Genomic DNA, 55,457 nt, shown 5'->3' on the forward strand with positions numbered 1-55,457 from the left:
CGCGCGGCCCCCCACTACTTGGTGCCAGCCGCGCACCGCCCCCCCGCGACCCCCCACCGCCGCGCCCGGTGTGGGGCCGCCGAGCCGCGGCACGCGCCCACCACTCACGGGAAGTATGAGAACACGTTACAGTTTCGGGGAGTGCCAGCCGCCCCGAGAGGATCGTCATGTCCGAATCCAGCCCTGTTCACCCTCGCTCGGCCAACACCATCGCCACCTGGGACCGTGAGGCGGACGTCGTCGTCGCGGGTTACGGAATCGCGGGCGTCACGGCCGCCATCGAGTCGGCGCGGGCGGGCGCCGAGGTGCTGGTCCTCGAGCGGACGAGCGGATGGGGTGGCGCGGCGGCCCTCGCCGGCGGATTCGTCTACCTGGGCGGTGGGACGCCACTACAGACGGCCTGCGGCTTCGAGGATTCGCCGGAGAACATGAGGAAGTTCATGATGGCCGCGCTCGGCCCCGGCGCGGACGAGGAGAAGATCACGGACTACTGCAACGGGAGCGTCGAGCATTACAACTGGCTCGTCGACTGCGGAGTCCCGTTCAAGGCGACGTTCTGGAGTGAACCCGGATGGGAGCCGCCCTTCGACGACGGCCTCATGTACTCCGGCGGCGAGAACGCTGCACCGTTCGACGAAATCGCCACACCGGCCCCGCGCGGGCACGTTCCGCAGATGGAGAACAAGCGGACCGGCGAGAAGGGCGGCGGTTACATGCTGATGCAGCCGCTGGTCGACACCGCCGAAAAGCTCGGAGTGAAGGCCGAGTACGACGTGCGTGTGCAGACCCTCGTCACGGACGAGCACGGCCGGGTCGTCGGCATCGTCGCCAAGCGGTACGGCAAGGAGATCGCCGTGAAGGCACGTCGCGGTGTCGTCCTCGCCACGGGAAGCTTCGCCTACAACGACAGGATGATCGAGTCCTATGCACCTCGGATGATCGGGCGCCCCGGTGCGGCGATCGAGGAGCACGACGGCCGGTCGATCCGCATGGCTCAAGCCCTGGGTGCGGACCTCGCGCACATGGATGCCACGGAAGTCGCGTTTCTGTGCGACCCACAGTTGATGGTCAGGGGAATCCTCGTGAACGGGCGAGGGCAGCGGTACATCGCCGAGGACACCTACTCGGGACGCATCGGCCAGGCAACGCTGTTCCGCCAGGACAACCAGGCCTACCTCGTGATCGACGAGGCGGCATACGAGGAAGGTGCGGCAGGAACGTCGTCGACGCCTTTCCTGCGACAGCGACCGAAGTGGGTGGCCGAGACGGTCGAGGAACTCGAGGCCGACATGGGGCTGCCTGCAGGGTCGCTGCAGGCGACCGTCGAGGTCTACAACAAACACGCCGCCGAGTCCGCCGACCCGTTGCTGAGGAAGAAGCCGGAGTGGGTGAAGCCCATCGGCACACCCGTTGCCGCCGTCGACCTGCGTGGAATGACACTGGGGTTCACGCTGGGCGGCCTCCGCACGACCATCGATTCGGAGGTTCTGCACGTCTCGGGAGAACCGATCGCCGGTCTGTACGCGGCAGGACGATGCACGTCCGGTGTGTGCGCGGGTGGGTACGCGAGCGGGACGTCGCTCGGCGACGGCAGCTTCTACGGTCGACGGGCAGGCATCAGCGCGGCGAAGAACACGCCGCAGTGACGACCTCCTCGAGGTGGGTGCGGTCGACGCCCTGGTCCGCCTCGTCGCTCAGCAGACGAACCAGGTCGGCAGCAGGCATCGCACGGGCGTCTCGATAGGTGTCGCACGTGAGATCCACTTCCCACTGCTTCACCCCGTAAAAGGTCGTACGGTCCCTATTCGGGTGTTTCGTCCACTGCGACAACAGCATCTGTGACCGGGCGAGGCTGCTGAACGGATGGATACACGGCGCGTACAGGCACGGCGCCTCCGCCGGCGACACCTGAACTCGGGGGACCGTCCACTCCCCCTCCGGACGTTCGGCAGTACGTGTGACGGCACCCAACGCGCCATCGCAGTACGACAACACGACGCGTCCTTCGATGAACTGGGTGGACAACTCGCCGATGCAGCCCCGCGGCAACGTGGGCGTCAGAATCGGGGTCGTGTGCCCGCCCGGCCGGAACGCCCACTCCCCCGATGCGTCGCACCCCCAGAATTCGTAGGTGCTGCGATTCCACATGGTTTTCCAGTGCACGCGCATCAGGTGGATGCCACCGTCCGGTCTGCGCCCCTCGTCGGTTCCGTGGATGTACACCCACCGTTCACCGGGAATCATCAGCAGCGTGTTGTTCTGAAAGTGCCGCCATTCACCGGAGTTGGGGAAGTCCATGTTCGGGTGGTCCCCCTCGATGTCCCAGGTCCGCTCCCATTTCTCGGCGTGCGTATCGATCGAGGTCCACATTCGCGAGTGGAAAGTCGACCAACTTCCATCCGTGACAACGGGATCCCAGGATCGGACGGCGGCAGTCGTCATGATGAAACGACCGTCCGGCAAATGGATCAGATCGTTCGGAATGTTCGTGAATCCGTCAGGAAGCCTTCCGGCACGCGGTGTTCCGGCGTGACGATACGGAATCATCTGCCGCGCAACGTCACCACCGATCGCGTTGTCCCAGCAGATACCGTTCTCGATATCGGGATTGGACTGACGCAGCCCCACCGGGCACCGCCAGTTCTGTGGCGTCGCCACCAGATCCGGGGTCTCGTCGAACGTGTCGCCGAAGATCGCGATCGTATATCCGTGCTGCGTCGTGGACACGTAGCCGAGATCGGTGGCCCGGAAACCGAAGCGTGCGGTCTCGTCGCCGGTCAGGGTCTTTCTCGACAGTGCCATGGCCACTCCTTTCGAAGTCGCGCGAGCTTTCCGTTCACACCGCTTCTCCCGTCACACGGTATTGATACTTCGGCCTGCGCGCATAGCATCGAGGGTGTGGACCGACGACGCATGGCAGATCCCCGTTCCCTCATCGGAACGTGGTCGTTCTCGCGCGTGATCGACGACCGAATGGCGGGCGCGCGCAGCACCGTCACGGGTCGAGCGGAACTCGTGGCAGAGAGCGACGACCGCGTTCGTTGGCACGAAACGGGAGTTCTCGTCACGGGTGGACACGAACTCCCCGTGTATCGCACCCTGCTGATCGTGGTGCGGGACGGGGCGTGGGTGGTCACGTTCGAGGACGGTCGCTACTTCCACCCGTGGGCACCGGGTGAGCAGGTCGAGCACCCCTGTGGCCGCGATACCTACCTCGGCCACGTCGACGTCGGGCATCTCGCGGCAGACACGGTCGACGGGTGGACCATCAGGTGGGACGTCAGCGGACCTGCCAAGGACTACACGATGACGACGGTCCTCACGCCCGAGCGACTCGGGGAAACTGTCGCCGCCGACGACTCCGAGACGGTTGGATGAACCCGGTCGAAAAATTCTCGGCCCGAAGTGTCGATTCGAAACCACTGGTTCGTAGTCGTAGTGAAGGACCGAAAAGCGCCGGCAACAGCCGGACACGACGAAGGGACACCGTCATGGCGCAATACCTGCTTTCCGTACACATGGTCGAGGGCGAAGAGACCCCCAGCGACGAAGAAATGCAGCGGATGTATGCCGCGACCGACGCACTGAATCGAGAGATGCAGGACAAGGGCGTGTGGGTATACGCCAACGGTCTGCAGCCGGCCGACATCGCGACTGTGGTGAAAGTGCAGAACGACAAGCTGGTGACCACCGACGGCCCGTTCTCCGAGGCCAAAGAACACATCGGCGGGTTCTGGATTCTGGAGGTCACAGACCTCGACGCGGCGCTCGAATGGGCAGGCAAAGCGACGAGGGCCTGCGGTGGCCCGGTCGAGGTCCGCCCTTTCCAGACAACCCCGGACGCCTGACAAGGACCAGGACGCACCGCCCGTGCCTGTCGACGCCGCCGAAATCGCCCGCCACTTCCGCGAGGAGTACGGACGTGCAGTGGCCACCCTGGTCCGCTCCTTCGGCGACATCGACGCCGCCGAGGAAGCGGTCCAGGATGCGTTCACGACCGCTGTCGACAAGTGGCCGGAATCCGGGCTTCCGCCCAATCCAGGAGCGTGGATCGTGACCACTGCTCGAAACAAGGCGATCGACCGCTTGCGGAGGGAATCGTCGCGCCATGATCGTCACGTCGATGCGGCGCGACTGCAGAGCTGCGACGCCGACGCCGCGCCCGGGCAGGTCGGACCCATGAGCGACGACCGGCTTCGTCTCATCTTCACCTGTTGCCACCCATCGTTGGCGAGCAGCTCCCAGGTCGCCCTGACTCTGCGGCTGCTGGGCGGGCTGGAGACTCCCGAGATCGCCCGTGCGTTCCTCGTTCCCGAATCGACGATGGCGCAGCGGATCGTTCGAGCGAAACGCAAGATCAAGGCCGCGATGATCCCTTTCCGAATCCCCACCGACGCCGATCTCCCCGATCGACTGAGCGCGGTTCATCGAGTCCTGTACCTCATCTTCAATGAGGGTTACACCGCCTCCGCCGGTGAGCAACTGATTCGCGAGGACGTATGCGCCGAAGCGATCCGACTGACTCGTCTGCTGGTCGAGTTGATGCCGGACGAGCCCGAGGCTTCCGGGTTGCTCGCCCTCATGTTGCTGACCGAGGCCAGACGAATGGCACGAACCGACAGCGACGGAAACCTCGTACCCCTCCCCGAGCAGGACAGGTCGTCGTGGGACCGAACGATGATCGACGAGGGGCACAACCTCGTACGGGAGAGTCTGCGTCGCAATCAACCGGGCCAGTATCAGATCCTCGCCGCGATTAACGCCGTCCACACCGACGCCGCCTCCGCCCAGGAGACGTCGTGGGTTCAGATCCTCGCGCTGTACGACCACCTGTTCGCGATGACCCCCACACCCGTCGTCGCAGTGAACCGGGCGGTGGCGGTAGCAGAGGTGGAGGGTCCGGCCGCCGGTCTCGCCGCATTGGAACTCGTGGATCTTTCCCACTACCACCTCTTCCATTCGACCCGGGCGGAGCTACTACACAGACTCGGGCACCGTTCGGACGCAGCCGCCGCCTACCGCGCCGCGCTGGCATTGACCACCAACAACGCGGAGCAGCGGTTCTTGATCAGCCGCCTGACCGCACTCGGCTGGGCCGATTAGCCGTCTGGCCTGGATTTCCGGTACAGTCGATCGCGTTGTCTCGGCGAGGGTGAACCGCGAAGTTCCACATAGCTGGCTCACCGTGATCGACGCGGCCACGGCTCTGCTCGAGCGTTGACGCTCCTGGCCGTGCGCGCCTGTCCTCGTCGGAGGCAAGAAGACGCCAGCCAGTAAACATTCGTGAGTTGTAGGAGCCGTTTCACCATGTCCGACGAAAATCGTCTCGTAGCCTCCACCCGCACCGAGTTCGGCAAGGGTGCCGCACGCCGTGCACGTCGTGACGGGCAGGTCCCCGCGGTTCTCTACGGCCACGGAACCGACCCCCGCCACCTGAACCTTCCGTCGCTCGAGTTCGCCGCGATCCTCCGTAACCACGGCACCAACGCGATCCTCCACCTCGACATCGACGGCAAGGAGCAGATCGCACTGACCAAGTCGGTCGTCGTGCACCCGATCCGCCCGTACATCGAGCACGCCGACCTCCTCGTCGTGAAGAAGGGCGAGAAGGTCGTCATCGACGTTCCCGTCGTCGTCTCCGGTGACGCCGCCGCCGGCACCCTCGTCTCGCAGGACTCCACTGTCGTGTCCGTCGAGGTCGACGCGCTGAAGATCCCCGAGCAGATCGACGTCTCGGTCGAGGGCGCAGAGATCGGTACCCAGATCCTCGCCCAGAACCTCGAGCTGCCCAAGGGCGCGACCCTGCAGTCGGATGCCGAGCTGCTCATCGTCAACGTCGTCGAGGCACCCACCGCCGAGGAGCTCGAAGAGGAGCTGGACGAGGATCTCGTCGCCGACGAAGCTGCTCCGGCCGAAGAGGCTGCAGAAGAAGAAGAGGCTGCCGAGGACGAGAAGTCCGAGGACTGAATCTCTCGTACCTGACTCGACGGCGCGTCGTCCCGGATTCCGGGACGGCGCGCCGTTCGCGTACGAGAATCCGTGTTGCCGAACGTCGACGAAAGGACCCTGGACACGATGAGCGACGACACCGCCCTGGTCGTTGGACTCGGCAACCCCGGCCCGCAGTACGAGAAGACGCGGCACAACGTGGGTTTCATGGTGGCGGACGTGCTCGCCGGACGGATGGGCGGCAAATTCAGCGCGCACAAGAAGAGCGGGGCCGAGATCGTGCAGGGCCGAATCGCGGGGCGCCCGGTGATTCTCGCGAAACCGCGTTCGTACATGAACCTCTCGGGAAGGTCGGTGGCGGGACTGACCCGTTTCTTCTCGATCGAGCCGTCGAACGTCGTGGTCGTACACGACGAACTGGATCTCGACTTCCCCACCCTCCGTCTCAAGCAGGGCGGCGGCGAAGGCGGACACAACGGTCTGCGATCCATCTCGAGTTCTCTGGGTACCAAGGACTATCTGCGAACCCGGGTGGGTATCGGCCGACCGCCGGGCCGGATGGATCCGGCGTCCTACGTCCTCAAGCCGTTCTCGTCGGTGGAGCGCAAGGAACTGCCGCTCGTCTGCGCGGAAGCGGCGGACGCGGTGGAACTGCTCCTGCAGGTCGGGCTCGAAGCGGCGCAGAATCGCCTCCACTGACCCCTGTGCGTGGTCGACGAGTACCTGGACTCGCTAACCACTCACGGGGGTGATGAGGGTGGCAGAGGAGTTGCGGCGCAACTTTCCCGAGGACGTCTTCGGAATACTGCCCGGCCCCAGCACCGCAACGGTGCGCGGACGAGCGCCGACCTCGGCGAACACCGCATGCACCACCTCACGCTCGATGCGCTTGACCACCTCCGGATCGTCGACGCTGTTCGTCTCCACGGCGACGCCGAAGCTCTCACGCTTCTGACCCGCACCCAATCGGATCGCAACGGCGTTGCCCGGTCGCACACCCGCAACCGATCCCGCAGCCCGCTCGATATCGGTGGGATAGATGTTGCGGCCGCCCATGATGATGACGTCCTTCACGCGACCACACACGACGACGAGACCTTCCTCGGTGAAGTATCCGAGGTCGCCTGTGTCGAGCCAGCCTTCGGCATTCTGCGCGGCCTTCTTTCCCTGCAGGGTGATGTAGCCGGGTGTCACCGCCTCACCCCGAACCTGGATGACTCCCACACCGCGATCGGGCAGCACCTGCCCATCCTGATCCACGACGCGTCCTTCCAAGTTCGGAACCAGAGTCCCCAGTGTCGCGAGTCGACGCGCGTTGGGTTTCGTCGACGGAACCGCTCGGTGCATGGCCTCGAGGAAGTCCGGGTCCACGAGGTCGAGCACTTGTCCCTTGTCTGGGTCCGGGATGGACACGGCGAGGGTCGCTTCCGCCATTCCGTACGTCGGCGCCAGTGCGGACGGTTCGAGTCCGAACCGGGACCCGGCATCCGCGAGCGCATCCATGGTGTCGGGGTCGACGGGTTCGGCCCCGTTCCACATGTAGCGAATGCTGGACAGGTCTACGGCCCCGTCCTGTGCTTGACGCAGACGGCGGGCAAGCAGCGAGTACGCAAAATTCGGTGCGGCGGTGACGGTGCCGCGATACTTCCCGATCAGTTCGGCCCACAGGAGCGGACTCCGGAGAAAGTCCATCGGCGTGATGCTGACGACCTCGGCACCCACCTGCATCGGAACACTGAGGAAGCCGACCATCCCCATGTCGTGAAACAGGGGCAGCCAGCTGATCATGACGTCGTCTTCGAGAGAGAACTTGATCCGGTCGATCATCGCGTAGGCGTTGACGTAGAAATTCCCGTGCGTGATCTGCACCGCCTTGGGTGTGCCGGTCGATCCCGAAGTGAGTTGCTGCAGCACGATGTCGGTCTCCGCAGTTTCGACCGGCGAGACCGCAGGCCCGCGCCTCAGGTCCTCCACCGTGACGACGGTGATGCCGCGTTCTTCGAGCAGTGGCTTGGCGACGTCGAACGGTGACCCCAGCACCACCGCTTTCGCCTCGATCATCCCGATGACGGCCTCGGTATCCTTCGCCCACAGCTCGAGGTCCGTGCGCGGTGTCGGCTGGTGCAGCATGGTGACCGATCCGCCGCGCATCCACGTCGCCTGGCAGGCGGGCGCGATGTCGACAGGCTGGCCCGCCAGGATTCCGAGCGCGTCCCCGGGCCCGATACCGGCTCCGGCGAGTCGGCCGGCCATCCGCCGTGCGGCCTCGTGAATCAGACCCCAGGTCTGTCGGTGCGGAGCGTCCGGCTCACCGGTCACGAGACCTTTGTCGGAGCGCTTCGCGGTGGCGAACATTTCGTCGGTGAACCTGCTCACGAGAATCTCCTCCTACGTGGCCCCGCCTACCTGTTGACATCACGCCCGGGGAAGAGTTCGTTACCGGCACCGCTGCGAAAAGATCCGCACGCGGCCCCGCGTATCCTGGTGTGCGGTCTTCGGCCGAACCGTCGTAATCGGCCCTGCACGCACACTTTCTTCGAGAGGCTTTCCGTTGACTACCCCGTCCGACTCGGCCGAACACATTCCAGCCGCGCCGAAAGGTCTGGCTGCAGAGGCTCGACGTCGCCGCACCTTCGCGGTCATCTCGCATCCGGACGCCGGAAAGTCGACCCTGACCGAGGCGTTGGCGCTGCACGCCAAGGTCATCGCCGAGGCGGGGGCAGTGCACGGCAAGGCGGGACGTAAGTCGACGGTGTCCGACTGGATGGAGATGGAAAAGGCGCGCGGCATCTCCGTCAGTTCCACGGCTCTGCAGTTCAACTACCGCTCGACCGAGAACGACGAAGAAATCGACAACGTCGTCAACCTCGTCGACACTCCGGGCCACTCCGACTTCTCCGAGGACACATATCGCGTTCTCACGGCCGTCGACGCCGCGGTGATGCTCATCGACGCGGCCAAGGGCCTCGAACCACAGACCCTGAAACTGTTCCAGGTGTGCCGTCATCGCGGTATCCCGGTCATCACGGTCGTCAACAAGTGGGACCGGCCCGGCCGCGCACCGCTCGAACTGCTCGACGAGATTCAGGAGCGCATCGGTCTGACGCCCACGCCGCTCTTCTGGCCGGTCGGTATCGCCGGCGACTTCCGCGGGCTCCTGCGTCGCGGACAAGACGGCATTCCGCTCGAGTACATTCGCTTCACCCGAACTGCCGGCGGCGCCAAGATCGCGCCCGAGGAGATCCTCGACGCCGCCGGCGCCCAGGCGAAGGAAGGCGACGAGTGGGAGACCGCCGCGGAGGAGAGCGAACTCCTCTCGGCGACCGGGCAGGATCACGACCAGGAGCTCTTCCTCGCCGGCCAGACGTCGCCGGTGATCTTCGCGTCCGCAATGCTCAACTTCGGTGTTCGCCAGATCCTCGACACTCTGGTCGCGATCGCTCCCGCACCGAGAGCCCGTGACGACGTCGCCGGCAATCCGCGAGAGGTGACCGACCCGTTCAGCGCCGTCGTGTTCAAGGTGCAGGCGGGCATGGATACCGCACACCGCGACCGACTCGCGTTCATGCGCATCGTGTCCGGTGAATTCGAGCGCGGCATGGTCGTCACGCACGCCCAGACCGGCAAGCCCTTCACGACGAAGTACGCATTGACGGTCTTCGGTCGCGAGCGTGCCACCGTCGAAACCGCCTATCCCGGCGACGTGGTCGGCCTCGTCAACGCGACCGCGCTCGCTCCGGGCCACACCCTCTTCTTCGACAAGAAGGTCGAGTTCCCGCCCATCCCGTCCTTCGCACCCGAACACTTCTCGATCCTTCGGGCCGAGAGCGCCGGCAAGTACAAGCAGTTCCGGCGCGCCGTGGACCAGCTCGATTCCGAGGGCGTCGTACAGATTCTTCGAAACGACATTCGTGGCGACGCTTCGCCCGTCATGGCGGCGGTCGGACCGATGCAGTTCGAGGTCGTGTCCGCGCGCATGAAGGCCGAGTTCGGTGTGGAAGCCCGGATGGAGCATCTCGGCTACGCGCTGGCCCGGCGCACGGACACCGCGTCCGAGAACGAACTCAACCGACAGCGCGGGGTCGAGGTGTTCACACGGTCGGACGGAGTTCTTCTCGCGCTCGTCAGCGACAAGTGGCGTCTGCAATACATCCAGAAGGAACTCCCGGACCTGACACTGGAACCGCTGGTCGCAGCGGCAGACTGATTTTCGGTCTCGACACGCCTCCTCACCGCAGTGCGACGCCGGAACCTCTACTGGTAGCTTTCAGGTCCACCGAGCAAACTGGCTGGCTGTTTGCGGTACCAGGAGCGACGACACACGATGGACAACGGCATCTCCACCAACGGAACCACGAGCGGGTTGACCGGCACGACCCCGAGCAGCGACAACGCAACCGGCAGTTCCGCGAACGGCACCTCGAACGGTTCCGACGGATCGGCCTCGGAGTCGTTCACCTTTCCACTTCCGCGCCGGAAGCCGGGCGCCTCCATCGACGCGGCGACGCACGGGACCTCCGACACGGAACCGTCATTCGACTCGAGTTCTGCTTCGGCTAGCGGATTCGACACCTCGTACGGCAACTGGAGTGCTGCCCCGGCGGAACCGATGAGCCGTCCCGAGCTCGAGTACCGCCCGGAGCCCGAGTACCGCGAGCCCGTCCGCCCCGCCGCAACGACCGGCGCGGCGAGCCCCTCCGAGGACTCCACGCAGATTCCTGACCTTCCGCCCACCGATTTCGATGCACTGGGAAGAACCGTCATGCGTCGAAAGGCAATGGGAGAAGCCGCCGTTCGGGTCGCAGGCAGACTGGCTCACGCCGAGCTGCTCGAGGAGTACTCGAAGACCTCCGACGGCGTGGACACCGAGCCGACTGCAGGCGCGGACGTTCTTCTGAACTTGCTCGGCGACTACCTGGCAGCGGCCGGATTCGATCGTCCCGAACTTCACGCCAAGCTGTCCGGTCAGTCGATCGTGATCGATCTGGCAACCCCCCGAAAGTAGTACGAGGTCAGTCCGTGAGGCCACCGACCAACATCCAGCGGTGGCCGAACGGATCGATCAACGTGGCATTGCGGTGCCCGTGACTCTCGGAGATCCACCGCTCCACGTCGCCTCCGGCATCTCGTGCCCGCATGAGCACACCATCCGGATCGTCCACTGGGAGCATCAGGCTGACCGAGGTCGAACCCGATTCGGGTGCGGTCAATCCCATCTCCGGAAATTCTTCCGCAAAGTAGATCATTCCCGCCGAGAACTCGAGTTCCACGTGACCGATCCGACCGTCGTCCATCACGACGGGGTCACCGACGACCGTGGCACCGAAAACCGTCGCGTACCACTCGATGGCTTCCTTCGCGTTTCGAACCGTCAAGTACGGCAACGCGCCGGACGTCGGCAGAGCCGAACTGTCCGAAGATGATTCGGTCACGCGATGAGTCCGTCCGGGGGCGCGACGTTCACAATGTTCGACGGGAGAGTCGCGAGTGTTGCCCACCTGTTCGACGTGAGCCGGAAGCTCGGCACGTCCGACAGTGACACCACTGTTTCCCACAATCGGTCGTAACCGGTGTGCGCGATGCGCCACTGCCCGTCTTGGCAACGCGAATACCGGTCGTGGTAGTAGGCGGATCCTCGCATCAGAATGCCGTCTTCCGGAACCACCACGGTGTCGGCGAGACACCAGATACCGGTGGCTTCGTCGCCGTCGACGTCGATCTCCGGCTGCCCACACTGATGCTCGGTGATCATGTGCGTGCCGAGCGTGTTCTCCAGAAACGACACGAACGAGTCGCGGGAATCGAATTGCAACTGTTCGCCGTAGATGGCGGTCGCATCCGGCATGAGAGTCTCCGCGAGATCACTCCACGACTTCGTATCGAGAGCGCGCGCGTACCTGTACTTGAGCCTCTCGATATCCTTGACCGCTTCGAGATCCATGTCCCCGCCTCCTGTGCAGCAAGCATGTAGCCCTTTTATGAAGGCTAGCCCGTTCGCCACGAAATCGGGGCCTAAACTTGATCAAATACCCTTGACACCCGTGTGCACAGGGCTGCGACAGAACTTGCGACAGCCGATCTCACGGCCACAGTTCGTGGTGCGACCAGCCGTCCTGGTCGCAGTGGTAAACCCACCGCAAATGTCTGCGACCGGGGTCCGCCTGCCAGAATTCGACGCTGTCCGGAGCGAGACACCACGCTCGCCAGGTATCCGACACGTAGGTGGGATCGGACTCGATCCGCTCCACAGCCGACTCCACTGCCGCCGTGTACTCCTGCGGATCCAACAGTGACTCACTTTGCCGACTGGCCGCCGCAACGGCACGCGCAGTCACCGAGCGTTCGCGAAAGTCCCGGGCCGACAGGACCCGGCCGCCCTCGCGCACCACACCCCGCACCCGGACTTGTCTACCTTGTTCTCGCCAGTACAGAGTCAGTGCTGCAACAGGATTCGCGCCCAACTGCACGCCCTTGGGCGAACGAACGTCACCCGAGAACCAGAACCCTTCGTCCGTGACATCCTTCAGGATCAGAAAGCGCGCGTCCGGAACGCCGGTGCTGTCCACCGTGGACAGCGCGGCCGCGTGTGGCTCCGGCACACCGGCTGCCACCGCCTCCTCCAGCCACTCCAGAAACTTCGTGATCGGCGAATCCGGTAACGGGCCCAAATCGGGCACGGCCCCTCCCAATGTGGGGAACGACCGAATCCACGAGCGGGTGTCTTCGGTCATTCGAGCTCCGCAGCCAGCTCCATCCACCGCTCCTCGGTGGTCTCCTTTTCCGCGATCACCTGCTTGAGCTCCGCGTCGAGCTTCTGCAGGCGATCCGGGTCGGTCGCTGCCTCGGCGAGTTGAACGTGAAGCCTCGCCTCACGATCGTCCAGCTTCGCGACGCTCCGCTCGAGCCGAGACAGTTCCTTGCGGGCAGCGCGATCGGCCGCCCCGTCGCGATTCTTCTTGGCCGTGGATGCCCCGGCAGCCGTCGACGCGACGGACGGCGCTCCCCCGTCGCCCATGCGGGCACGGCGCTCGAGGTATTCCTCGATTCCTCTCGGGAGGTTGGTCAGCTTCCCGTCGCCGAACAGGGCCCATGTGGTGTCACAGATGCGTTCGACGAGGTACCGGTCGTGACTGATCACAACCATGGTGCCGGCCCAACCGTCGAGCAGGTCCTCGAGCTGCTGCAGAGTGTCGATGTCGAGGTCGTTGGTGGGCTCGTCGAGCAGCAGTACGTTCGGCTCGGCCATCAGGACGCGGGTGAGCTGCAGTCGGCGTCGCTCACCACCCGAGAGATCGCCCACGGGCGTCCGCTGCCGCGCCGGAGTGAATCCGAGTCGTTCGGCGAGCTGGCCCGCCGATATTTCCTTGTCCCCGAGAGTGATTCGCTCTGCGACGTCCTTGACCGCCTCGAGCACCCGCATGTCGGTCGGCAGATCGTCGAGTTCCTGACGCAACCAGCCGATGCGAACGGTCTGGCCCTGAATGCGCTTGCCCGACGCGGGTTCGATCTCCCCCGCGAGCGTCCGCAACAGTGTGGTCTTGCCCGAGCCGTTGACGCCCACGAGACCGACACGCTCGCCCGGAGCGAGCCGCCAGGTCAGGTCGTTCACAAGAACACGCCCATCAGGAGTCTCGAGACGTGCGTCCTCGAGTTCCACGACGACCGTGCCGAGCCGTCGCTGGGCAAAGGATGCGAGAGCTACCGAGTCTCGGGGCGGTGGCACGTTGGCGATCAGAGCCTCGGCAGCCTCGATCCGGTACTTCGGCTTCGACGTCCGCGCCGGTGCTCCCCGCCGCAACCACGCGAGTTCCTTGCGCGCCAGGTTGCGGCGGCGTTCCTCGGAGGCATCGCCCTGACGCGAACGCTCGGCGCGCGCGAAAATCCAGTCGTTGTAACCACCTTCGTAACTCTCGACCTTGCCGCCCACCACTTCCCAGGTGCGGTTGGCAACCGTGTCGAGAAACCACCGGTCGTGAGTCACGACGACCAGGGCACTGCGCCGAGATACCAGATGCTCGGCGAGCCACTGCACACCTTCGACGTCCAGATGGTTGGTCGGCTCGTCGAGAACGAGCAGATCCAGATCCTGGACCAGTGCCGCGGCCAGAGCGACCCGACGGCGTTCTCCACCGGACAACCCGTCGACCTTCACGTCCAGTGCGGATTCGCCGCCGCCCGCACCGCCGAGGTTGTCGATACCGATGCCGGTGAGGATGCTGCGAATACGCGCGTCCCCCGCCCATTCATGGTGCGCGACGTCCAACGGCCCGAGAACGACCTCGCCGACCGTGGCACCCGGGGCGAGGGAGCCGCGCTGCGTCACGACCGCCATTCGTAGCCCACCGACTCGCGACACCCGTCCCGAATCCGGCGGCTCGAGCCCTGCGAGAACCTCGAGCATCGTGGTCTTGCCACCGCCGTTGAGTCCGACGACCCCGATCCGCTCGCCTTCCTCCACGCCGAGCGATACGGAGTCCAACAACGGCTTGATGCCGAAGGACTTCGACACCTGTTCGAGGTTGATCAGATTGGCCATGTCAGCGTGATCCTTCCGCCGCGTGGTCGATTGTTCGTGCGCCGTGGACCGGTCCGTGCGCAACCCGAACCGTGCGGCAGACCCCCGCCCCGGCGAGTTCGGCGCCGACCCGAACCGCGGCATCCGCGTCGGCACACAGGAAGGCACAGGTGGGTCCGGAACCCGACACGATTCCGGCCAGAGCTCCCGCGGTCACGCCCGCCCGCAACGTACGTCGCAGCGCGGGAGCCAGCGACAGAGCCGCTGCCTGCATGTCGTTGCCCAGCAGCGGCGCCAACGCGGCTGCATCACCCGCGGCGAGTGCGTGCATCAAAGCGTCCGCACCTCCGAGTCTCGGCGGCGCACCCTCTGTGCGCAACCGGTCGAGCTCCTGGAAAACGGTCGGGGTGCTCAGCCCACCCTTCGCCAGCGCGAGCACCCAGTGGAACGAGTTCCGAGACAACACAGGTAGGAGTTTCTCCCCACGACCGGTACCCATCGCGGTTCCGCCGTGCAGAGAGAAGGGCACGTCGCTACCCAACTCCGACGCGTACATCGCCAGTTCTTCGCGGCTCATCTCGAGTTCCCACAAAGCATTGAGTCCTACCAGGGTCGCGGCTGCGTCGGCACTTCCTCCGGCCATCCCACCTGCGACGGGGATGCCCTTGTCGATCGTGATCTCCACGTCCGGGCTGTAGCCGGCTTCGGCGCCCAGCAGCTCCGCTGCCTTCCACACCAGATTGGTGGCGTCGGTGGGCACCGATCTCGCGTCTTCACCACGCACCTTCACCGCGAGAGTGCCCGCGGGAGCGACCGTCACCGTGTCGCAGAGCGACAATGCCTGGAAAACGGTGGTCAACTCGTGGTACCCGTCGTCGCGCAGGTCACCGACCGCGAGGTGCAGGTTGACCTTGGATGGAGCCCGAACGGTCACCGGGCGTTGCACGACTGAGAGCACAAGGATCAACAATAGGCGTCGCCCACCGCCTGCGCGGAATCCCTGCCCAGTCGAGTCCCGACGAGAAAGATCGAACCGATGAGAACACCGATTCCCGATTATCTCGACGAGACTCTCGACTCCCTGCGAGCGGGGTCGCGGGAGGCCTCCTCGGCGCACTGCCGGGACAGGTGGGATCGGGCCCTTCTCGCCCCGCCTGGACGGGCACGGCAACAGCGTGCGCGGGGTCGTGGCAGAGACCGAACCCTTCGGCCCACGTGCCTTGCGCGGCGTCCGGGTCGTGTCGATCGGTTCACCGACGGCGGTCGACGCATGGTGCTCGAAGGTATGCGCAGGTTGGCGGCCGATGGAGCCGAGGTTGGCGTGCTCGACCCCGACGATTCTCTGCCGGATCCCGACATGGGCGACGGGACTCTACCGTTCGACGCCAGGTCAGACTGTTCTTCACCGAACTGCTATCGCGGACACCTATCGTCCTGAATCTCTGGCATCGTTCGATGCATGCGAGAAACATCGGCGAGATTGCTGCGGCTGCTCTCGCTTCTGCAGGCCAGACGGGATTGGTCCGGTGCGGAGTTGGCGGACCGACTCGAGATCACGCCGCGCACCGTCCGTCGCGACGTCGACAAGTTGCGTGAACTCGGATACCCGGTCGACGCCACGGTCGGTGTGGGCGGCGGCTATCGCCTCGGTGCGGGTGCGGAAATGCCGCCGTTGCTGCTCGACGACGAGGAGACCGTTGCCGTCGCCTTCGGCCTGCAGGCCGGAGCGACAGGGTCCGTCGTGGGAATCGGTGAGGCATCCACACGTGCACTCGCGAAAATTCGGCAGGTGATGCCGTCACGCCTGCGGCATCGGCTCGAGTCCCTTCAGGTCGACGTCGTCCCCCACGGCCCGCCGCCCAGCGCGGTGGAGGCAAGCGTGCTCTCGGATGTGGCTGCCGTGTGTCACAACCACGAGCGATTGCGTTTCGACTATCGGGCCCACGACGGCAGCGAAAGTCGGCGTGAGGTGGAGCCGCACCGCCTCGTGCGGTCCGGAATGCGGTGGTATCTGATGGCCTGGGATCTCGGCCGCGACGATTGGCGTTCCTTTCGGATCGATCGGATGACTCCCAAGATCCCGACCGGTCCGCGATTCACACCACGAGAACTACCGGCCGGCGGTGGTGCCGAGTTCGTGGCGAGGGGAATCGATCGGGCGCGGTCGAGCGTTCACGCCCGGGTGATGTTGCACGAGCCACTCGAGCGCATGGCGCCCATGGTGCATCCGGAGTGGGGGGTCATCGAGGGGTTGCCCGACGGCAGGTGCGCCGTCACCGTGATGGGACAGTCCCTCGGCTCGATTGCGGGTTGGCTCAGCGCATTCGACGTCGACTTCACAGTGTTGGATCCACCGGAGTTGCGCGACGAATGCCGCGCCGAGGCAGAACGCCACCGGCGGATCGCCGGCCGATACGAGAGCGCATGAACGGTCCGGACACGACGAAGGCCCCGTTCCGCATCGGGAACGGGACCTCGCCGAAATCGCCTGGGTCCCGGATCACCGGGAAGTCATGGCGAGTCTCAGACCAGCGTCACGCCGGTGGCCTGCGGGCCCTTCTGACCCTGGCCGATCTCGAACGAAACGCGCTGGTTCTCCTCGAGCGTGCGGAAGCCGCTGCTCTGGATCTCCGAGTAATGGACGAACACGTCAGCGCTGCCATCCTCGGGGGCGATGAAGCCGAACCCCTTCTCGGAGTTGAACCACTTCACGATGCCCTCTGCCATGTAAATCTCCTCTAACACAGTGTTTCTTCGAACAGCCGTTGCGGCAGTTCGGGTCCAGTAGCACGACCGCCCTGAGACTTTTCCTGTGGAGGAATCAGAACGCTCGCAACCATCGTTTTGCGAGCGTGGTAACACAAACACAAACACTTACGACCGCGACCAGTCAAACACACTCGGGCCGCAAACGCTCAGTAATGTGTCATGAGTCACATTCTCGAGCCTGGTCGGCCAAGGCGACGAACGCCGCCGCATCCAGCGTCTCGCCGCGCGCGGACGGCGCGATTCCTGCAGCAACGAGTCGCCGCTCCGCCTCGACCGACGAGCCCGCCCAGCCGGCAAGGGCAGCACGTAACGTCTTGCGGCGCTGCGCAAAAGCCGCGTCGACCACACCGAAGACGCGTCGTCGACTCGCGTCGTCCACAGGCCAGGGCGGCTGTTCGTACCGGTCGATGCGAACCAGCCCCGACTCGACCTTCGGAACCGGCCAGAACACGACCCGCCCCACGGAGCCTGCTCGGCGCACACGTCCGAAGAAGTTCGCCTTCACACTCGGAACGCCGTAGATCTTGCTACCGGGAGTCGCCGCCAGCCGGTCGGCAACCTCCGCCTGCACCATGACCAACACTGTTCGGAGACTGGGCAATTCGGAGAACAGATGCAGGAGAACCGGAACCGCGACGTTGTACGGGAGGTTCGCGACCAACGCCGTCGGCTCCCCCGGAATCTGTTCGGGCAGCACCCGCATGGCGTCGGCCTCCACGACCGTGAGTCGATCGGCGAGATCCGACGCGCGATCGGCGACCGTCGCCGGCAGCCGAGCCGCAAGATTGGGATCGATCTCCACGGCGATCACACGGTCGACGACATCCAGCAATGCCAGAGTCAACGAACCCAGGCCCGGTCCCACCTCGAGAACGGTGTCGCTACGACCCACTCCCGCTGCTGCGACGATCCGGCGCACCGTGTTCGCGTCGTGGACGAAGTTCTGCCCCAGCTGCTTGGTGGGGCGGACACCGAACTCCTCGGCAAGCGAACGCACTTCGGTGGGCCCGAGAAGAGCGGCCCGACCTCGGGGCGACATGGGATTTTCGGTGTCTGACACCACGTGAACTTAACGCACGCCGATCTTGCCGGAGCAGGACGGCCACGCTCCCCAGCCCTGCGTCTCCTGCGTGCGGCTCGCGATGGCGATCTGCTCTTCGCGGGTTGCGAGGTCCGCACGGGGCGCGTACTTCAAGCCGCCCTGACGTTCCCAGGTGTTCTGATCGAACTGAACGCCGCCGTAGTAGCCGTTCCCGGTGTTGATCGCCCAGTTACCGGTGGCCTCGCACTGCGCCAACGCATCCCACGCGGCACCGTTCTTCACGGGTGGAACCTCGGTGCCCGGTTTCGCGCCGACACGCACAACCTTGGGCTGGGCGGGGGTCGTCACGTCCGAATCGACCTCCCGGCGCTCCACCTCGACGCCGTTGATCTCGTTGACGGCGAAAGTGACGTCCTGCACGCCTGGCTTCCCGGGGTTCTCGACGACGGTCCGGCTCATGTTCATCGTCGGGTCCTCGATGCGCTCCTCGGGCGGCGCCAGCGGAAGTGTCTCGACGACGTGCTCGATGCGGTCGCGGGTGACCGTGATCTTCAGCCCCTCGCTCATCTGCGTGTCCGCAGCGGGCGACACCGTGTCGGCCTGTTCGAGGGGTACGCCCTTGGCGGCGAGGAATTCACCGACAGTCGCGGCGGCAAGGCGCACGTCCACCGCGGGCATTCCGCCGTCGGACACCCGAGCCACCACCGGTTCGACCACTTGGAGTTCAGCCCCGTCGAGCGGCAGACGCTGCGCTCGCGATGCCGACACGTGCACGTCGTCGGCAAGTTCCAACTGCTTCAACGCCTCGTCGACGGTCAGCGCGGTGGTCCACACTTCGCGTTCACGGCCGTCGACGGTCAACGACACCTCGCGGGCTCTGCGAAGGACCACCGTGTCGCCGTCCGACAGTTCCGAATCGGCCGAGGGCGCCACGACGTCACGGTCACCGATCGGGTGGCCCACATCTGCGAGAACGCCGTCCACCGTGGTCGACATCGTGCTCACCGACCGGACTTCACCGTCCACGTCGATCGTCACCGTCTTGTGGCGGGAAACCGCCACGACACCACCCACGATCAACGTCGACAGCAGTGCTGCCACAACCACGTAGAGCAACGACGACCTGGCTGAGTTGATCTTCGTGAACGGTGACATGGATTCCTTCGTCTCGGTCGACGCACCTGTCGACGCCGCCGCTACCCGCTAACGCAGTCCGAGCTTGCTGGTGCAACTGGGCCATGCGCCCCAGCCCTGTCCTGCGCGCACCTTTTCGCCGATGGCGATCTGCTGCTCGCGGGTTGCAAGGTCGGCGCGGGGAGCATACTCGGTGCCGCCGAAGGAAGCCCACGTGCTCTGGGTGAACTGCAGTCCTCCGTAGAAACCGTTGCCGGTGTTGATCGCCCAGTTTCCGGTGGCCTCGCACTGTGCGATCGAGTCCCAGGTGGAGGCGTTCGAAACCGCCGGCGCGGACGGACGCGGCTTGGTTCCCACCCGCACCGTTGCCGGTGTCGGCTCGCTGAGCGGCTTGGCCGAGAGCTCGTCACGTCCGACCTCGACACCGTTGATCTTGTGCACGGAGAGCGTCACCTCACGCTCGCCGGGAGTACCTGGAGCCTCGACGTTCGTCTTGCCTTCCTCGAGTTCCGGATCGTCGACCCGGTTCTCCGGCGGGGCGATTCCCTGCTTCTCGACGACCCTCTCGGTGCGGTCACGAGTGACCTTCACTTCGAGGCCATCGGTCAGCGGAGCGTCTGCGGGCGGGACGGTGGAGTCGGCCTGCTCGAGCGGTGCACCGATCTGCTCGAGGAACTCCCTGACCGTGGGGGCTGCGACGCGCTTGTCCACGGATTCGGCCGCACCGTCCACGAGCTTCACGGTCTTGGGGCTGACCACGTCGAGCGAGCTGCCCTCGAGGGGAAGTCGCTGCGAACGCGATGCGGTGACGTGAACGTCGTCCGCCAGTTCGAACTGCTCCAGCGCCTCGTCGACGGTCAGCGCAGTGGTCCACACGGTGCGCGGCTGGCCGTCGATGGTCAGAGTCACCTCGCGAGCGCGCCGCAGAACGACGGTGTCGCCATCGGAGAGCGATGCGTCCGTGGACGGCGCCACGACGTCTCGTTCGCCGACTTCGTAGCCGGCACCGTCGAGCGCTGCCCCCACCGACGAGGACATGGTGCCGAGCGAGATGTGCTCGCCGTCGACATCGAGGGTGATGTTCTTGTGCTGAGTCACTGCCAGCACGCCACCCCCGATCAGGGTCACGAGGAGAGCTGCGACCACGACGAAGAGGAGCGGCGACTTACTGGTGTTGATCTTGGTGAAAGGTGACACGCGAGTTCCCAAAGCAGACGAATGTATTGTCACGGTACGGTAACGAATAGGCTCCCATCTGGCAACTTCTAGCCTCTGACCTGGGAAGACTGTCGATAACAGGTTGATTTCCGGATGATTCCGTCGGGTCAGCGATCCTGACCCCGAGGCGCGCACGAACGCAGTATCTTTCGTGTGCAACCAAGTAGGTAACGCGCCGAACGAAAGCTGGGAACTGCGTGCACACCACACCCACCCGATCGACCGGATCCACCAGATCCGCCCGGTCGACACGACTTCTCCGAGTGCCGGCAGTGGCCGCTGCACTCGCTCTCCTGGCGATGGTCTTCGCCCCCGCCTACGCCGCGGCGCAACCTCCGCCACAGGGAGATCGCCCGACCTATCGGATCGCCACCGACACGACGTTTGCCCCGTTCGAGTTCGAGGACGAGAACGGCAACTTCGTCGGAATCGACATGGACCTGCTCCGCGCGATCGGCGAAGATCAGGGCTTCGACGTCGCGATCGATCCGGTCGGCTTCGACTCGGCCCTCCAGGCCGTGACCAGCGGGCAGGTCAACGGAATGATCGCCGGCATGTCCATCACGGACGAGCGCAAGGCGACATTCGACTTCTCGGACCCCTACTTCGATTCCGGCGTCCAGATGGCCGTCCCCGAGTCGAACGAGGACATCGAGAACTACGAAGACCTGAAAGGCAAGCAGGTAGCCGTCAAGAACGGCACCGAGGGCGCAGAATTCGCCGAGTCCATCAAGGCTCGGTATGGATTCACCACCAAGTACTTCGCCGACTCGTCGAGCATGTTCGACGAGGTGCGCACCGGGAACTCGGCCGCAGCCTTCGAGGACTACCCCGTCCTGGCATACGGCATCAAACAAGGCAACGGCTTCAAGACCGTCACGGACAAGGAACCCGGCGCCAGCTACGGATTCGCGGTCGCCAAGGGACAGAACGCGCAGTTGCTCGATTCCTTCAACGCCGGTCTCGCGAACCTGAAAGCGAGCGGCGAGTACGACAGGATCCTCGACCAATACCTGAACGCCGATGCGTCAACGGACGACAACACGATCGTCGGTCTGATCAAGAGCACGTACCCTCAACTCCTCAAAGGGTTGTGGCTGACGATCGTGCTCACCGCGGTGTCAATCGCGATCGCCCTCGTACTCGGTGCCATCTTCGGTCTGCTCCGAGTGTCGAGCAACATCGTTCTGCGCGGCATCGGAACCACATACGTGGACGTCTTCCGCGGCACACCGCTTCTGGTGCAGGCCTTCTTCATCTACTTCGGCATTCCCGCGGCAATGGGCTTCCAGATGTCGGCGTTCACGGCCGGTGTCATCACGCTGTCACTCAATGCCGGCGCATACATGGCCGAAATCGTCCGCGGCGGAATCCTTTCCGTCGACAAGGGTCAGATGGAAGCATCCCGTAGCCTCGGCATCAGCTACCTCAAGTCGATGCGAAGAGTCGTCATGCCCCAGGCCATCAGAACGATGATCCCGTCGTACATCAATCAGTTCGTCATCACGCTCAAGGACACCTCGATCCTGTCCGTCATCGGACTCGCCGAACTGACTCAGACCGGACGAATCATCATCGCCCGCAACTTCCAGTCCTTCAACATGTGGCTGATCATCGGCATCATGTACTTCATCATCATCATGGCGCTGACAAAGCTGTCGAACCGCCTCGAGAAGAGGATCAACGCATGACCGACCAGACGAAAACTGCTGTGCCGGCAACTGCCGCACCGGAAGCCAAGATCCGCGTCACCGGGTTGAAGAAGTCGTTCGGAGACAACGAAGTACTCAAGGGACTCGACGTCGCCATCGCCGCCGGCGAGGTGGTTTGCGTGATCGGCCCCTCCGGGTCCGGCAAGAGCACCTTCCTGCGGTGCCTCAACCGCCTCGAGGACATCACCGGCGGCAGCGTCGTCGTCGACGGCACCGACATCAGCGACAAGAAGGCCGACATCGATCAGGTACGCCAGCACGTGGGCATGGTGTTCCAGCACTTCAATCTGTTCCCACACATGACGGCCCTCGAGAACGTCACGCTGGCTCCGGTCCAGACGAAGAAGTCCACGAAGGAAGAAGCGCGGGCCACGGCCGTCAAGCTGCTGGGGCAGGTCGGTCTCGCCGAGAAGGCGGATGCGAAGCCGGCCAACCTGTCCGGTGGGCAGAAGCAGCGCGTCGCAATCGCCAGGGCACTCGCGATGAACCCGGACATCATGCTGTTCGACGAAGCGACCAGCGCACTCGACCCGGAAATGGTCGGGGAAGTACTGCAGGTGCTGCGCGATCTCGCCAATGGCGGGATGACGATGGTCGTAGTCACGCACGAAATGGGTTTCGCCCGGGAAGTGTCCGATCGCGTCATCTTCATGGCGGACGGATACATCGTCGAAGAGGGCACTCCCGAGGAGATTTTCGGCAATCCGCAGCAGGAGCGAACCAAGGACTTCCTCGGGAAGGTCCTCTGATGCCCGTGAGTGGTTGACGAGTCTGTGGGCTCGTCAACCACTCACAGGCCGTAGGCGAGCTCGGCGTTCCGGGTCGAAGCCTTCGCCAGCACCTCCGGATCCTCACTACGCAGTTCGGCGAACGCGCGCACCGTGTACGGCAGGCAGTAGGACTCGTTTGGCGCACCGCGGAACGGGTGCGGAGTGAGGAACGGAGCGTCGGTCTCGAAGAGAAGCTGTTCACGCGGAACGAGCAGTGCGGACTCGTGCAGTGCTTTCGCGTTCTTGAAGCTGACGGTCCCGGAGAAGCTCAGCAGGTACCCAGCGTCGATACACGCCCTGGCCATCGACGCGTCCGACGAAAAACAGTGGAAGATCACCGTTTCGGGCGCACCCTCCTCGGCCAGCACCCGCAGCAGGTCCGCATCCGCCTCGCGGTTGTGAATCATCAAGGGTTTCGAGAGACGCTTCGCGAGGTCGATGTGCCAGCGGAACCCGTCGGTCTGTTCCGTCAACGTCGCGCAGCCGTCCAACTTGCCGGGCCAGTACAGGTCGAGCCCCGTCTCCCCCACTGCGACCACCCGAGGGTCCGAGGCGAGCCTCTCGATCTCGGCTCGCGTCGCGTCGTCGAGGACGTTCGCGCGCGTCGGATGGATTGCCACAGCCGCATACACCCGCTCGTCCCAATGCGCGGCGTCCACAGCGAAGCGGGCTGCGGCGAGATCGTCGGCGACGGTGACCACGCGTTCCACGCCGACAGCTGCAGCCCTGTCGACGATGGCACGCACCGACTCGGTATCGCCAGCACCACACGCATCGAGGTGCGTGTGGGCGTCGACGAGTGGCGTCAACGGAGCGGGCGCTTCGGGGGCCGGACGGTCTTTGCTCATGGGGCCATTATGGCGACGGCACCGAGACTCGGGCTCGTGCCGCCTCGAACAAGGCGACGCAGACGGCGATGAGCTCGACCGGATCCTGTTTCTTGCCACCCAGCAGCCAGTCGACGAGCAGGTGATTGACAGCCCCCACCATCCCCACGGCCAGCGAGAAGGCGAATCGTCGGTCGACGCCCTCGACGTTCTGCAGCCACACCGTCCCCACGATTTCAGCGAAGTCGCTGAGCACCGCGTATCGCCGCTCCTCCAGGTCTGGGGAAACCCCCACCACCTCGATCATCACGATCTGCGCCCGCAGTGGGTCCGCAGTGAAGTACTCGACGAACGCGCTGACACCCAAGGGTGCCATGTCCTCGAAATCCGATGCGTTCTCCAGTGCTTCGAGAGTCAGTCGCCTCACGTCGTCGATGATCTCGTCGTAAACCGCCCTCAGACAGGTTTTGCGGTCCTTGAAGGATTCGTAGAAGTACCGCTGAGTGAGTTCGGCCCGATCACAGATCTGCTTCACCGTCGTGGTCGTGTAGCCCCGAGTACCGAACAGCTCCACGGCGGCGGCAATCAGCGCCGCGCGCCGAGCTACCTTGCGCTCGCCATGCTCGAGCCCCGAATAGCGGCGGCCCGGTTGCGTTCCCGTTCGAGACATTTTGTGGATTCTCGCACTTCCGTGTGGGATAGTGGAAGGACATCTGACACACAATCGTGTCACATTTACGACGGGGAGACGACGGGAACGTGAGTATTCAGCTGAACCACAAGGTCATCGCGGTGACCGGAGGCGCACAGGGCATCGGTCGCGAGATCGCGAAGCACCTGGCCACTGCCGGCGCACGAGTTGCGATCGGCGACAGGGACGCAGAAGGCGCACGCCGAACAGCTGCAGAGCTGTCCGGTGACGTCGAAGGATTCGATCTCGACGTCACGGACACGGAGTCCTTCGCAGCATTCCTCGCCGCCGTAGAAGCCAAGTGGGGTCCACTCGACGTGCTGGTCAACAATGCCGGCGTCATGTGGGTCGGCAATTTCGACGAGGAGCCGGAATCGGCAACCCGCCGCCAGTTGGACGTCAATCTGCACGGCCCCATCCGTGGCGTGAAGCTGGCAGCACCCGGCATGCGCGCACGCGGACGCGGCCACATCGTGACGGTAGCGTCGGCCGCATCCAAACTGAGCCCTCCCGGCGAGTCCACCTACGCGGCCACCAAGCACGGCATCTTCGGCTACCTCAGCGGGGTGCGCTCGGAACTGCACAAGAGCGGAGTTCAACTCTCCGTGGTGATGCCCGGCGTCGTGGACACCGAACTTGCCGCAGGAACAGCGACCGGGTCCGCCAAGATGCTGCAACCCGAGGACGTCGCTCGAGCAGTGGTCGCCGTCATCGCCAAGCCCAAGTTCGAGGTGTACGTCCCGGCGTTCATCGGTCCCGCGCTTCGCTGGGTGAACGTTGTTCCCCAGGCTCTTCGCGACGTTGCGATGCGAAAGATGGTTCCCAACCAGGTCACCTCGACCGACCGATCGGCTCGTGCAGCCTACGAGTCCCGTGCGGTCACCGGTGATCACGAAGGAGAAAAGTCATGACAACCACCCCTGAGCTGGCCAAAACTCTGACTCCCGCCGACTTGCGTCCGATCCCCGAGTTCGACGGCGTCCATGAGGTGTGGCCGCGCGGAGACCGTCTCGATGCAGTCCGCGAAGCCGCCAAGAAGTATCGGGAACGCTTTCTGAAGCAGGGTCAGGTCACAGCGATCAAAAGCTTCGACATCGTCGCAGCTCCGTACCCGTCACGATTTGCGTTCCAGGGTTACAACCTGAGCATCAACCCCTTCATCACCATCATCAACCGGATGTTCGTCATCCAGTTCGAGGGTTTCGACGGAAAGACCAAGACACTGGTCTGGGAGCCGACGGTGCCCGCCGGCTCCGCGGAGTCGCCCTTCTATCACAAGCTCGATGAGTTCTCGAAGAAGCTCAAGGTCAACAAGTACTTCGTCAAGTACCTCAACGATCCCGACCACGTTCTGCCCCGCCTCGGTCTGCGAAACGAAGACGTCGACTACATCAGCTTCGATCACCTGCATGTCCAGGACATGCGCATGGTGATGGGCAGCAAGGAGCCGATCGAGGGCGAAGCCACTCCCCGCAAGCCCATGTTCCCCAACGCCAAACTGTTGGTGCACCGCAAGGAACTGGGCACGTTCGAGTCGATGCACCCGATGCAGTGGGCCTGGTACGTCGAGAACGGTATGGCCGGCGTCCCGGACGATTGCCTGGAAGTATTCGAGGGAGACGTGGAACTCGGTGTGGGCGTGAGCCTGCTCTGGACGCCCGGCCACACCGACGGTAACCACTCCCTGTGCGTCAACACGCCTGACGGAGTATGGATCTCGTCCGAGAACGGCATGGCCCCGGACAGCTGGCAGCCGGATCAGTCCAAGATCCCGGGCGTCAAGACACAGGCCTCGTTCTACAATCGCGAGGTTGCCCTCAACGGCAACACCCTCGAAGACTCCCTCGACCAGTACGACTCCATGGTGAAGGAGAAGACCATGGCCTCGCGATCCCCGCGGGATTCGCGCTGGCTGCAGATCATTCCGTCATCCGAGTGCGCGAGCTTCAAGCGTCAGTGGCCCGTCATCCCGACGTTCAGCCACGGTGGCCTGGACTACGGCACCGTCACGGTTCCCGAGCGCTGAGCATCACACACCGTCTATCTGCGCGCCGTGAGATCGCGGCGCGCAGATAGAGTGGTTGCACCATGAATGCTGCTGACTCCGCCGCCTCGAGGCCACCCTTCTACCTGACGACTGCCATCGCGTACCCCAACGGTGTCCCGCACATCGGCCATGCCTACGAGTACATCTCTTCGGACGCACTGGCACGGTTCAAGCGCCTCGACGGATTCGACGTCTTCTTCCTCACGGGAACGGACGAGCACGGCCTGAAGATGCAGCAGACGGCTGCCAAGGAGGGCGTCGACGTCCGTGACCTCGCAGCTCGGAACTCGGATGTGTTCGAGGCGATGGACAAGAAGCTGAACATCTCGTTCGACCGCTTCATCCGTACCACTGACACCGACCACGAGGAAGCCAGCAAGGTGATCTGGCAGAAGATGGTCGACAACGGCGACATCTACCTGGACACCTACGCCGGGTGGTACTCGGTCCGCGACGAGGCTTTCTATACCGAATCCGAGACGACACTCCAGGAGGACGGGACCCGGCTTTCCATCGAAACCGGTACGCCTGTGGAGTGGACCGAAGAGTCGACGTACTTCTTCAAGCTGTCCGAATACCAGGACAAGTTGCTGAGCCTCTACGAGGACAACCCCGATTTCATCGCGCCGGCCACCCGTCGCAACGAGATCGTCAGCTTCGTCAAGGGTGGCCTGAAGGACCTGTCCATCTCGCGGACCACCTTCGACTGGGGCGTCCAGGTCCCGGATCACCCCGATCACGTCATGTACGTGTGGGTCGACGCACTGACCAACTACCTCACGGGCGCGGGATACCCCGACACCGATTCCGAGCAGTTCGGCAAGTTCTGGCCCGCGAACCTGCACATCATCGGCAAGGACATCACCCGGTTCCACACGGTGTACTGGCCGGCATTCCTGATGTCCGCCGGAATCGAATTGCCCGAGCGGGTGTTCGTGCACGGCTTTCTCTACAACAAGGGCGAGAAGATGTCGAAGTCGGTCGGCAACGTCGTCGACCCGCTAGCGATGGTGGACCGGTACGGACTCGACGCGTGGCGGTTCTTCCTGCTCCGTGAGATCTCCTACGGTCAGGATGGCAACTACAGTCACGAGGCCATCGTCACCCGCATCAACGCCGACCTGGCCAACGAACTCGGAAACCTGGCCCAGCGTTCCCTGTCGATGGTCGCCAAGAACCTCGACGGGAAGGTTCCCACACCGGGCGATCTCACCGACGACGACGGTGAACTTCTCGCGCTGGCAGACGGACTGCTCGAACGCTGCCGGGCCGAGTACGACGTGCAGGCACTCCACCTGGCGTTGGACGCGATCTGGTCGACGCTCGGCGAGACCAATCGGTACTTCTCACGCCAGGAACCGTGGGTTCTGCGCAAGACGGATCCGGCGCGCATGGCGACGGTCCTGTACGTGACGCTGGAAGTCGTACGCATCGTGGGCATCCTGGTTCAGCCCGTGATGCCGGACTCCGCCGCGAAGATCCTCGATCTTCTGGGGCAGGACCCGGATCAGCGGCAGTTCGTCGATCTGAAGAACCGCATCGTGTCCGACTCGCCGCTCCCCGCTCCGTCCGGGGTGTTCCCCCGGTACGTGGACGAGGACTGACCTGTGGGCGCCGTCGCTCGAATCAGGCGACGGCGACGCGGTACGGGCCCAGTCCTTCCACGACTGCTCCGACACAGCCGGCTTCGTCCCACAGCGCGAACCATCCGTTGTCGTCCTTGACGGCGATCCGCTCGAACGTCTTCGAGGCGTGGTCCTTGAGCTCCCGTGTCGCCTCGAACGGGTTGGAATCGAGGAACGTGCTTGCCGAAGGATCGTCAGCTTCTGCGCCCGCCCGGAGCGCCACCAGCGCTGCGGCGGCCACGGCAGCCTGTGCACAATCCGTCTCGATGTAGGTCTCGTTCGCGACCACTGCGTCCATCGCCGCAACCAATGCTTCGGAGATGCCCTGCGGACCAGCCTTCTCGATCTCTCCGAGTGCGTTCATCGCGCCGTCGTTGTCGAAAGGCCCGAGGTCCCATGCGCCCATTCGGCGTGCTCCTGCCGTCAGTGTGTTGTGGTTGTGTTCGTTTGACTTGGTGCCGACCGGGAGACATTAGCGGAACGAAGCGACACTCCACGTGACGACACCACTTCGGGTGCGACAGATCACCGTACGTGTCGGACCCCCGGTGCACACTTTGCCGCCATGACGACCAATAGAACATACTTTCGAACGAAAACAGGGCGAGAGAGGGGTGCGGGTGTGTTCGAGGAAGAGGTTAGCCCGCAGGCAGCGGAGTCGGTGCGACGTCTGGTGCGCGAGCTTCGCGACGTCTATGAGCGCGGCTGGCAACCCGCCGACCTGGTGCACGCGAGTCGACGTTCGAAGGAGCCGTCGGAGGCAAGTCTCGCTGCCACGGTCATCCTGCACGAAGCGCGGCACAGTGGGGCTCGGGACCGCGCACCGGAATCCTGGGTGCGCCAGCTGGATACCCTTTCCGAGCAGTACCCCGCCAGCGACGTGATCGCGGAACGCGCGGGCGAATCGACAGACCAGGCTATAGCTCTCACCGCTGGACTACTGTTCTCCGATCCCTATCACTCGATGTACCAGATCACCGACCTCACCTCGGTCTGGGCCACTCTCGCACCCTGGTCGATGCTCACTCCCCCGCCGTCGGCGTGGCTCGGTCTTCGCACGGCCGGCGCACACCCGGATCTTCTCCTCGACGGCAAGATCGGGAACAAGATTCGCGGGTTGCTCGCGAAGGCCGAAGCGACGGACTTCGCCGAAGAGGCCGAGACGTTCACCGCGAAGGCGCAGGAGTTGATGACGCGGTACGCGATCGACACCGCTCTACTCACGTCCCGTGCCGGCACCGGCCCCGCAGCCGTGGCAAGTCGGCGAGTCCACTTGGAGAACCCGTACGTAAAGGAAAAGGTTCATCTGCTCACCGAAATCGGTGAACCCAACCGTGTCCGGACGGTGTGGTTCGACAAGGTCGCCATCGCGACGGTGGTCGGTACGCCCGTCGATCTGCAGCAGGTCGATCTGCTGTTCACCTCGCTGCTCGTCCAGGCGACACGTGCGATGCAGTTCGCGGACGCTGCCGGCCGGAGCGGCTCACGCACCACCTCGTTCCGGAAGGGTTTCCTCGCCGGTTTCGCCGGCCGGATAGGTCAGCGCCTGCGCGAGGCCGACACTCGCGCAACCGTCGAGGCAGCCGACGCCGCGCGCATCGACGTGGACGACCTCCTCCCCATCCTGGCGTCCACCTCCGAGGCGGTGGACGCCGAGTTCGAGCGACTGTTCCCGCGAACCAGGAAGTCCCGAGGGCGCTCGGTCGATGCGGACGGCTGGCACGCGGGCAGAGCGGCCGCCGAGATCGCGGTCCTTGCACCCGACGAGAAGGCTCGGATCAGCAGCTGATCAGAGCCGTGGGTGACCGGTACCCGGCTCAGTCCCGCCGCGCCGCCAGAACGGTTTCGTAGAGTTCACGCTTCGATACCCCTGCGGTGGCGACGAGGGCGCAGGCGTCCTTGAGTCGGGTACCACTCTCCACGAGCCGTTCCACGTCCTCGACGAGATCGGCCGGATCGGACACGGCACGGGTCGCCCCGGCCAGCACGACCGTGATCTCACCGCGTACACCCTCAGCCGCCCACTCGGCGAGCTCTGCGAGTGTGCCGCGCCGGACCTCCTCGTACGTCTTGGTCAGCTCGCGGCACACGGCGGCTCTGCGGTCGCCACCGAGGACTTCGACCGCATCGGCAAGACAGTCGACCAGCCGATGTGGTGCCTCGAAGAACACGCAGGCACGTTCCTCCGCCACCAGGGTCTGCATCCAGGTCTTTCGCTGTCCCTGTTTCCGCGGCGGGAACCCGTCGAAACAGAAGCGTTCGACCGGTAACCCCGACAGGGCGAGGGCCGTCGTCACAGCGGAAGGACCGGGCAGACACGTCACCGGAAGTCCCTCGTCCACACAGGCAGCAACCAGGCGGTATCCGGGATCGCTCACGGACGGCATTCCCGCATCCGTCACCAGCAACACGGTCTTTCCCGACTCCACGTCGGCCACCAACCCCGGCAGCCGCGATACCTCGACCTGGTCGTAGAAACTCACGACACGCCCGGTGATGGTCACGTCGAGTGCCGAGGCCAGCGCCTTGGTGCGCCGGGTGTCTTCTGCGGCCACGACATCCGCTGTTTCGAGGGCCGAGCGCAGCCTGGACGAGGCATCACCGACATCCCCCATCGGCGTTGCGGCGAGCACCAGACGACCAGTCATGTCCCACAGCCTACGATTGCGGGGTGAGCATGCTGACCGACGAGCACCATGTGCCCTCGGCACAGCCCCCTACGAAGGTCAGTCCGGCGCCCTTGGTGCCGGCACCTGATTTCGGGCCGACCGACCGTTTTCGAGGTTGGGTCGTCACGCTGTTCCTGACCACGATCGCCGCCGTGACGCGATTCGTGATGCTCGGCTACCCTACCGATGCGGGCACCCCGGTCTTCGACGAAAAGCACTACGCCCCACAGGGTTGGCAGGTCCTGACCGGCGGAGTGTGGCTCGAGGACAACCCCGGTTATGGGCTGGTGGTCCACCCACCGGTCGGCAAGCAGTTGATCGCGATGGGCGAGGCGCTTTTCGGTTACAACGGGTGGGGTTGGCGGTTCGCCTCCGCTGTTGCGGGAACGATCATCGTCCTTCTCGTCATCCGTATCGTCCGGCGACTGAGCCGTTCGACCCTCATCGGTGGTTTCGCAGGGATCCTCGTCATCGCCGACGGGGTGACATTCGTGTCCTCGCGGGTGGGGATGCTGGACATCTTCCTCGCATTGTTCGCTGTCGCGGCGTTCGGCTGTCTCGTCGTCGACCGCGACGAGACGCGCGAGCGAACGGCGCGGGTGTACGAAGAAGGCCGGATTCATGTCACCGAGTGGGGTCCACGGCTGGGTGTGCGCTGGTGGCGATTCGGCGCGGGCGTCATGCTCGGCCTGGCATGCGGCACCAAGTGGTCGGGTGTCTACTTCATCGCGTTCTTCGGTCTGCTGTGCGTGGCGTTCGATGTGTCGGCCCGCCGGGCTTACGGCGTACGCCGGCCGTGGCTCGGCACAGGCGTCCGCGACCTCGGCCCCGCCCTGTACGCGTTGGTGGTCGTTCCCCTGATCGTCTACCTGGGCACCTATTGGGCCTGGTTCGCGAGCGAAACGGGCGTGGACCGACACGCGGTGGGCACCGGCGTCGGCAGTGGCGGAACGTGGTCGTTCGTGCCGAGCGCATTGCGGTCACTCTGGTACTACAGCGGCAACGTTCTCGAGTTCCACTCCGGGCTCACCAACTCGGCAGGGAATCACCATCCGTGGGAGTCGAAGCCCTGGACGTGGCCGATGGGACTACGCCCGATGCTCTACTACTTCGCCGACGGCGAGAATGTATCGGGATGCAGCGCGCAGTCCTGTGTGAAGGCGATCATGTTGATCGGTACCCCGGCGATGTGGTGGCTGGCACTACCCGTCCTCGCTTGGGCTCTGTGGAGGGCGCTGGTTGGACGGGACTGGCGATTCGGCGCCGTTCTGGTGGCCTACGGTGCGGCATTCCTGCCGTGGTTGGTCACGCTCGACCGTCAGATGTATTACTTCTACGCTGTGGCATTGGCGCCGTTCCTGGTGATGGCGATAGCGTTGACGCTCGGCGACATACTCGGAAGCGCGCGTGCATCGTTCGAGCGACGTGGAACGGGTTTGTTGGTGGTGTGCCTGTACGTGGGGCTCGTGGTGGCCAACTTCGTGTGGTTGTGGCCGATCCTCACGGCCATCCCGATCACCCCGGACACATGGCAGGACCAACTGTGGCTACCCAGCTGGCGTTGACGAGGAACGGAACTTGTGAGACCCGATCGATCGACTACGAGCGGGGACACGACTCTCCTCTCACCTGACGACCGTGGTGTAACCACATCACCCCCATATCGCTACGACCTGGACGGACTCCGCGGTGTAGCGATCGCTCTTGTCGTCGTTTACCACGTCTGGTTCGGCCGCGTGTCCGGCGGCGTGGACGTGTTTCTCGTCCTGTCGGGCTTCTTCTTCACCGGCATGCTGCTGCGGCGCGCGGAATCCGAAGCCGGCCCGTCGATTCCCACAGTGGTCCGGCGCACCGTCAGGCGGCTGTTTCCTGCACTGATTATCGTATTGGCGGCCACCACCGCCGCCACCGCGATCCAGCGTCCGTTCACGCAATGGTCGGCTCTCGCCGATCAGGCGATCTCGTCGATCCTCCACATCCAGAACTGGGAGTTGGCCCGAACATCCGCCGACTACCAGGCAGCGGATGCGTCGGTCAGCCCGATGCAACACCTGTGGTCCATGTCGGTGCAGGTCCAGTACTACCTGCTCGCCTTGGCGCTGATCGCGGGTGTCGCATGGTGGTGCCGTCGAACCGGTCACCGACAACTGGTGCGGCCCCTGATCGGCGGCGTCATCGTCGTGGGACTGGTCTCGTCGTTCGTGTACGCGGCTCTGCGCTCCCAGGAACACCAGATGTGGACCTACTACGACACGTTCGCACGCTTGTGGGAGCTTCTGGCCGGGGCCGGAATCGCGCTGGTGATCCATCGAATCACCCTCCCCCGGCCGGTCAAGGTGGCGCTCGCGATCGCCGGGATCGCCGTGGTGATCGGTTGTGGATTCGTCGTGGACGGCGGTTCGTCGTTCCCCGGTCCGGCAGCGCTGATCCCGGTGGGTGCCACACTTGCGCTCATCCTGGCGGGAACCGGCCCTTCCGGTGCCGACAGCGACCGGCCGGGAATCGTCCAGGCGCTGGCGACCCGACCGTTCGTGGAACTGGGCGCGATCGCGTACTCCCTGTATCTCTGGCACTGGCCGATACTCATCTTCTACCTCACCTGGCGCGAACGTCCTGAGGTCGGCGCCCTCGGCGGTCTTGCCGTGGTCGTGGTGTCGCTCGTCGTCGCCTGGGTCACGTATCGAGTCGTCGAAGCGCCGATGTCCGGAAAAGCGGGTGCTGCAGCGCCCGCCCGCTTCCAGAAGCGCACGATCGTCGCGACCATCTGCATTCTCGGTGTCGCCATCGTCGGCGCAACGGGCTCGTGGAAGTGGTATCTCGCGCAGAACCCCGAAACCACCGCGCGGGTCGGAGACCTCGACCCGTGGCTGTACCCCGGCGCGGCGACCCTGACGGACGGGACCTTCGCACCCCACGCCGACATGCGCCCGACGGTGCTCGAAGCCGAACACGACGTCCCGCAACCGACGACGGACCTGTGTATCACCGACCTGATGAGCACCGATGTCGTCGAGTGCACGTACGGCGACCCCGATGCCGCCACGACGATCTCCGTCGTGGGCAGCTCGCACGCCGAACACTGGATTCCTGCGCTGGATCTGATCGGCAAGGAGCGCGGAATACGGGTCCAAACCCTACTGAAGATGGGCTGCCCCGTCACCGTGAATCCAGTCCCGATGCTCCACGACGTCGAATACCCGGGGTGCGGCCAGTGGTCGTCGGAGATCCTGGATCGTCTCAGCATCGAACGACCCGATTGGGTGTTCACCACGGCCTCGCGCCCCAACGAAGAAGGACCGGGCGACATCACACCGGACGACTACCTCGGCGTGTGGGAGCGCCTGGGCGGGATGGGTATTCCGCTGTTGGGAATGCGTGACACGCCCTGGCTGCACGAGGACGGCTCCCCGTACGGTGCGCCGGACTGCCTGGCCGACGGCGGCGATGCCGAATCCTGTGGGTTGCCTCGTGATTACGTGCTGGATCCGGTCAATCCGGTGCTGGCCGCCGCCGAGAACTTTCCCCTCGTCCACCCACTCGACATGAGCGATGCCGTGTGCGATGCCGCAATCTGCAGGGTGGTCGAGGGCAACGTTCTCGTCTACCACGACTCGCATCACCTGTCCGCCACCTACACCCGAACGCTGGCGCCCGAACTCGACCGCCAGATCGGTGCCGCCACCGGATTGTGGTGACGCGGACCCTCAGGGCTCGAGCACTCCATCGGCCCAGGCGTTCAAAGGGCCGACGAACTCGAACGCCAGGGGCAGCGGCGCCACCGAATCGAGCTGAGTGGGCGGTACCGGACCCAGTTCGCCGAGTCCGTGGTTGGACGTCGTCATGTGAACGAACTCGAGGTCTGTGTGATCGAGAGCAGCACGAAGGCCTTCTACCTGTTCACAGTTGACGTTCAGGTCCTTGTCCGAGCAGCTCAGCAGGGTGTGTGAGGACTCGGGCACTGCAGCGGCAAGTTCGCGCGGATCGTATTTGTCGGCCTCACTGAAGAAACGAGCTGTGGCCGGGGAGATCCCGACCTGAGGAAGCAGCGGGTGCAACTCGTCCGGGACGACGCCCTTGGTGCGCATCGAGTCGATGGCCTCTTCGAGGCTGGACAGGACCGCGTCCCCCTCGGCCTGTTCCATTTCACCCGCCGCCACGGTGCGGCCGACGTAGGCGTGCACCTGCGCTCGAATTAGGTCGAGGTATCGCATGGCAAGCGGCTGCAGCAATCCGAGCCCACCCACCGCATCGGGCCGGCGCTCACTCACGGCAAGCGCGGTCAGAGACCCTTCACTGTGCCCCAGAATCGAGGTGTGCTGCGGCTCGGTGCCACTGAGCTTCTTCAGTTCCGCCAGCGCGGAACTCGCATCGTCGACCTGCTGCTCGAACCCGTACTCGGTCATTGCCTGTTCCGGCGGGCCGTCCGTTCCGGTGGAGCCGGTGCCGTACTTGTCGAACCGCAACGTCGCAATACCTCTGGAGCCCAGTGCATCGGCCAGTCTCGCAATGGTTTCGGCCCGGTACTCGGGACCGGATGCACCGTTGCGGTCGATGGGACCGCTGCCCGGGAGCAGCAGCGCGGAGGCCGCCGGCGCGATCGACGGATCGGCCGGCCCCCGGTAGGTGCCGTGGAAGGTGTGGCCATCGGAGTCGAACGTGATGTCCGTGTCGACCATCAGGGGCTGACCCGGCAGGTTCGGTACGGGGCGGGGGTCGGCCGAGGACAACGCAGCGCCACTGGTGAGTCCCATGGAACCGAGAAGGACGGCTGACGACAATCCGGCGAGTACGCGCTTGAAGGTAGGCATCGCCAGCCATCCTACGACGGACGAGTGGATCTCACCTGGGAGCGGGAGTCCTCTCGCGATTCGTTTCTCGGCTCTTCTCCCGGCGCTGTTTCGCAGCCATTCGCCGAAGCTCGCGTCGCATGGCGCGGGCATCGAGCATGAGCGGATCACGCGAAAGGTCCTTGTAGAGCGCCACACACAGGCCGATCATCACGAACACGAACGGCGCCGCCGCGATGATCGTCATGGTTTGCAGACCGTCCAGTGCCTCCGACCCACCGGTCCAGAGGATCAGCGCAGCCACACCACCTGTGAGCGTTCCCCAGAACACGACGACCCAACGCCTCGGTTCCAGCGTTCCGCGCTGGGACAGCGAACCCATCACCATCGATGCGGCATCTGCACCGGACACGAAGAAGATCGCAACGAGCGTCATCACCAGCACCGTGGTGATACCGGCGAGTGGCAAGTTGTCGAGCATTCCGAACAACTGGGCTTCTTCGCTGCCACGCGACGCCAGGTCGATTCCGTCTCGCTGTTCCCCGATTCCGGCGCCGCCGAAGATCGCGAACCAGATCAGGCTCACCGTGCTGGGCACTGCGATGACGCCGATGATGAACTGGCGGATGGTGCGCCCCTTGCTGATGCGTGCCAGGAACATGCCGACGAACGGGGTCCACGACACCCACCAGGCCCAGTAGAAGATCGTCCACGAGGAGAGCCAGCTTCCGGTCTCCGGATCTGACGAGGCGCCGGTTCGTGCCGACATCTGCGCAAGGTCCGCGGCATACGCCCCGATCGTCGTCGGAATCAGGTTCAGCATCAGGACCGTCGGGCCCAGCACGAACACGAAGATCGCGAGAACCAGAGCCAACACCATGTTGATGTTCGAGAGCCACTGGATGCCCTTTGCGACACCCGACACCGCAGATGCAACGAACGCAAGGGTCAGGATAGCGACGACTGCAACGAGAAGCAGGGTGCTCACCTGCGACATCCACCCGACGACCTCGAACCCGGAACCGATCTGCAATGCACCGAGTCCCAACGAAGCTGCAGTTCCGAAGAGGGTGGCGAAGATCGCGAGAATGTCGATGATCTTGCCGATGGGCCCTTCGGCGCGACGTCCGAGAAGCGGGATGAACGCCGAGCTGAACAGCTGCTTGCGCCCCTTGCGGTACGAGCCGTACGCGATCGACAGACCGACCACCGCGTACATCGCCCACGGATGGAGGCTCCAGTGGAACATCGTCGTGGCCATCGCGGCGCTGACGCCACCTTCGGAGCCCGGAGGCGGGGTCACGAAATGCGCGAGAGGTTCGGAGAGTCCGAAGAACATCAATCCGATACCCATACCCGCGCTGAACATCATCGCGATCCAGCTCACGGTGCGAAACTCGGGTTTCTCACCGTCCTTACCCAGCGGGATCGTGCCGAATCGGCTGACAGCGAGCCAGATGGAGAAGAGGACGAAGCCGGTCGCAGCAAGCACGAACAGCCAACCGATGTTCGTGACGATCCAGTCCAGCATCGATCCGGTGGTGGAGTTCATGTGATCGGGAGCCACGAGGCCCCACACCACGATTGCGAGTACGGCCACTGCCGCTACCGAGAAGACCACGTAGTCGGTGCGGATACCGACCCGGGTCAGACTGCTCGGTGCAGACCCCGATCCGTCGTCCGCCGTATCGCGGTCCGAAGTGTCAGTGTTCATCGCCATGGTGTTTCACATTCCTCGAGTTCGTTCGCAAAAGCAAGCTAGGGCATGACGTGTCACGGGTGTGCAACCTATCTCGCACCCCGTTCACTCTGCGGTTCTGCCCCATCCCGAGCCCCTTCCGATCAACCCGTCGATTCCGAGACGACCGGCGCCCGACACTGCCAGCAACAAAGCACCCGTACCCAGCGCAACCACCAGTTCGTACCCTCCTTCGGCGACGAAGACACCCTTGTCCAGATGAACGATCACGAACGCACCCAGCATGTCGAGAAACAGAAGGAAACCGGCGATCGAGGTGGCCAGGCCTGCGACCAACGCCACTCCCCCGCCCAGCTCGACAGCTGCAGCGACGACCGCGCTCACATTCGACGCCGGCACGTTCATGTCCCGAAACGACGCCTGGGTGGCACCGACACCGGCATCGAAGAACTTCTGCCATCCGTGAGCCACGAACACGACCCCGAGCCCGATTCTGGCGACGAGAATCGCTATGTCGCGAAACAGTGTGGATGCCACCGGAGTCCCTTCTCTCTACGAATCGTCAGTCCGCTCCTCGTAGTGCGGAACGGACGAACCCAAGTACATCTTCGTCCGAAATCCCGAGATTTCGCAGTTCTTGGACATACTGGGTCGCGGCGCGCTCGGCGTGTGTCCTCGTCGGGTCCCCACCCGAGGCGATGAACGTCCCCTGTTTGCCGTGCGTCTCGATGACTCCTTCGCGCCCCAACTCGCGATACGCCTTCGCCACCGTGTTGGGTGCAAGGTTCAACGTGGACGCCAGCGCCCGCACCGTCGGTATCTTGGTTCCGGCGATCAACACGCCCGACCGAACCTGCTCGATGATCTGCAATCGGACCTGATCGAACGGTGCCACAGCCGAGTCCGCATCAATGTTCAGGTGCACGGTCCCTCCCTTCCGTCACGCTTCCTGGTCAACGCTAGGCGAAGACGGTGCTCGGGGCGTGCACAATGAGGGCATGGCCGAGAACGCGACTATTTACCACAACCAGCGATGCAACACCTCCCGCACCGTTCTTCGATTGATCGAAGAATCCGGCATCGAACCGACAGTGGTGAAGTACCTCGAGACACCACCGTCACGTGACGGCTTACGCAAGTTGCTCGACGACGCCGGACTGCAGCCGAGCCAGGCGATTCGCAAACGCGAAGCCGTGTACAAGGAACTCGGCCTCGCTGATGCCACCGAGGATCAGCTCCTCGAGGCCATGGTGGACAACCCCATCCTCATCGAGCGACCGATCGTGGTCACCGACAAGGGCACGGTGCTGGCTCGCCCGGCCGAGAAGGTCGAAGAAGTTCTCTGACCACCCGACCCGCTAGATCGGATCGCGGGCAACCGGGCAGGACATGCACCGTGGGCCGCCGCGTCCCGACCCCAGTTCGGAGCCTGCGATCCGCAACACCTCGATACCCGATGCCTCCAGGCGGGCGTTGGTTTCCACGTTCCGCTCGTACGCGACGACGACGCCAGGGGCCAGCGCAAGCGTGTTGTTCCCGTCGTCCCACTGCTCGCGTTCGGCGGTCACGTTGTCGAGGCCGGTGTCGATGACACGGAGCTTGCCGATGCCCATCGCGTCCGCAGCAGCGTCCAGGAACGGATCCGCACCGCGAATACTCACGCCCTTGTCCTCACGGTGAATCGTGAATGCGGACAACGTGTCCTGGATCGCCGGATACATCACCACGGCATCGACGTCGACCATCGTGCAGACGGTGTCCAGATGCATCGACGCCCGTTCCTGGGCGATCGGGACGACCAGCACGGTGTGCGCCAACTCGTCCTCGAAGACACTCCTGGCCAGTGCTTCCGCTCCGGCGGGCGTGGTTCGCTCCCCCACTCCGACCGCGACCACACCCGGCGCGAGCAGCACCACGTCCCCACCCTCGACAGGAGCAGTGTGCGATTCGTACGCGCGGCGGACGCCGAGAAACCTCGGGTGGTGGGCGTAGATGAGATCGGTCAGCGACGTCTCTCTCGCCCGTGCCGGCAGCGCCAACGACGTGATCGCCACCCGAGACCCGATCCAGAACGACGAGTCTCGGGTGAACAACAGATTGGGTAGTGGGTCGATGACGAAGTCGCCGCCGTGGTGCATTCGCCTGACCAACGACGACGAACTCGCGTCCACCGGCAACTCGTCGAAGGTCATGCCGGCGGTGAGAATCGTGGACAGTTCGGCCGCGGGAACAGCGCGCAGGTGGGATGTCAGCTCGTGCGCCAAGGTGTGACCGAGCCTTCGAGGGTCGACCGCCGCACCGATTCCCTGCATCCGGGCAGCACCACTGACGGTCAACGCTTCGGTGAGAAGATCCGAAAGCAGCATCACGTCGACGCCGCGGCTCCTCAGGAGGTCTGCGAACGCATCGTGTTCTTCCTGCGCACGATCGACCCACGGCAGGCCGTCGAACAGCAGTTGGTCGTTGTTGCGCGGTGTGAGGCGCTTCAACTCGTCACCGGGCCGGTGCAGCAGCACACCGCGGAGCGTGCCCACCTCGGAACTCGCCCCCATTGCGGCCGATCCCGTTGCGTTCATGTCTCGACGGTAGTGCGCCGGAGCCCCCTCGGGCAGCACATACGTATTCGGTCGCGCATGACAGGACCTCGAGTATGGTTCGGGTATCCGAACGGAAGGTGGGTGCACGCATGGAGATGCCCGAATGGTCGGCGAAGGAACTGACCCCCGGCCAATTGTCCGAGCGCAGCGGTGTCGCGGTGTCCGCCCTTCACTTCTACGAACGCGAAGGCCTCATCTCGAGTCGGCGGACCAGCGGCAATCAACGCCGCTATCGCCGAGACACGTTGCGACGTGTTGCATTCGTTCGCATCTCCCAGCGGGTCGGGATTCCACTTGCCGACATCAGAGAGGCGCTGTCGACCCTCCCCGAGGGCAGGACCCCCAACAGAAAGGACTGGGCCAAACTCTCCGCCGAGTGGCACTCCGAACTCGACGACCGGATCGAGCAACTGCAACGCCTACGCGACAACCTCACCGGCTGCATCGGATGCGGATGCCTGTCGCTGAGCAGCTGCAGAATCGTCAACAGCCACGACAAGCTCGCCGCCGCCGGGCCCGGTGCCCGCAACCTGGACGTGGAACTGAGGAACGAACTCACCCAGTGAGGCCGTCACATGAACTCACCGAGTGAGCCAGTCCCGAATCTCGCCACCGTCACGCTCGACCATCTGCATAACCATCTGCTTCGCCAGAGCCTCGATCTGCCCTCCGACAAGCCGGATCTTCACCGTCACCGCCCCATCGACATCGATCACCGACCCTGCCCCCGACCCGCGCAGAACGAAAGAGCCGTCGATGGTCAGCGGCAATGCGGTAGTACTGCCTCCGAAAGAACCTTCGGCACGACCATCGGACAGCGGACCCCAGGAGTCAGTGCGCTCGATCTTCATCGGACCCCGCACGACCGCACGCACGACAGCGGGAAACTTCTCCGGGTCGGTTGTTTCGGTCACCGTGACGGACAACGCTCCCGGACCCGGCGATTCGATACGCGTCTGCGCGGTCTCGCTCTCGCGCAACCGGTACTGCCAATAGGCCTCGTCGGTGAGCGCGGCGTGCACAGCCTCGACGTCGTGGTCCAACTCGATGGTTGTGGCGAAACGTTTCGGCATGCCCGAGACGCTACCGGAACACGGCCTACAGGAACTTGCTGAACTGGTCGTTCGCCTTCTGCATGACGAACTCGTACGGCGGCGCGAATTTCCGTGCCCACCAGTACCCGAACCGAATGTCGTTGGACGTGTAGACCATGAATCGGTTCTTCGCGATTCCGGCGAGAATGCTGTCCGCGACCTTCTGCGGTGACACTGCGCGTTTCTCGAAGCGATGCACGAACTTGTCGACTCGGGGATCGTCGCGGTCCACACCGGCGATCTCGACCGTTCCCACGAGAGGCGTCTTGACCGCCCCGGGAACTACGAGGCTGACCCCGATCCCGTGTCGCTTCAGATCGAATCGAAGCACCTCCGACACACCACGAAGACCGAACTTGCTGGCGCTGTACGCGGCATGCCAGGGCAGTGCCAGAATTCCGGCGGCCGAGGACACATTCACCAGGTGGCCGCCACGGCCTGCTCGGACCATCGGCGGGACGAAGCTCTCGATGATGTGGATCGGTCCCATGAGGTTGACGTCGACCATCGACTTCCAATGACGATGCTCGAGATTCTCGACGGTCCCCCACGCCGAGATCCCGGCGACGTTCATCACGACGTCCATGCTGCCGAATTGATTGTGTACGTCTTCGGCGAATCGAGTGACCTCGTCGAAGTCCGACACGTCGAAGGCGCGCGAGAAGCTCACCGTGCCCCCACGCGCACCGACCTGTTCGACGGTCTGCGCGAGCCCCACCTCGTTCACGTCCGTCAGGAAGAGTTGCGCACCGGAGGCAGCCGCGGCCAGCGCGGTTGCATGCCCGATTCCACTGCCGGCGCCTGTGATCAGAGCCTTCTTGCCGTCCAACGTCTTGATCGCCATCGTCTCTCCGAACCCCCGTCGTCGCAGATCGCCCTTGCGCTCGGCAGTCTACGCACGCGCGCTCGCAACGCGACAGACGAGAGGCATCCCCGATTTCCGGGGCGACGATCCGCGGATCACAGGCGTTGCCCCATCTCCTCCTGGTATTTCCGGATCGATTCCTCGATCGTCGTGACTGCGCTGTTGTCACCGTGCTTCTTTGCGTAGTCGGCTCGGTCACGCAGAGTCCTGATCGCCTTGCGCAACTCGGCGTCACTCATTTTGTGTTCCATCTCACAATCATGGCCGAGAGTGGGCTGCGAAACCAGTCCCCGCACGCTCCGCGAGAACGTGTTTCAACCGTGGTGGACTCATGACACCGGGCGACGCGATCGCCCACTCCGCCCCCAACGCTCACGCGACCGGCACCCGCCGGCAGAACGCACCACGCGTCACAATCGAATACCTACCAACGAGTAGACTTGACGCAGTCACGGTGACATCGAGCGACGTTTTGTAAGTTGCATTACGCAACGCAGCGCGGGTGTCTGATCAGTACGGATGTCCAACTTTTGGTATGCGGACTCCAGACTCGACATCACACAGCTAACTTTCAGTAACTTGCTGCGAATCGGGGCTCGGCCGCACGGCATGTCGTCCGTTCCCGGCCTCGTCGCACGCCGACACGCACCCGATCACTCCCCGCGTCCACGTGTTCGCCACCGCGTTCGACCGGATACAAATTCGGCCTCGACTCGGCCTCCGAACAGGCCATGCAAACCGCCGACCGACAGTCGATGCGGGCGCCGGTTTCAGACATTTCACGAGCTACTGGCCGGTTATTTGAGTGGTAGGGTTTCACCCACATTCCTTATGCGCCCACGAGAGAGGACCATGCGGCTCACATGGCTGATTTTGCTGAGCGGTTGAACAAGCTCTTCGACACGGTCCATCCTCCCGGTCGCAAGCCTCATACCAACGCAGAGGTTGCGTCGGCACTGATCGGCGATGGGCACCAAATTTCGAAGCCGTACATTTCGCAGCTTCGATCCGGTCAACGCACCAATCCGTCCGACGAGACCGTCGCGGCATTCGCGCGGTTCTTCAAGGTCAAGCCGGACTACTTCTTCAACGACATCTACGCGGCCAAGATCGACCACGATCTCGAATTGCTTTCCCAACTCCAGGGATACGGCCTCCGCAAGTTGTCGAGCCGTGCGTTCGATCTCTCCGAAGAATCCCAGAACCTTCTCACCACGATGGCCGAGAAGCTGCGCTCCAGCGAGGGACTCCCGGAAGTTCCGCCCGACGCATCGCGTTAGTTCTCGGTCGATCGCTCGCCGGCCTTGTTGTATTCGTTCGCGATCCGCAATACCCAGCGGCGCGGCGAATACCCCGGGGGCGGCGCGATCCATTTCGTGTCGACCACTACCGCACTGTTCTGCGGGTCCCGTGCCCACTTCGCGACCACCCGTACGTGGTCGCGCGATGACTCTGGTGGCACTTGTGGATTCGCGAACAGCCCGGCGCCGGCCTGCACGTACATCGCATCCATGATCTGAGCGACCGAATCCGATGCTCGCAGCACAGATGTGCGCGCGCCACCGACACCTTCGATCACTTCCGGGAACCGTTCGATCAATATGTCGTGCAATGGTTTCACGCGACGAATGTCCACGCGGGCGCGCAGCCAAATCTCGACGAGCACCCAGACGGACCCGATCGAGACCAACAGTGCCGCCGCCGCATACACGGCGGGAGAGTGCACACGCTGACCTTCGTTGCCCGACAGCTCCCCGGCCAGGGCCACCACCACGGCGATCAGCAGCACCGCCGAACCGGCGACGATGAGTCCGATACCTCGGCCCAACGGCGCCCACGCAACATGCGCGAGTCCGGTGGCAATCACAACCACCAAGGCAACCGTCATGAACACGAGCGCCGGCATCACGACGTCGAGACATGCAGCAACACCGACGACGACAGCCATCCCGAAGACGGAAATGCTCATCGGGCGCATCCAACGCCGAGACACGTTGGGGCGCACCGCGGCAGCGCCCACGGCACCACCCGCGGCGCAGAAGAGCCACGCCAGCAACGTGACTGTACGAGGCAAGTCCGATCCAGGCGCGATCTCGTCCACGACGGCCCACACCTGCGGGATCACCACCGTCGACGCCACGGCCGCACACACCACGGATATCACCATCGCATTGCGCAGCGGCGTGGGGTTACGCGCAACGACCCGTCCGATTCGCGCACCGGCGGCGATCCACACCACCAACGCGACAGCCCAGGCAATCACCCGATCGCCTCGTCGTATCGGAGGACGGACAACGGTGCGCCTCTACCCTTCATCGTCGCCATTCGCATGAGCATCATCGACGCGAAAGTCTCTGCTTCCCACTCGGCGATCTCGTCGAGTGCCGAATCCTCGGTGTTCCTCAACGATCTCTGACTGAGCATGTAGGCGATCAGGTCGTCACTCGCTTCCAACGTGGCCTCTGCGATTTCGGCTCCTTCGTGCCGGAACACGACGTGGCCGAGTTCGTGGGCGAGGGTTCGGTCCGTATCCGGCAGGTCGGGGGCCAACACGATGACGTCGTGATCCGGATACGCGCGACGCTGCCCACACACACCCACCGCAAGATCCGACGAGTACTCCAGTTCGATCGGGCGCTTACGTTCGCGCGCCACCGACTCGACGACATCGGCGAGGGTTACGGCCTCGGCTGCGACTGCGGCGTCGAGGACTGCATCGACGGCGGCAGCCACGCGCCTATGGGATCGCCTCTGCGACATGACCTACGCACCTCCCGCTGACATCGGCACCAGGAACTCGGCGCGCGCCGCGGCGAGCCGGGCCTGCTGTGCGCGCGCACCGCGGAAGGTGGCAGCACCCGCGCCCGCAGCACAGACGAACAGCACACCGATCCCACCCAGCGTTGCCGCGACAGGCAAGGGCTCGGTGTGAACCACTGGTAGCGCTTCGGGATTGTCCGGTGCGCTTGCCGCAGCAGGTGCGTTGTCCGCGAGCGGTGCTGCAGGTGGAGCTGCAGCGATGTCCGGAGACGTGATCGCCGAAGACGGACCGGGCACGGAAGGAGCGTTCGGCGACGCAGGCGCCCCGCCCGCAGCACCACCCACGCCGCCGCTGGGGGCAGGGGGTGCTCCCATCGCCGGTGGAGCAGGTGGCGGTGCGCCACCACCCGGCGCGGACGGAACCTCGGCCGGTTCGTCGGACCGCTCACTCGCGCCTGAGTCACTGTCCGCGGGCGGGAGTGGTGCGTCCGGCGCCTCGGAATCGTCCTCGGACCTTGGGATGCTGGGAATACCAGGTGCCTGTGGCGCCGGGCGATCCGGCTTGTCCGGGCGATCCGGCTTGTCCGGGCGATCCGGCTTGTCCGGGCGGTCCGGCCGATCAGGGCGGTCCGGCCGATCAGGGCGCTCCGGCCGATCAGGGCGGTCCGGTCGATCAGGACGCTCCGGACGATCAGGGCGCTCCGGGCGATCAGGTCGATCAGGGCGATCAGGTCGATCAGGTCGATCGGGCCTGTCAGGGCGGTCCGGCCGATCCGGACGCTCCGGGCGATCAGGTCGATCAGGGCGATCGGGCCTGTCCGGGCGGTCCGGCCGATCAGGACGCTCCGGCCGATCCGGACGCTCCGGCCGATCCGGGCGATCAGGACGCTCCGGCCGATCCGGACGCTCCGGCCGATCCGGCCGATCCGGGCGATCAGGACGCTCCGGGCGATCAGGACGCTCCGGACGATCAGGGCGATCAGGGCGATCAGGTCGATCAGGTCGATCAGGGCGATCCGGCCGATCAGGGCGATCAGGTCGATCAGGTCGATCAGGGCGATCCGGCCGATCCGGACGCTCCGGACGCTCCTTCGGCGAGTCCTCGTGATCACGCGAAACGCTCGGAGTGGGTGTGGATTCGAATGTGGTCGACGGCGAGTCGGCGGACTCGTTCCCGTTCGACTGTTTCTCCGTCGGTTCGTCTGACGTGTACGTCGATTCCGAATCATCCGGGTCCGACGTCGTGGAGGAACTGCGCTCCGATGTTTCGCTCTCGGAGCGATCGGAGGGCTGGGAATCACTGGAGGACGGGGATTCGGATTCCGAGTCGCTGGACGACTCCGAGGACGACGAGTCGGAATCACTCGGCCGAGCGTCGGCCGCCGCCGGGTGCATCAGAAGGGAGGCCGACCCGGTTCCGGTCAGGAAGACGACCGCGAGACCACTTGCGGCCAGTCGGCGAGCCGCGCTGCGGTTGCCCATGTCACCCCTTCGCGAAATCGTGGTCAGGCATTGGAATAGAGCGCAGCAATGATAACGATTCGTTATCGGAGAGGTGCTGGTGGTGCCGGAGTCGGGGGCCGACACCACCAGCGGGCACCCGGGCCAGGTGGGACCCGGGGCGTCTTTGGGAACCCTCTGTCGGGTTTCACTGAACGAGGTTGCGGCGCTCCGTCGAGAGCGCTGAGTCGCCTCGTGCTTACAGTGTGTTCACCAGCAACATCGCTGCAGTGATTGTCGCGATCACAGTGGCATGTGCAATTGCACCCGAAACACGGGCCATTACCTGCATTTTCCCACTCCGTTCGACGAGTCCGTTCGACGTCGACCACCATCTAATACGAATCAGTTACTCAATAGCAAATCCAATGTTGAACTTGCTGGTAGCGATGCGGGCTCGAGCGAGTTGTTGAGCGAGATTCCGAGTTCCGTCAGCGAATACTCGACCTTGGGTGGCACCTGATGGTAGATCGCGCGATGCACGATGGCGTCGTCTTCGAGTTCACTTAGTTGCTGGATGAGCATCTTGTCGGTGACACCCAGGACAAGCCGACGAGTCTCACCGAAGCGCTTCGGCCCGTCGCGGAGCGCCCACAGTATGAGCACCCTCCACTTCCCCCGATCACATCGATCGCGGCGTCGATATAGTAAGTACCCGACTTGAAAATCGGTACTTGTCGAATGTAGCGCACAAGGAGAAGCTGCAGGCGTCACGTCCGCGGCACGACCGAAAGTCTTGGCGTCGAAACCCTTTGAAAGAGAAGGGGAACCATGACTCTCGACCATCGCTCGGGTGACGATTGTCGGACTGGGTGCGATGGAGAGAGTCCTCGCAACTCGGCTCCCGTCCGACGGCCACAGGGTGACCGTCTGGAATCGCACACCTTCGCGTGCCCGCCCGATGGCCGAGGCCGGTGCAACAATTGTCGACTCGGTGGAGGCTGCAGTAACTGCTTCGAACCTCGTTGTGGTCTGTCTACTCGACGCGGACCCAGTGCACGAACAACTCGACCCCGTGGTCGACTCGCTCGCCGGACGCACAGTCGTCAACGTCACCACCACGACCCCGAACGAGGCGCGGGATCTCTCGGTATGGGCGCAACGACATCGAATCAACTTTGTCGACGGCGGGATATTCGCGACGCCCGACATGATCGGAACCCCCTCGTCGACCGTTCTCCACAGCGGAGACGAGCTGACCTTGGATCGATATCGCACTGTTCTCGAAGGCTTCGGTCGGACGACGTTCGTCGGCGCCGACCCCGGCGCAGCCGCCCTGTACGACTCCGCCATGCCCGGAGCGATGTACGCGATGTTCGCCGGCTTCGAGCAGGGTGCCCGCATGGTTCGCACGGTGGGCGGGTCGGCCGAATGGCTGGCAGAGATGGCAACACCGTTCCTGCAGGCAACGGCAACTGCACTCGCCGAGCAGGCCCGGCAGATCGACTCACCGGACGAGTTCGAGCCCGTGCAAACCGTGGAGTTCACCCGCGACGCGATCGACCTCCTCAACCGGTCTGCTATCGACGCTTCCCAATCGCCGGATCTCATGAATGCGACCTCGAGCCTTCTCGGGCAAGAGCTGGTTCGCTGATCCGATCCCCCCATATCGAGAAGGACCCCGCCATGACGGCGGGGTCCTTCTCGATATCTGTAACTATGTGGAGCTGAGGGGAATCGAACCCCTGACCTCTTCGATGCGAACGAAGCGCGCTACCAACTGCGCCACAGCCCCTGATGCCGCCCCGTAAGGCTGCTCGGCAACTCTAGCAGCACTCTGGGAGGGCAACGCATTCCGCCCCTGCGGGCGGGTACCGACGAGCTACTCGCCCGCTGCCCGCCTCATATCCGTCCTGGCGTAAACCGGCTCACTCTCGTAGTGGTCGAGGTGATCGAACTCGGGGTCACCGTCGTCGACCTCGAGTACCACCGAACCCGGGCGACGAAGCCGTGATGGAACGAGACGCAGTTCTTCGTCACTACGAGATTCCACACCGAGTCGTGAACGGCTGAGCCGTGCGGTACGACGACGACGGATCTCCTGCTCGATCTGCACCTGCCGGCGAAGGTAGGCGAGGTAACCGACGAGGCCGATGACCGAGGTGGCAAATGCCCACCACAGCATCGGAGTCAGGATGAGAGCAAGTGCACCGGACATGAGCGCCACGAACACCAGGCCGAGCATGGAACGTTGACGGAAGGCATAGCGTGCTTCCCGCGCGAGAGCATCTGCCTCCGGGTCGAATCCACCACGGCCGCGGCGCTGAGTCACGTATTCGCGAGCAGGTCCACGCTCACCGTCGAACCGGTCGTCTTCTTCGTCGAAATCCACCTGGTCCTCCGCGGGGTATCCGTCGTGGTCCGGTTCCGGTTGCCAGTTCGGATCACTGCGGTGCCCTGCTGCGGGGCCACGCTGCACGGGACGCTCGTCTCCGCGATGCAGCACACGCGTAGCAAGCGCTGCGTCGGTGGTCTGGCGAATCCGGGGGCGGTTGTTGACGAGCATGGGAACCAGAACGAACAGCCACACGACAACAAGGCCGATCCAGAGAAATGAATTCGGCATCCTGCGGCCCTCCTCCCAATCGTCTACCAGCGTCTATACCGCCGTTGACCCGTTCAGGTTAACGGTTCCCCTGCACACATCCTTGCAGACGCGCCGATCCCACCATACCCAGCTGTCACACGAGTAACTCGAAACAGTGGCGTTCAGCACGGACAGTAGCGCCACACGACTTACATCACTGTCATATTGGGAAAGTAGTACGGGCGTCCAGCTATCTCTGGATAACCATGCGATTGCCGGAGGTCAGATCCATTGCGCCTGTCCGCCACGGACCAGTCGATCGGTAACCGTTCCGGACACGTCCTCCACGGTCATGCCGACCAACTTGTGATCGCGCCACTGCCCGTCGACGTCCAGGTAGCGCTTCAACAGCCCTTCGTCACGAAATCCCACCTTGCGGAGGACCGCCCGACTCGCCTCGTTCTCGGGCCTGACCGTCGCCTCGACTCGATGCAGACCGACCGGACCGAACGCGTGGTCCAGACCCAATGCCAGCGCAGCAGTCGCCACCCCGCGCCCATTCACGTCCTGCTCGACCCAGTAGCCGATCCATGCAGACCGCAACGCGCCACGAACGATGTTTCCGAGCGTGATCTGACCGCAGTATCTTCCGTCCAGTTCGATCGACATCGGCAGCATTCGGCCCTTACGCGCCTCCGCGCGCAGGCTCCCACACAGCCCCGGCCAGTTGGTCACATGGTGCCGTGCGTCCCACGCCGATTCGCTCGTAGGCTCCCAAGGCTCGAGGTGTGCACGATCACGGGTCCGAATCCGACTCCACGCTGCGGCATCGCGCATCCGAATGGGACGCACCGCCACCACGCCACCCGAAACCTGCAACGGTCCGAGTCGTGCCGGCCACCCCGGATGCGTGGACACCTCTGCTACCCGCCTGCTCTTCTAGCCGCGCTGAGCGAGGAAAGCGACATCGACCTCGTCACCGGTGCGGATGTCGGTCACCTCCGGGTCGATGAGAACGAGGCAATTCGCCTCGGCGAGGGTCGCGAGCAGATGCGACGAAGCACCAGGAGCACCGCCGAGCGCCTGCACCAGGTACTCGCCGGTCCCCTCGTCACGCATGAGCTGTCCCCGCAGGAATCCCTTGCGGTTCTCGATCGAGGTGATGGGTGCGACGGTGCGGGCCTTCACCACTCGCCGCATCGGCTGCCGACGTCCGAGCGCAATCCTGATGAGGGGACGAACCAGCACCTCGAAGACCACGAGCGCGCTGACGGGGTTCGACGGCAACAGGAACGTGGGCACTTCGTCTCGGCCCAGCTGGCCGAATCCCTGCACCGAGCCGGGGTGCATCGCGACACGACCCACCTCCACGTCACCGAGGTCGGCGAGCGCCTCGCGTACGTCCTCGGAGGCACCGCCACCGACAGCTCCCGCGATAACGACGATCTCGGAGCGGATGAGCTGGCCCTCCACCACCTCGCGCAGTCTGCGCGGCTCTGTGCTGGCAATTCCGACCCGGTTCACATCGGCACCCGCATCGCGGGCGGCCGCGGCCAGGGCGTACGAGTTCACGTCGTACACCTGCCCCGGGCCGGGAGTGCGCTCGATGTCGACGAGTTCGCCGCCCACCGAGATGACGGAAAGACGAGGCCGCGGATGGACGAGGACCTTGTCCCGGCCGACCGCGGCGAGCAAACCTACCTGAGCGGCACCGATGATCGTCCCGGCACGAACGGCTACGTCGCCCGGCTGGACGTCGTCACCCGCACGGCGGACGTAATCACCCGAACGCACGGACTTGTAGATCTTGACGCGAACCCGACCCTGGTCGGTTCTGTCGAGGGGCAGCACCGCGTCCGCGAGGGTGGGTAGAGGCGCACCGGTGTCGACTCGCACGGCCTGCCGAGGCTGCAGCCGGATCGGCTGGCGGGAGCCGGCGGTCACCTCACCGACGACGGGCAGACTCAACTCGACCGGAGCACCGTCGTCGTCCCGCAGATCGCCACCTGCACCCTGAATGTCGACGCTTCGGACGGCATAGCCGTCGATCGCAGCCTGGTCGAAGCCCGGCAACGGCCGCTCGGTGACGACTTCTTCGGCACACAGCAGGCCCTGGGCTTCGGAGATCGCCACCCGGACGGGCCGCGGGGCCACCGCGGCCGCAGTCACGATGGTCTGTTGCTCCTCGACCGACCGCATGTAGTTCTGTCCTCCCGAAAGTCTAGGAACCCGCCCGCTTCAATCGGTCGGTCAACCACTCACGCAGCGACGGGCCGTACTCGTCGCTGTTCAATGCAAAGTCAACCGCAGCACGGAGGTAGCCGCCGGGATTTCCTAGGTCGTGTCGTGTTCCGCGGTGAACGACGACGTGCACTGGATGCCCTTCATCGATCAGCAGGGCGATGGCATCGGTGACCTGAAGCTCACCACCCGCTCCCGGCTCGATACGACGCAGCGCGTCGAAGATCGCTCGGTCGAGGAGGTAGCGACCCGCGGCCGCGAACGTGGAGGGCGCGTCCTCGATCGCCGGCTTCTCGACCATGCCCGTGACCTTGAGGACGTCGGGGTTGACCGCGTCCGGCACAGTCTCGACCTCGAAGACGCCGTAGGCGCTGACCAGCTCCTTGGGGACGTCGATGGCGCACAACACCGTGCCTCCGCGCTTGGCGCGCACTCGGGCCATGGTCTCGAGAACACCGCGGGGCATCACGAGATCGTCCGGAAGCAGCACGGCTATGGCGCCTTCGTCCTCGTCGAGGACGGATTCTGCGCAACCGATGGCGTGGCCGAGACCGAGCGGCTCCTCCTGAACCACCGATTCGACCTGCAGCAGGCCGGGCGCCTTCCGCACCTTCTCGAGCAGGTGATATTTGCCGCTCGCTTCGAGCTTGCTCTCGAGCACCAGATCTTCGACGAAGTGGGCGACCACACCGTCCTTGCCCGGGGACGTGACGATGACGAGACGATTCGCGCCCGAGTCGGCGGCCTCACCGGCAACCAGCTCGATACCGGGGGTGTCCACCACCGGGAGCAGCTCCTTGGGAACCGTCTTCGTCGCGGGAAGAAACCGCGTGCCCAATCCCGCTGCCGGCACGATTGCCGTGCGGAAGGCCTTGTCGATGTCCTGAGCGGCTTCTGTCATTCCCACACCATAACGGTGGAAGCTACCGGGGAGTCACCTAGACCTTATGGTTGCCTGTGTGAGCGCGGAGACGAAGATCGAGTGGCGCGCGGCAGTGTTGGAAGCGCGGCGCAGCACATCCCCGTCCGATCGGGCTACCGAGGATCGCGCAATCGAACATCACGTGTGTGCGGCCGTCGCCCCGGGAACAACTGTGTGCGCGTATGTACCCACCAGGCTCGAACCGGGAACTGTCGATCTTCTCGACGCGATTCGAGGCATCGCCGGGCGGGTTCTGCTCCCGGTCACCGGCGAACCCGGGCCGCTGCAGTGGGCCGAGTTCACCGGCAGCGGGCATCTTCTCCCGGCCGCTCGCGGACTGCGGGAGCCTTCCGGCCCGAGGCTCGACGCGCACGAACTCTTCCTCGCCGATGTCGTCTTCGTGCCCGCCCTCGCCGTGGACCGCCGAGGCGTGCGACTGGGCCGCGGCGCCGGCTACTACGACCGCACCCTGCACGCGGCCGGTCCGGAAACACGGCTGGTCACCATCGTTCGAGACACGGAACTGGTCGATCACCTTCCCGAGGATCCGCACGACATACGGATGGGGTGGGCGATCACCCCAACACTCGGCCTTCGCAGCCTCGAGGAATAGAACAAGTCGGGCATTCGTTGGTTCGGATTGGCGCCGTTGGCACTGTCGACGGTAGAGTGCTAACACCTGAGGTGTGATTTACACAGTGCGGAGGAACCCCAGTGCCCACCTATTCGTATGCATGCACCGAATGCGACAACCGTTTCGACATCGTCCAGTCGTTCAGTGACGATTCCTTGACGGTGTGCCCTGCATGCTCGGGCAAGCTCCGCAAGCTGTTCAACTCCGTAGGCATCGTCTTCAAGGGCAGCGGCTTCTACCGCACCGACAGCCGCGGCGGATCGAACACAGCGAGCGAGTCGGCCAAGTCGGAGTCCACCAAGTCCGACTCTTCGAAGTCCGAGACCACGACTTCCAGCACTGCGAAGTCCGACAGCTCGTCGACCGGCTCCACGCCGGCCAAGGCTGCAGCGAGCTGATCCACCCGCGCCTGTCCACAGGCGCGAGCGTTCTCCCCAGGCACTGTTTTCTCCCGCAGGTGGGCCAGTGCACCCCTTTAGTCTTCCGGCATGCCACCTGCCCTTTCCACGAATTCACTTCGTCCCGGCTTCGTCGATCGAATCTCGGAACGCCTTCGTTCGGATCGTGTCCGAGCGGTTCACGTTCGGAGAATCCTCGCGGCCGCACTCGCGGTGTCGGCAGTATTCGTGATGTTGCGTGGCAACCCGGACGACGATCGAGTCAAAGTTGTCGTTGCCGCGCACGACCTTCGCCCCGGCGTGGTGCTGACCGACGATGATCTCGAAGTCGCCGAGCGCGATGCGGGTTCGATACCGGCGGGCAGTCAGATCGGTACGGACACCGTTACGGGCCGCATTCTGGCCGGACCCACCCGTGCGGGAGAACCGCTCACCGACATCCGAATACTCGGCCCTCGTCTTGCCGACGCCGCGACAGGGATACCCGACGCCCGGATAGTGCCGCTGCGTCTCGCAGACCCCGGCGTTGCGGGGCTTCTGCGTGAGGGCGACCGGGTCGACGTACTCACAGTAGCTACCGAGAAACCTGCTGCACCGTCGAGTGCCGTAAACGCAGCAACTCTCGCGACCGGAGCCGTGGTGGTTCTGGTCACGCAGCCCGAGAACGAACGCAACCAGCGTGAACGCGTGGTGATGCTGGCACTCCCCCGCGATGATGCAACCCGAGTTGCCGCCGCATCACTTACCGACGCAATCACAGTTACGCTCCAGTGATCACTCATAGCCTCGCAACGTGTTCTAGGATTTGCCTGCCAGCCAGTGCTCAATGACAGCCAGAACATCTGAGGAGAATCGACATGCTCAAGGGATTCAAGGACTTCCTGCTCCGCGGAAACGTCCTCGACCTAGCCGTTGCCGTTGTCGTCGGCACTGCGTTCACGGCGATCGTCACCGCCTTCACCACCTACGTCATCAACCCGCTCATCGCGGTCATCGGCGGAAGTGGCGAGATCGGCCTGGGCATTCAGCTCGGCGACGAGGGGAACCAGGAGACCTTCCTGAATCTGGGTGCGGTCATCACCGCCGCCATCAACTTCGTCATCATCGCGGCGGTCGTGTACTTCATTCTGATCGTGCCCGCCAACGCAGCAAAGAAGAAGTTCGCGACCGAACCCGAAGACAAGGAAGCCAGCGAGACCGATCTGCTGATCCAGATCCGCGACATCCTCGAGACCTCGGCAGCGCGCACCGACGGCGCGCACGCCAAGTCAACCCTCGAGTGACATTCGAACCACAGCAAAAGGCCGGGCCCGTACGGGGCCCGGCCTTTTGATCGGAACAGATCAGCCGAGGCTGAAGGGCTGTCCCCACAGGGTGACGTTGCCGTCGACCGAGTCGGTCGAGACGTCCACCTTCACGTAGGAGCGAGCCTGGGCGTAACCGGCGCAGCCGGACACGGCGAAGGTCTCGTCCGAGTAGGTGAAGCCACCACTGTTGCCCTTGAACTTGAACTTGCTGGTGGTCGTGTCGTGACCGTGCTCGTCGGTCTTGGTGATCTCGAGGATCGAGACGGCCTTGGCCTCACCGGGGCCGATGGTCACGCCGCCGGAGGCCGAAGCCGAGGGGTCGGCAACGATCGAGGTTTCCTGGGTATCCTCATCGGTCGAGGTAGTGAAGTTGGATCCACCCTCACCGCCAGCGTCGCCACCGAAGTTGAACTGGCACGCCACGATGTACCCGGCATCGATCGAACCACCCTTGGCAGTCCCACCATCGATCTTCACATCGATGTTGCCCGACGCCCACACATTGCGGTGCAACGGAGTCGAACCCATCGACGGGTTGATGTTCGCCGAGTTACCCGTCTGCTTCACCGTCACCACCGTGCCGTCGAGCAGAGTCTGAGTCACCTCGCCATCCTGCAACGGAACAAAAGTATCGGCATTGGCCGCACCGGCAGAAAAGAAGCCGATCGCGATGGTCGAAGCAGCCACCACACCGGCAGCCTTGGCGCCGTAGCGCACGGTCTTGCTGTTCATGAATCCCCTCCAGGGATGAGATCGCTTACGCGAAGAGTCTGAAAAATACTGCTACGGAACGACACTCAGCCGATAGTGAACGGCTGACCGTAGAGGGTGGACTTCACGTAGTGATTACCCGGAACCTCGACCACCGTGTACGCACGCGCCTGCGCGTACCCACCACAACCCTGAACCTGAATCTCGGCATCCTTGTACTGGATCGCGGAGACACCCGACTTCAGGTCTTCCTTCGACTTGATCTTCGCGAACTTCACCTCACCCGGCGCAACCGGAAGGCTCAACGAACCCGACAGATCCAAACCCTTGGCACTCAGACCACCCGACAGACCACCCTCGAGACCGGTGATATCGACCTGGCAACCCACGATGTACCCCGTGGTGATCTTCGCCCCCTCCTCGGGAACCTCACCCTTCAGATCGGCG

Annotated in this window: 61 protein-coding genes and 1 tRNA gene (1 of these 62 only partly in view); 27 read left to right on the plus strand and 35 right to left on the minus strand. The window is 64.3% G+C overall.

From position 1 onward, the window contains the following. Positions 1–167 precede the first annotated feature (167 nt). Positions 168–1,646 (plus strand): FAD-dependent oxidoreductase, encoded by a 1,479-nt coding sequence (locus ACFWO3_RS13140; RefSeq protein WP_378577999.1) that lies wholly within the window; start codon positions 168–170, stop codon positions 1,644–1,646. Here ACFWO3_RS13140 and ACFWO3_RS13145 read toward each other — a convergent pair. Then, positions 1,618–2,802 (minus strand): DUF4185 domain-containing protein, encoded by a 1,185-nt coding sequence (locus tag ACFWO3_RS13145; RefSeq protein WP_378578001.1) that lies wholly within the window; start codon positions 2,800–2,802, stop codon positions 1,618–1,620. The genes ACFWO3_RS13140 and ACFWO3_RS13145 overlap by 29 nt on opposite strands. 111 nt (positions 2,803–2,913) lie before the next feature. Here ACFWO3_RS13145 and ACFWO3_RS13150 point away from each other — a divergent pair, with 111 nt between their 5' ends. The 5 genes from ACFWO3_RS13150 (at position 2,914) to pth (ending at position 6,648) form a co-directional block, all read left to right on the plus strand. Continuing rightward, positions 2,914–3,378 carry a DUF6314 family protein gene (locus ACFWO3_RS13150; RefSeq protein ID WP_378578003.1) on the plus strand — a complete coding sequence of 155 codons (465 nt, stop codon included), beginning with the start codon at positions 2,914–2,916 and terminating at the stop codon, positions 3,376–3,378. A 113-nt stretch (positions 3,379–3,491) separates the two neighbouring features. Next, positions 3,492–3,848: a YciI family protein gene (locus tag ACFWO3_RS13155; protein WP_378578005.1), complete on the plus strand. Its 357-nt coding sequence runs from the start codon at positions 3,492–3,494 to the stop codon at positions 3,846–3,848. A 22-nt stretch (positions 3,849–3,870) separates the two neighbouring features. Beyond that, a complete protein-coding gene (locus tag ACFWO3_RS13160) occupies positions 3,871–5,103 on the plus strand; it encodes an RNA polymerase sigma factor (protein WP_378578007.1) in 1,233 nt (410 codons plus the stop codon). A gap of 204 nt (positions 5,104–5,307) precedes the next feature. Then, positions 5,308–5,967 carry a 50S ribosomal protein L25/general stress protein Ctc gene (locus tag ACFWO3_RS13165; RefSeq protein WP_378578009.1) on the plus strand — a complete coding sequence of 220 codons (660 nt, stop codon included), beginning with the start codon at positions 5,308–5,310 and terminating at the stop codon, positions 5,965–5,967. A gap of 108 nt (positions 5,968–6,075) precedes the next feature. Then, positions 6,076–6,648 carry an aminoacyl-tRNA hydrolase gene (pth, locus tag ACFWO3_RS13170; protein WP_378578011.1) on the plus strand — a complete coding sequence of 191 codons (573 nt, stop codon included), beginning with the start codon at positions 6,076–6,078 and terminating at the stop codon, positions 6,646–6,648. A 33-nt stretch (positions 6,649–6,681) separates the two neighbouring features. Here pth and ACFWO3_RS13175 read toward each other — a convergent pair whose 3' ends face one another. Then, positions 6,682–8,325, minus strand: a complete 1,644-nt coding sequence (locus tag ACFWO3_RS13175) for a fatty acyl-AMP ligase (protein WP_378578013.1) — start codon at positions 8,323–8,325, stop codon at positions 6,682–6,684. A 175-nt stretch (positions 8,326–8,500) separates the two neighbouring features. Between ACFWO3_RS13175 and ACFWO3_RS13180 the strand changes: the two genes are divergently transcribed. After that, positions 8,501–10,156, plus strand: coding sequence for a peptide chain release factor 3 (locus tag ACFWO3_RS13180; RefSeq protein ID WP_378578015.1), 1,656 nt, complete (start codon positions 8,501–8,503; stop codon positions 10,154–10,156). A gap of 47 nt (positions 10,157–10,203) precedes the next feature. Here the strand turns inward: ACFWO3_RS13180 and ACFWO3_RS13185 are convergent, their stop codons facing one another. Then, positions 10,204–10,521, minus strand: a complete 318-nt coding sequence (locus ACFWO3_RS13185; RefSeq protein ID WP_378578017.1) for a hypothetical protein — start codon at positions 10,519–10,521, stop codon at positions 10,204–10,206. 37 nt (positions 10,522–10,558) lie between these two features. Here ACFWO3_RS13185 and ACFWO3_RS13190 point away from each other — a divergent pair, with 37 nt between their 5' ends. After that, positions 10,559–10,954: a hypothetical protein gene (locus ACFWO3_RS13190; RefSeq protein ID WP_378578019.1), complete on the plus strand. Its 396-nt coding sequence runs from the start codon at positions 10,559–10,561 to the stop codon at positions 10,952–10,954. Between the two features lie 7 nt (positions 10,955–10,961). Here ACFWO3_RS13190 and ACFWO3_RS13195 read toward each other — a convergent pair whose 3' ends face one another. The 5 genes from ACFWO3_RS13195 to ACFWO3_RS13215 form a co-directional block, all read right to left on the minus strand. Then, on the minus strand, positions 10,962–11,381 hold the full coding sequence (locus tag ACFWO3_RS13195) for a VOC family protein (RefSeq protein WP_378578021.1): 420 nt from the start codon (positions 11,379–11,381) through the stop codon (positions 10,962–10,964). Beyond that, on the minus strand, positions 11,378–11,890 hold the full coding sequence (locus ACFWO3_RS13200) for a nuclear transport factor 2 family protein (RefSeq protein ID WP_378578023.1): 513 nt from the start codon (positions 11,888–11,890) through the stop codon (positions 11,378–11,380). The genes ACFWO3_RS13195 and ACFWO3_RS13200 overlap by 4 nt, the downstream gene beginning before the upstream one ends. Before the next feature lie 139 nt (positions 11,891–12,029). Further along, positions 12,030–12,680 carry a pyridoxal 5'-phosphate synthase gene (locus ACFWO3_RS13205; RefSeq protein ID WP_378578026.1) on the minus strand — a complete coding sequence of 217 codons (651 nt, stop codon included), beginning with the start codon at positions 12,678–12,680 and terminating at the stop codon, positions 12,030–12,032. Next, positions 12,677–14,485 carry an ABC-F family ATP-binding cassette domain-containing protein gene (locus ACFWO3_RS13210; protein ID WP_378578028.1) on the minus strand — a complete coding sequence of 603 codons (1,809 nt, stop codon included), beginning with the start codon at positions 14,483–14,485 and terminating at the stop codon, positions 12,677–12,679. Before ACFWO3_RS13210 ends, ACFWO3_RS13205 begins: the two co-directional genes overlap by 4 nt. A gap of 1 nt (position 14,486) precedes the next feature. After that, complete coding sequence (locus ACFWO3_RS13215) at positions 14,487–15,422, minus strand: 4-(cytidine 5'-diphospho)-2-C-methyl-D-erythritol kinase (protein ID WP_378578030.1); 936 nt, start codon at positions 15,420–15,422, stop codon at positions 14,487–14,489. Between the two features lie 501 nt (positions 15,423–15,923). Between ACFWO3_RS13215 and ACFWO3_RS13220 the strand changes: the two genes are divergently transcribed. Further along, positions 15,924–16,892, plus strand: coding sequence for a helix-turn-helix transcriptional regulator (locus ACFWO3_RS13220; protein WP_378578032.1), 969 nt, complete (start codon positions 15,924–15,926; stop codon positions 16,890–16,892). A gap of 95 nt (positions 16,893–16,987) precedes the next feature. Here ACFWO3_RS13220 and ACFWO3_RS13225 read toward each other — a convergent pair whose 3' ends face one another. The 4 genes from ACFWO3_RS13225 to ACFWO3_RS13240 all read right to left on the minus strand — a co-directional run bounded on the left by ACFWO3_RS13225 (position 16,988) and on the right by ACFWO3_RS13240 (position 20,606). Then, positions 16,988–17,191 (minus strand): cold-shock protein, encoded by a 204-nt coding sequence (locus ACFWO3_RS13225; protein ID WP_378578035.1) that lies wholly within the window; start codon positions 17,189–17,191, stop codon positions 16,988–16,990. A gap of 199 nt (positions 17,192–17,390) precedes the next feature. Continuing rightward, positions 17,391–18,272 (minus strand): 16S rRNA (adenine(1518)-N(6)/adenine(1519)-N(6))-dimethyltransferase RsmA, encoded by an 882-nt coding sequence (gene rsmA, locus ACFWO3_RS13230; RefSeq protein WP_378578343.1) that lies wholly within the window; start codon positions 18,270–18,272, stop codon positions 17,391–17,393. Between the two features lie 30 nt (positions 18,273–18,302). Continuing rightward, on the minus strand, positions 18,303–19,430 hold the full coding sequence (locus tag ACFWO3_RS13235; RefSeq protein ID WP_378578037.1) for a transglycosylase family protein: 1,128 nt from the start codon (positions 19,428–19,430) through the stop codon (positions 18,303–18,305). 48 nt (positions 19,431–19,478) lie between these two features. Continuing rightward, positions 19,479–20,606 carry a transglycosylase family protein gene (locus ACFWO3_RS13240; RefSeq protein WP_378578039.1) on the minus strand — a complete coding sequence of 376 codons (1,128 nt, stop codon included), beginning with the start codon at positions 20,604–20,606 and terminating at the stop codon, positions 19,479–19,481. 320 nt (positions 20,607–20,926) lie between these two features. On the opposite strand from ACFWO3_RS13240, the gene ACFWO3_RS13245 reads away from it, so the two are divergent. Both ACFWO3_RS13245 and ACFWO3_RS13250 read left to right on the plus strand, forming a co-directional pair. Then, complete coding sequence (locus ACFWO3_RS13245) at positions 20,927–22,318, plus strand: amino acid ABC transporter substrate-binding protein/permease (RefSeq protein ID WP_378578346.1); 1,392 nt, start codon at positions 20,927–20,929, stop codon at positions 22,316–22,318. Next, positions 22,315–23,088, plus strand: coding sequence for an amino acid ABC transporter ATP-binding protein (locus ACFWO3_RS13250; RefSeq protein ID WP_378578041.1), 774 nt, complete (start codon positions 22,315–22,317; stop codon positions 23,086–23,088). Before ACFWO3_RS13245 ends, ACFWO3_RS13250 begins: the two co-directional genes overlap by 4 nt. Before the next feature lie 41 nt (positions 23,089–23,129). On the opposite strand, the gene ACFWO3_RS13255 is transcribed toward ACFWO3_RS13250, so the two are convergent. Together ACFWO3_RS13255 and ACFWO3_RS13260 are read right to left on the minus strand one after the other, a co-directional pair. Continuing rightward, a complete protein-coding gene (locus ACFWO3_RS13255; RefSeq protein WP_378578043.1) occupies positions 23,130–23,957 on the minus strand; it encodes a TatD family hydrolase in 828 nt (275 codons plus the stop codon). A gap of 7 nt (positions 23,958–23,964) precedes the next feature. Next, positions 23,965–24,606, minus strand: coding sequence for a TetR/AcrR family transcriptional regulator (locus ACFWO3_RS13260; protein WP_378578045.1), 642 nt, complete (start codon positions 24,604–24,606; stop codon positions 23,965–23,967). 89 nt (positions 24,607–24,695) lie between these two features. Between ACFWO3_RS13260 and ACFWO3_RS13265 the strand changes: the two genes are divergently transcribed. The 3 genes from ACFWO3_RS13265 to metG all read left to right on the plus strand — a co-directional run bounded on the left by ACFWO3_RS13265 (position 24,696) and on the right by metG (position 28,278). Next, positions 24,696–25,538 (plus strand): SDR family oxidoreductase, encoded by an 843-nt coding sequence (locus tag ACFWO3_RS13265; RefSeq protein ID WP_378578047.1) that lies wholly within the window; start codon positions 24,696–24,698, stop codon positions 25,536–25,538. Next, positions 25,535–26,653 carry a hypothetical protein gene (locus ACFWO3_RS13270; RefSeq protein WP_378578049.1) on the plus strand — a complete coding sequence of 373 codons (1,119 nt, stop codon included), beginning with the start codon at positions 25,535–25,537 and terminating at the stop codon, positions 26,651–26,653. The genes ACFWO3_RS13265 and ACFWO3_RS13270 overlap by 4 nt, the downstream gene beginning before the upstream one ends. Positions 26,654–26,715: 62 nt before the next feature. Then, positions 26,716–28,278, plus strand: coding sequence for a methionine--tRNA ligase (gene metG, locus ACFWO3_RS13275; RefSeq protein ID WP_378578051.1), 1,563 nt, complete (start codon positions 26,716–26,718; stop codon positions 28,276–28,278). Positions 28,279–28,300: 22 nt separating this feature from the next. On the opposite strand, the gene ACFWO3_RS13280 is transcribed toward metG, so the two are convergent. After that, the gene (locus tag ACFWO3_RS13280) at positions 28,301–28,705 is read right to left on the minus strand and encodes a DUF4259 domain-containing protein (protein ID WP_378578054.1); all 405 of its coding nucleotides are present in this window, start codon (positions 28,703–28,705) and stop codon (positions 28,301–28,303) included. Between the two features lie 216 nt (positions 28,706–28,921). Here ACFWO3_RS13280 and ACFWO3_RS13285 point away from each other — a divergent pair, with 216 nt between their 5' ends. Further along, complete coding sequence (locus ACFWO3_RS13285; RefSeq protein WP_378578056.1) at positions 28,922–30,088, plus strand: DUF2786 domain-containing protein; 1,167 nt, start codon at positions 28,922–28,924, stop codon at positions 30,086–30,088. Between the two features lie 28 nt (positions 30,089–30,116). Here ACFWO3_RS13285 and rsmI read toward each other — a convergent pair whose 3' ends face one another. Then, on the minus strand, positions 30,117–30,947 hold the full coding sequence (gene rsmI, locus ACFWO3_RS13290; protein ID WP_378578058.1) for a 16S rRNA (cytidine(1402)-2'-O)-methyltransferase: 831 nt from the start codon (positions 30,945–30,947) through the stop codon (positions 30,117–30,119). A gap of 29 nt (positions 30,948–30,976) precedes the next feature. Here rsmI and ACFWO3_RS13295 point away from each other — a divergent pair, with 29 nt between their 5' ends. Then, complete coding sequence (locus ACFWO3_RS13295; RefSeq protein ID WP_378578348.1) at positions 30,977–32,533, plus strand: dolichyl-phosphate-mannose--protein mannosyltransferase; 1,557 nt, start codon at positions 30,977–30,979, stop codon at positions 32,531–32,533. A gap of 108 nt (positions 32,534–32,641) precedes the next feature. Further along, positions 32,642–34,663 (plus strand): acyltransferase family protein, encoded by a 2,022-nt coding sequence (locus ACFWO3_RS13300; RefSeq protein WP_378578350.1) that lies wholly within the window; start codon positions 32,642–32,644, stop codon positions 34,661–34,663. Between the two features lie 9 nt (positions 34,664–34,672). Here ACFWO3_RS13300 and ACFWO3_RS13305 read toward each other — a convergent pair whose 3' ends face one another. The 4 genes from ACFWO3_RS13305 to ACFWO3_RS13320 all read right to left on the minus strand — a co-directional run bounded on the left by ACFWO3_RS13305 (position 34,673) and on the right by ACFWO3_RS13320 (position 38,379). Further along, positions 34,673–35,776 (minus strand): alpha/beta hydrolase, encoded by a 1,104-nt coding sequence (locus ACFWO3_RS13305; RefSeq protein WP_378578060.1) that lies wholly within the window; start codon positions 35,774–35,776, stop codon positions 34,673–34,675. 31 nt (positions 35,777–35,807) lie between these two features. Continuing rightward, positions 35,808–37,475 (minus strand): BCCT family transporter, encoded by a 1,668-nt coding sequence (locus tag ACFWO3_RS13310; protein ID WP_378578063.1) that lies wholly within the window; start codon positions 37,473–37,475, stop codon positions 35,808–35,810. Positions 37,476–37,559: 84 nt separating this feature from the next. Further along, complete coding sequence (locus tag ACFWO3_RS13315; protein ID WP_378578065.1) at positions 37,560–37,991, minus strand: DoxX family protein; 432 nt, start codon at positions 37,989–37,991, stop codon at positions 37,560–37,562. Between the two features lie 25 nt (positions 37,992–38,016). Further along, positions 38,017–38,379 carry a GntR family transcriptional regulator gene (locus ACFWO3_RS13320; RefSeq protein ID WP_378578067.1) on the minus strand — a complete coding sequence of 121 codons (363 nt, stop codon included), beginning with the start codon at positions 38,377–38,379 and terminating at the stop codon, positions 38,017–38,019. Between the two features lie 73 nt (positions 38,380–38,452). Between ACFWO3_RS13320 and arsC the strand changes: the two genes are divergently transcribed. After that, a complete protein-coding gene (gene arsC / locus ACFWO3_RS13325) occupies positions 38,453–38,800 on the plus strand; it encodes an arsenate reductase (glutaredoxin) (protein WP_378578070.1) in 348 nt (115 codons plus the stop codon). Between the two features lie 12 nt (positions 38,801–38,812). Here arsC and arcA read toward each other — a convergent pair whose 3' ends face one another. Then, a complete protein-coding gene (gene arcA, locus ACFWO3_RS13330; RefSeq protein WP_378578072.1) occupies positions 38,813–40,030 on the minus strand; it encodes an arginine deiminase in 1,218 nt (405 codons plus the stop codon). 110 nt (positions 40,031–40,140) lie between these two features. Here arcA and soxR point away from each other — a divergent pair, with 110 nt between their 5' ends. After that, on the plus strand, positions 40,141–40,617 hold the full coding sequence (gene soxR / locus ACFWO3_RS13335; RefSeq protein WP_378578074.1) for a redox-sensitive transcriptional activator SoxR: 477 nt from the start codon (positions 40,141–40,143) through the stop codon (positions 40,615–40,617). Between the two features lie 15 nt (positions 40,618–40,632). Here soxR and ACFWO3_RS13340 read toward each other — a convergent pair whose 3' ends face one another. From ACFWO3_RS13340 to ACFWO3_RS13350, 3 genes are all read right to left on the minus strand, one after another. Further along, a complete protein-coding gene (locus tag ACFWO3_RS13340; protein ID WP_378578076.1) occupies positions 40,633–41,124 on the minus strand; it encodes a DUF2505 domain-containing protein in 492 nt (163 codons plus the stop codon). A 25-nt stretch (positions 41,125–41,149) separates the two neighbouring features. After that, a complete protein-coding gene (locus ACFWO3_RS13345) occupies positions 41,150–41,989 on the minus strand; it encodes an SDR family oxidoreductase (RefSeq protein ID WP_378578078.1) in 840 nt (279 codons plus the stop codon). Positions 41,990–42,105: 116 nt separating this feature from the next. Further along, entirely contained in the window at positions 42,106–42,249 is a 144-nt protein-coding gene (locus tag ACFWO3_RS13350; protein WP_378578081.1) for a hypothetical protein, read from the minus strand. Positions 42,250–42,873: 624 nt separating this feature from the next. On the opposite strand from ACFWO3_RS13350, the gene ACFWO3_RS13355 reads away from it, so the two are divergent. Next, entirely contained in the window at positions 42,874–43,290 is a 417-nt protein-coding gene (locus ACFWO3_RS13355) for a helix-turn-helix domain-containing protein (protein WP_378578083.1), read from the plus strand. On the opposite strand, the gene ACFWO3_RS13360 is transcribed toward ACFWO3_RS13355, so the two are convergent. The 3 genes from ACFWO3_RS13360 to ACFWO3_RS13370 are packed head-to-tail and all read right to left on the minus strand — an operon-like array spanning position 43,287 to position 45,067. Beyond that, entirely contained in the window at positions 43,287–44,273 is a 987-nt protein-coding gene (locus ACFWO3_RS13360; protein ID WP_378578085.1) for a hypothetical protein, read from the minus strand. The two genes, ACFWO3_RS13355 and ACFWO3_RS13360, sit on opposite strands and share 4 nt — an antisense overlap. Next, on the minus strand, positions 44,270–44,770 hold the full coding sequence (locus ACFWO3_RS13365; protein ID WP_378578087.1) for an ImmA/IrrE family metallo-endopeptidase: 501 nt from the start codon (positions 44,768–44,770) through the stop codon (positions 44,270–44,272). The genes ACFWO3_RS13360 and ACFWO3_RS13365 overlap by 4 nt, the downstream gene beginning before the upstream one ends. Positions 44,771–44,773: 3 nt before the next feature. Then, positions 44,774–45,067, minus strand: coding sequence for a hypothetical protein (locus tag ACFWO3_RS13370; protein ID WP_378578089.1), 294 nt, complete (start codon positions 45,065–45,067; stop codon positions 44,774–44,776). A gap of 501 nt (positions 45,068–45,568) precedes the next feature. Between ACFWO3_RS13370 and ACFWO3_RS13375 the strand changes: the two genes are divergently transcribed. Further along, positions 45,569–45,976 carry a DUF4573 domain-containing protein gene (locus ACFWO3_RS13375; protein WP_378578352.1) on the plus strand — a complete coding sequence of 136 codons (408 nt, stop codon included), beginning with the start codon at positions 45,569–45,571 and terminating at the stop codon, positions 45,974–45,976. After that, on the plus strand, positions 45,903–46,304 hold the full coding sequence (locus ACFWO3_RS13380) for a hypothetical protein (protein ID WP_378578091.1): 402 nt from the start codon (positions 45,903–45,905) through the stop codon (positions 46,302–46,304). The genes ACFWO3_RS13375 and ACFWO3_RS13380 overlap by 74 nt, the downstream gene beginning before the upstream one ends. Before the next feature lie 311 nt (positions 46,305–46,615). On the opposite strand, the gene ACFWO3_RS13385 is transcribed toward ACFWO3_RS13380, so the two are convergent. After that, complete coding sequence (locus ACFWO3_RS13385; RefSeq protein WP_378578093.1) at positions 46,616–46,876, minus strand: winged helix-turn-helix transcriptional regulator; 261 nt, start codon at positions 46,874–46,876, stop codon at positions 46,616–46,618. A gap of 187 nt (positions 46,877–47,063) precedes the next feature. Between ACFWO3_RS13385 and ACFWO3_RS13390 the strand changes: the two genes are divergently transcribed. Then, entirely contained in the window at positions 47,064–47,864 is an 801-nt protein-coding gene (locus ACFWO3_RS13390) for an NAD(P)-binding domain-containing protein (protein ID WP_378578096.1), read from the plus strand. A gap of 68 nt (positions 47,865–47,932) precedes the next feature. On the opposite strand, the gene ACFWO3_RS13395 is transcribed toward ACFWO3_RS13390, so the two are convergent. The 5 genes from ACFWO3_RS13395 to ACFWO3_RS13415 form a co-directional block, all read right to left on the minus strand. Further along, positions 47,933–48,005: transfer RNA gene (locus tag ACFWO3_RS13395), tRNA-Ala, on the minus strand. An 87-nt stretch (positions 48,006–48,092) separates the two neighbouring features. Beyond that, the gene (glpR, locus tag ACFWO3_RS13400; RefSeq protein ID WP_378578098.1) at positions 48,093–48,836 is read right to left on the minus strand and encodes a gephyrin-like molybdotransferase receptor GlpR; all 744 of its coding nucleotides are present in this window, start codon (positions 48,834–48,836) and stop codon (positions 48,093–48,095) included. Positions 48,837–49,079: 243 nt separating this feature from the next. Continuing rightward, positions 49,080–49,715 carry a GNAT family N-acetyltransferase gene (locus tag ACFWO3_RS13405; RefSeq protein WP_378578100.1) on the minus strand — a complete coding sequence of 212 codons (636 nt, stop codon included), beginning with the start codon at positions 49,713–49,715 and terminating at the stop codon, positions 49,080–49,082. 21 nt (positions 49,716–49,736) lie between these two features. Further along, positions 49,737–50,996, minus strand: a complete 1,260-nt coding sequence (gene glp, locus ACFWO3_RS13410) for a gephyrin-like molybdotransferase Glp (RefSeq protein WP_378578102.1) — start codon at positions 50,994–50,996, stop codon at positions 49,737–49,739. A gap of 22 nt (positions 50,997–51,018) precedes the next feature. After that, the gene (locus ACFWO3_RS13415) at positions 51,019–51,939 is read right to left on the minus strand and encodes a UTP--glucose-1-phosphate uridylyltransferase (RefSeq protein ID WP_378578104.1); all 921 of its coding nucleotides are present in this window, start codon (positions 51,937–51,939) and stop codon (positions 51,019–51,021) included. A gap of 58 nt (positions 51,940–51,997) precedes the next feature. Between ACFWO3_RS13415 and ACFWO3_RS13420 the strand changes: the two genes are divergently transcribed. The 4 genes from ACFWO3_RS13420 (at position 51,998) to mscL (ending at position 54,275) form a co-directional block, all read left to right on the plus strand. Beyond that, the gene (locus tag ACFWO3_RS13420; RefSeq protein ID WP_378578106.1) at positions 51,998–52,573 is read left to right on the plus strand and encodes a 5-formyltetrahydrofolate cyclo-ligase; all 576 of its coding nucleotides are present in this window, start codon (positions 51,998–52,000) and stop codon (positions 52,571–52,573) included. Between the two features lie 101 nt (positions 52,574–52,674). Next, on the plus strand, positions 52,675–52,992 hold the full coding sequence (locus ACFWO3_RS13425; protein WP_378578108.1) for an FmdB family zinc ribbon protein: 318 nt from the start codon (positions 52,675–52,677) through the stop codon (positions 52,990–52,992). Positions 52,993–53,082: 90 nt separating this feature from the next. Further along, a complete protein-coding gene (gene cpaB, locus ACFWO3_RS13430; protein ID WP_378578110.1) occupies positions 53,083–53,766 on the plus strand; it encodes a Flp pilus assembly protein CpaB in 684 nt (227 codons plus the stop codon). Between the two features lie 83 nt (positions 53,767–53,849). Then, a complete protein-coding gene (mscL, locus tag ACFWO3_RS13435) occupies positions 53,850–54,275 on the plus strand; it encodes a large-conductance mechanosensitive channel protein MscL (protein ID WP_378578112.1) in 426 nt (141 codons plus the stop codon). A 60-nt stretch (positions 54,276–54,335) separates the two neighbouring features. Here mscL and ACFWO3_RS13440 read toward each other — a convergent pair whose 3' ends face one another. Then, positions 54,336–55,031 carry an MspA family porin gene (locus ACFWO3_RS13440; RefSeq protein WP_378578114.1) on the minus strand — a complete coding sequence of 232 codons (696 nt, stop codon included), beginning with the start codon at positions 55,029–55,031 and terminating at the stop codon, positions 54,336–54,338. A gap of 65 nt (positions 55,032–55,096) precedes the next feature. Further along, on the minus strand, positions 55,097–55,457 hold the 3' portion of the coding sequence (locus ACFWO3_RS13445; protein WP_378578116.1) for an MspA family porin. The gene runs 260 nt beyond the window's last position; only the last 361 of its 621 coding nucleotides appear in the window; its start codon lies beyond the right edge, outside the window; its stop codon occupies positions 55,097–55,099.

Source organism: Rhodococcus sp. NPDC058521 (genome assembly GCF_042719695.1).
Taxonomy (GTDB): domain Bacteria; phylum Actinomycetota; class Actinomycetes; order Mycobacteriales; family Mycobacteriaceae; genus Rhodococcus_F.

Coding starts and splice junctions, on each gene's coding strand:
- ACFWO3_RS13145 (WP_378578001.1), bottom strand. CDS start 2,802: ATGGCACTGTCGAGAAAGACCCTGACCGGCGACGAGACCGCACGCTTC.
- ACFWO3_RS13440 (WP_378578114.1), bottom strand. CDS start 55,031: ATGAACAGCAAGACCGTGCGCTACGGCGCCAAGGCTGCCGGTGTGGTG.
- ACFWO3_RS13340 (WP_378578076.1), bottom strand. CDS start 41,124: ATGCCGAAACGTTTCGCCACAACCATCGAGTTGGACCACGACGTCGAG.
- pth (WP_378578011.1), top strand. CDS start 6,076: ATGAGCGACGACACCGCCCTGGTCGTTGGACTCGGCAACCCCGGCCCG.
- cpaB (WP_378578110.1), top strand. CDS start 53,083: ATGCCACCTGCCCTTTCCACGAATTCACTTCGTCCCGGCTTCGTCGAT.
- ACFWO3_RS13345 (WP_378578078.1), bottom strand. CDS start 41,989: ATGGCGATCAAGACGTTGGACGGCAAGAAGGCTCTGATCACAGGCGCC.
- ACFWO3_RS13210 (WP_378578028.1), bottom strand. CDS start 14,485: ATGGCCAATCTGATCAACCTCGAACAGGTGTCGAAGTCCTTCGGCATC.
- ACFWO3_RS13200 (WP_378578023.1), bottom strand. CDS start 11,890: ATGGATCTCGAAGCGGTCAAGGATATCGAGAGGCTCAAGTACAGGTAC.
- rsmA (WP_378578343.1), bottom strand. CDS start 18,272: ATGTCGCCCCGAGGTCGGGCCGCTCTTCTCGGGCCCACCGAAGTGCGT.
- ACFWO3_RS13415 (WP_378578104.1), bottom strand. CDS start 51,939: ATGACAGAAGCCGCTCAGGACATCGACAAGGCCTTCCGCACGGCAATC.
- ACFWO3_RS13165 (WP_378578009.1), top strand. CDS start 5,308: ATGTCCGACGAAAATCGTCTCGTAGCCTCCACCCGCACCGAGTTCGGC.
- ACFWO3_RS13270 (WP_378578049.1), top strand. CDS start 25,535: ATGACAACCACCCCTGAGCTGGCCAAAACTCTGACTCCCGCCGACTTG.
- ACFWO3_RS13255 (WP_378578043.1), bottom strand. CDS start 23,957: ATGAGCAAAGACCGTCCGGCCCCCGAAGCGCCCGCTCCGTTGACGCCA.
- rsmI (WP_378578058.1), bottom strand. CDS start 30,947: ATGACTGGTCGTCTGGTGCTCGCCGCAACGCCGATGGGGGATGTCGGT.
- ACFWO3_RS13220 (WP_378578032.1), top strand. CDS start 15,924: ATGCGAGAAACATCGGCGAGATTGCTGCGGCTGCTCTCGCTTCTGCAG.
- arsC (WP_378578070.1), top strand. CDS start 38,453: ATGGCCGAGAACGCGACTATTTACCACAACCAGCGATGCAACACCTCC.
- ACFWO3_RS13245 (WP_378578346.1), top strand. CDS start 20,927: ATGGTCTTCGCCCCCGCCTACGCCGCGGCGCAACCTCCGCCACAGGGA.
- ACFWO3_RS13280 (WP_378578054.1), bottom strand. CDS start 28,705: ATGGGCGCATGGGACCTCGGGCCTTTCGACAACGACGGCGCGATGAAC.
- soxR (WP_378578074.1), top strand. CDS start 40,141: ATGGAGATGCCCGAATGGTCGGCGAAGGAACTGACCCCCGGCCAATTG.
- ACFWO3_RS13140 (WP_378577999.1), top strand. CDS start 168: ATGTCCGAATCCAGCCCTGTTCACCCTCGCTCGGCCAACACCATCGCC.
- ACFWO3_RS13190 (WP_378578019.1), top strand. CDS start 10,559: ATGAGCCGTCCCGAGCTCGAGTACCGCCCGGAGCCCGAGTACCGCGAG.
- ACFWO3_RS13305 (WP_378578060.1), bottom strand. CDS start 35,776: ATGCCTACCTTCAAGCGCGTACTCGCCGGATTGTCGTCAGCCGTCCTT.
- ACFWO3_RS13365 (WP_378578087.1), bottom strand. CDS start 44,770: ATGTCGCAGAGGCGATCCCATAGGCGCGTGGCTGCCGCCGTCGATGCA.
- ACFWO3_RS13310 (WP_378578063.1), bottom strand. CDS start 37,475: ATGGCGATGAACACTGACACTTCGGACCGCGATACGGCGGACGACGGA.
- ACFWO3_RS13250 (WP_378578041.1), top strand. CDS start 22,315: ATGACCGACCAGACGAAAACTGCTGTGCCGGCAACTGCCGCACCGGAA.
- ACFWO3_RS13355 (WP_378578083.1), top strand. CDS start 42,874: ATGGCTGATTTTGCTGAGCGGTTGAACAAGCTCTTCGACACGGTCCAT.
- ACFWO3_RS13225 (WP_378578035.1), bottom strand. CDS start 17,191: ATGGCAGAGGGCATCGTGAAGTGGTTCAACTCCGAGAAGGGGTTCGGC.
- glp (WP_378578102.1), bottom strand. CDS start 50,996: ATGCGGTCGGTCGAGGAGCAACAGACCATCGTGACTGCGGCCGCGGTG.
- metG (WP_378578051.1), top strand. CDS start 26,716: ATGAATGCTGCTGACTCCGCCGCCTCGAGGCCACCCTTCTACCTGACG.
- mscL (WP_378578112.1), top strand. CDS start 53,850: ATGCTCAAGGGATTCAAGGACTTCCTGCTCCGCGGAAACGTCCTCGAC.
- ACFWO3_RS13295 (WP_378578348.1), top strand. CDS start 30,977: ATGCTGACCGACGAGCACCATGTGCCCTCGGCACAGCCCCCTACGAAG.
- ACFWO3_RS13235 (WP_378578037.1), bottom strand. CDS start 19,430: ATGTCACCGTTCACGAAGATCAACTCAGCCAGGTCGTCGTTGCTCTAC.
- ACFWO3_RS13150 (WP_378578003.1), top strand. CDS start 2,914: ATGGCAGATCCCCGTTCCCTCATCGGAACGTGGTCGTTCTCGCGCGTG.
- ACFWO3_RS13155 (WP_378578005.1), top strand. CDS start 3,492: ATGGCGCAATACCTGCTTTCCGTACACATGGTCGAGGGCGAAGAGACC.
- arcA (WP_378578072.1), bottom strand. CDS start 40,030: ATGAACGCAACGGGATCGGCCGCAATGGGGGCGAGTTCCGAGGTGGGC.
- ACFWO3_RS13350 (WP_378578081.1), bottom strand. CDS start 42,249: ATGAGTGACGCCGAGTTGCGCAAGGCGATCAGGACTCTGCGTGACCGA.
- glpR (WP_378578098.1), bottom strand. CDS start 48,836: ATGCCGAATTCATTTCTCTGGATCGGCCTTGTTGTCGTGTGGCTGTTC.
- ACFWO3_RS13205 (WP_378578026.1), bottom strand. CDS start 12,680: ATGACCGAAGACACCCGCTCGTGGATTCGGTCGTTCCCCACATTGGGA.
- ACFWO3_RS13260 (WP_378578045.1), bottom strand. CDS start 24,606: ATGTCTCGAACGGGAACGCAACCGGGCCGCCGCTATTCGGGGCTCGAG.